Below are 56695 nucleotides of genomic sequence, written 5' to 3'. Positions count from 1 at the left end.
AAAAACAGAAGCTCCATTTTTATACCAGCCACCTTCTTAACGTGTAAAGGAAGCTTGTCCAACACCAAGTGTTCAAGCGAAACGCCGCATATAGGCAGCCTCCATTATTCTCTCATGCCGACAGGCTTTACTTTCCTGTCCATGTAAAAAAAGCAACCATTATAAAAAACGAGCTGTGAACATCCATCACAGCTCGTTTCTCTTCCCCGCATAAAATAATCTTCGTGCTTTAATTTGCCACGATATTTACCAGTTTTCCAGGAACGGCAATAATTTTGCGAACTGTTTTGCCATCAATTTCTTCCTGGACTTTTTCATTCTCTTTTGCAATTGCTTCCATTTGCTCTTTTTCTGCATCTTTTGGAACGACCGCTTTTGCACGAACTTTTCCGTTCACCTGAAGAACGATTTCGATTTCATCTTCAACAAGCATACTCTCGTCATATTCCGGCCACGACGCATAAGCAATGGTTTCTTCTTGGCCTAACAGCTCCCAGATTTCTTCTGCTATGTGAGGCGCCACTGGAGAAAGCAATTTAATGAACCCTTTCATGTATTTACGCGGAAGCTCATCTTGTTTATATGCTTCGTTCACAAACACCATCAACTGACTGATGCCTGTATTAAAACGAAGATTTGTGAAATCATCGGTTACGCGCTGTACTGTTTGATGATACGTACGGGCAAAATCTTTTGTACCATCTGCATCTTTAATCGCAGATGATAAGTTATTGTCTTCGGTGTATAAGCGCCATACTCTGTCTAAAAACCGGCGTGCTCCATCAAGACCATTTTCTGACCAGGCAACCGATGCATCTAACGGTCCCATAAACATTTCATACAGACGAAGTGTATCGGCTCCATGTGATTCTAAAATGTCATCTGGATTGACAACATTGCCTTTGGACTTACTCATCTTTTCATTGTTTTCTCCAAGAATCATTCCTTGGTTATACAAACGCTGGAATGGCTCTTTTGTTGGGACAACACCAAGGTCATACAACACTTTGTGCCAGAAACGGGCATACAACAAATGCAAGACAGCATGCTCTGCTCCACCGATATAAATATCTACCGGCAGCCAGCGCCGTAACTTTTCTTCATCGGCTAACATCTCATCGTTATCCGGGTCGATAAAACGCAAGAAGTACCAGCAGCTGCCAGCCCATTGCGGCATCGTATTTGTTTCACGACGGCCTTTCATACCGGTTTTTGGATCGGTCACTTCCAGCCATTCTGACGCGTTTGCAAGCGGAGATTCTCCTGTTCCCGATGGTTTAAATTCATCCATCTCAGGAAGTTCAAGCGGAAGTTCATCTTCTGGAACCGGCGCCATCGTTCCGTCTTCCCAATGAATGATTGGAATCGGCTCTCCCCAGTAACGCTGGCGGCTGAAGAGCCAATCGCGCAGACGGTACGTCACTTGCTTTTTGCCTTTTCCTTCTTCTTCTAACTTATCAATCATTGCGGTAATTGCTTCTTCCGTATACAAGCCATTTAAAAAGTCAGAATGAACGTGCGGTCCATCTTCTGTGTATGCTTCTTTTTCAATATCTCCGCCTTCTACCACTTCAACAATAGGAAGGTCAAACGCTTGTGCAAACTCATAGTCACGTTCATCGTGTCCAGGAACGGCCATAATCGCACCGCTTCCGTAACTTACAAGAACATAATCAGCTATCCAAATCGGGAGTTTTTCTCCATTCGCCGGGTTAATAGCATATGCTCCGGTAAACACACCCGTTTTCTCTTTTTGCAGCTCAGTACGTTCTAGATCACTCTTTGTACCAACTTCTCGTTTATACGCTTCTACTGCCTCTTTTTGCTCTTCTGTTACAATTTTGTCCACCAGTTCATGTTCTGGAGCAAAAACACAGTACGTTGCACCAAACAGCGTGTCTGGACGAGTCGTAAATACCGTAAACGTTTCATCGGTGCCATCGATGCTAAAGTAAACATCTGCCCCTTCTGAACGGCCAATCCAGTTGCGCTGCATATCCTTAACGCTCTCCGGCCAGTCCAGTTCTTCTAAATCCTCAAGCAGACGATCAGCATATTCGGTAATTTTCAACATCCACTGTTTCATTGGACGGCGTTCTACTGGATGCCCCCCTCGCTCACTCACACCGTCAATTACTTCTTCATTCGCAAGGACCGTCCCTAACGCCGGACACCAGTTAACAGCAACCTCATCCATGTAAGCAAGACCTTTATTGTACAGTTGTAAAAATATCCATTGTGTCCATTTGTAATAGTTTGGATCGGTTGTATTAATTTCACGATCCCAATCGTAAGAAAAACCTAACGATTTAATTTGCCGCTTAAATGTTTCAATGTTTGCTTGTGTGAATTCACGCGGATGCTTTCCAGTATCTAAAGCAAATTGTTCCGCCGGCAGACCAAATGCGTCCCATCCCATTGGATGTAAGACATTATAGCCTTGCATTCGTTTCATACGTGCCAATATATCAGTCGCCGTATAGCCTTCCGGATGGCCAACGTGAAGACCAGAACCCGATGGATATGGAAACATGTCTAATGCATAAAAGTCCGGTCCTTCCCCAGGCTCATCTGACGTTTTAAATGTTTTATTTTCTTCCCAATATCGCTGCCACTTTTTTTCTATGTCTTTATGAGAAAACGCCATCTTCTGTAACCTCCTTCATCCTAATCGATGCAGTGTACCACCTTATGCTTTCGCAAAAGCGTGTATCTATCTCTTTTTGACGGGTGTCATAAGAAAAACGCTGCATCCGTATCACCGTACTAGTGATAGAGATGCTGTTTTTTTACTAGCATAACATGAAAAACCTCCCACCCCTACCAATGTTTATTAGGGACGAGAGGTTTTCAACTTCATGTAATATCCCGCGGTACCACCCTGATTGGCATGCTTTTACAAACCAGCATGCCCACTCTTACTGTCCATAACGCAGACCAACGGCAAAGAATACTTGTGCGCAGACCAGGTTCTCCTTTGCAACTAAAAGGGGAGTTCACGGCTGCCTTCGTCTAGCTTCCACCAACCGCTAGCTCTCTGTCCCCCGGCAACACCGTTACTAATCCTTCTCTATGTTTTTACACGTTATCATTATCGTTCGTTCAAAATTTCTGTCAATACTTGATATTTTATGAATTTCCTATTTTGATGTCAAGCCTTTAACGGGCTTTCGAGCCAAAAGATTACAGACTTTTTTCTACCATTCTTGCCATCTGTCCCATGTTTGTATAACCCTTTTCTCACTTTCCCTGTAAGTATTTTCTATTAAACCATGAACACACGTACATTTGGGAATTTGGCTTGGAACGTGCTAAAATACAGAGCAGCGGCCAAATGATAAAGTGAAGTCCTTAAGGAGAGATAAATTATGCTTCAGTCTAATCAAGACACCTCCGCGCTGTGGGGAGAAAAGCGTTACCATACATGGAATTACCATTTACGCCAGCAATTTGGAGAAAAAATCTTTAAAATACCTTTAGATGCCGGTTTTGACTGCCCAAATCGTGATGGAAAAGTAGCTTCAGGCGGCTGTACGTTTTGTTCCGAACGCGGTTCAGGAGATTTTGCCGGTGATCGAAAAGATGATCTCGTCACCCAATTTCACACAATAAAAAACAGAATGCACAAAAAGTGGAAAAACGGAAAATATATTGGATATTTTCAAGCTTTCAGCAACACGTATGCTCCTGTAGAAGAGCTTCGGGAATTGTTTGAAGTCATTCTTCAACAAGAAGATGTCGTTGGACTCGCCATCGCAACAAGACCAGATTGTCTTCCAGACGATGTTGTGGAATACCTTGCTGAGTTAAATGAACGTACGTATTTGTGGGTGGAGCTTGGTTTGCAAACCGTTCATGAACGAACCGCCATGATTATTAATAGAGCACATGACTATGAGTGTTATAAAGAAGGAGTTGCAAAGCTGCGCAAACACGGCATTCGCATTTGTTCTCACATCATTAACGGTCTTCCGCTCGAATCTCATGATATGATGAAAGAAACAGCTCAAGAAGTCGCAAAGTTAGATGTACAAGGCGTGAAAATCCACCTCTTGCATTTATTAAAGCGTACACCAATGGTCAAGCAGTATGAAAAAGGCATGGTTGATTTAATGGACAAAGACGAATACGTCAGCCTCGTAGCCGACCAGCTCGAAGTACTGCCGCCTGAAATGGTGGTTCACCGCCTGACCGGCGACGGACCAGCTGACTTAATGATTGGTCCAATGTGGAGTTTGAATAAATGGGAAGTATTAAACGCTATCGATGCCGAACTAAAAAACAGAAACAGCTGGCAGGGAAAATTTTTTGAGCCTGCTGCAGCCTCTGTAAAATGATTCTCCCAGGCATCCTCCCATTTGTCCGCGAAATCATTGACCGTTTTGTCACAACCGGCTCTGTCGCCATTGACGCTACAGCAGGAAACGGCAATGATACACTCTACCTCGCCCAAACTGCAGGCAGTAACGGAAAAGTATATAGTTTTGATATTCAAGAAAAAGCAAAACAAAATACGATGCAAAAATTACAAGAACAGCAGCTTGCAGACCGTGTATCGTTTATATTAGATAGTCATGAGCATGCTGCTTCCTATATACCGGCTGAAGAATATCCGTTTTTAAAAGCTGCTGTATTTAATCTCGGCTACTTGCCGAAAGGTGATAAAACAATTACGACGACCGGAGATACAACGATACAAGCAGTAAACTCTTTGCTTTCTATCATGCCAAGCGGCTCCTGTATCGTTCTTGTTATTTATCACGGTCATGAAGAAGGCAAAAAGGAAAAACAGGCATTAGAATCCTATGCCAGCCAGCTCAATCAGCAAATCGTCCACGTTCTGCGTTACGAATTTATTAACCAACAAAACAATCCACCTTATATTATCGCCATGGAAAAGAAGTAAAGCGCAGTTTTTTTGCGTCTTTCTTCTTTTCCCTTGACATATTAACAAACTTTTCAGACACTATTTTTAAGAGAAAGGGAGTGTGAACAAACATGTCTGCAATGGACTCGATTCTAAAATTTAATGAAACATTCGTAGCAAACAACGAGTACAAACCTTATGAAACGAGCAAATTTCCAAATAAAAAGCTCGTGATTTTAACGTGCATGGACACACGTTTGCTGGAGCTGCTTCCAAAAGCCATGAACCTGGCCAATGGTGATGCCAAGATTATAAAAAATGCCGGTGCTATGGTGACAGAGCCGTACGGAAGTATCATGAGAAGTATTTTGGTTGCTTTATATGAACTGCAAGCCGAAGAAGTTGCCGTTGTCGGCCACTATGGCTGCGGCATGACCGGCTTCCATTCAGAAGCTATCTATACAAAAGCCAAAGAAAAAGGCCTTGATTTATCCAGGTTAGAAGATGCTTCCTATGCGGGGGTAGACATTGACCGCTGGCTGCGCGGCTTTGAAGATGTAGAAGAAAATGTAAAGCACAGTGTGGACATGATTAAACGTCATCCACTGCTTCCTGAACATACGCCCGTGCACGGTCTTGTTATTTCACCTGAAACAGGGAAATTGACCGTCGTTGAAAAAGCAGAATAAGTACACAAAGGAAGATGGCACAAGCATTGAGCCATCTCCTTTTTTATGTCCCTGTTACACGTCTCCTTCTAATTCCTTCGTCTTTTGTCGATATACCCACCAAGAGTTAACGTAAAAAAACAAAGTCGGCAGGCCGCTGAAGCGGATAAAACGATTGGCTGTCGCTTTCAGTGCCGGATTCGTCTGTACTTTATCATCCGCTAAGTAAATCGCTACTACTCCTTTAATAATCATTGCATGGAAGGTGGCGTCTGGAAGTTTCTCTACACTTTTCATCGCCTGTTCTTTAAAATAGCGAACCCTTTTGACAAGTGTTTCTTCGTCTTCATAATACGCACAAAAATTTAATTCCCCATCTCTGATATCTTCTTCTTGATCGATAAAATAATCCATCAAAATGTGCAGCCCCTGCACGTATGGAAAATATGCCTGTTTGATTGATTGTGCCTGAACATTGGCGATATGTGACCTTGATGCATAAGCAGCTAACGTGAAAATGCCCAGCGTAGAACCTGCACACGCACCAAACTCATACCAAGTCATTTCCGGCAAGCGCTTGTTATATTTTTGGAACCAATCTTGAAGAAGCGGTTCTCTGTCTTCTTTTGCCACATGTTTATACACTTGAAGATCTCTGTAATATGCAGATAGTTCTTCCATTTCCTCTTGGGCGTGGGAAAAACCAGGGAACGTTTTTAACATCGTTTGGCACGTTGCCACCAACTCTTTCAAATACCCGCCGTCATCTTGCGCTTGATGCAGTTTGTAATAGTCCGTGTCATTTTTTGCATCTGGGTCCAGGGCATGCTTCATCGATGTATGTAACAGCCGGAAATCTTCTGGATCTTGTGAGTCGCTCCAGTCACATAAGCTGTCCAAATAATCACTAATTGTCTGATAGGCAACAATAAATTGTAATAGATCCGTGCGTTTTTCCTTTCGTGTTAACAGCGCATACACACCGCCGCCTTCACAATGAAACGCTTTTTTATCGATACTGCCAAGTGCGTGCTCCCGCAGTTCAGGATCTGGAATATCTTCTGCTCTTTTTTTCCAGCTCCCAAGAATCTGATGTACTTCAGGAATAACTTCTTTATAAATTTTATACATTAACGTCCATACTTTCGTCGGTGCTTTCACAAGGATCCTCCTTTTTTTCTGCTTTGCCTATTATAACCGCTGATTGATAAAATTCATCATAAATTGAAATACTTCTTCTCTTTCCGGTTCGTTGAGAAGCTCATGATATAATCCCTTCCATTCTTTCATCGAACGATCAGCAGTCTCGATTCTATTAAACCAGCGGTGAGCTGCATACTTATCGACAATATAATCTTCTCCTGCCTGCATGACCAATAGCGGAACATTAGGAAAACGGTCCGCTTCAAAAAAGCTTCGTTTTATTGCTTTTAGCGTTTCTTGATACCACCTGGCTGTTACAACAGAGACATTAAATTCATCTTTTTCATAAGCAGCGCGCGCTTCCGGACTTCGAGTCACCCGAGAAGCACGTATGCCTGACTTTGCCTTGAATGTCGGCGCAATTCGATGAAACATTTTCGCCGCCACGTCTGCCGCTTTACTCGGGTATTCATACAATCCTAGACAAGGTGAAGACAAAATAATCCCTTTGATGGGCATGTATTTTTCCATTAAGGTTCGAATCGCGACTAATCCTCCCATACTGTGTCCGAACAAAAACACGGGAAGCTCATATGAAGCTGCTTCTTTATACCACTCATATACAGTGTTTATGTATTGATCAAACGTATCAATGTGCCCTCTTTTTCCCCTCGTCCTGCCATGGCCTGGCAAGTCTCCGCTAACAACATGAAAACGCAGTTGATTTAAATATTGAATAACCCATTCATAACGTCCATGATGTTCTCCAGCTCCATGAATGATTAAAACAGTGCCGCGCGCTCGATCACACATCCAATTTTTCATCATCCCTATTTCCCGCCTTTCTCTTCCCAGCCATCCGCAAGCAATTCATTGACCATCACCATTTCTCTGTTCATTTTACTACTTTTTTTGCTAAACTTACATTAGAAAACAGTATTTTACTAACCGCTAGGAGGATGTGTCATGATTTATTCATATAAGGGAAAAGCGCCAAACATTGCCGAATCCGCCTATATCGCTGATTACGTGACTATTACAGGGGATGTAGCAATCGGAGAAGAGTCCAGCATCTGGTTTAACACCGTAATACGAGGAGATGTAGCTCCTACTGTTATCGGCAATCGTGTGAATATTCAAGACAATTCTGTGCTCCACCAAAGCCCTAAAAATCCACTCATTCTTGAAGACGATGTAACAGTTGGACACATGGTTCTTTTACATAGCGCCATCGTTCGAAAAAATGCCCTGATTGGAATGGGAGCGCACATCTTAGACGGTGCTGAAATTGGGGAAGAAGCTTTTATTGGAGCAGGAAGCCTTGTTACACCGCGAACCTCCATACCACCAAGAACACTGGCTCTTGGCCGTCCTGCTAAAGTGGTTCGTGAGCTGACAGAAGAAGATTTTGAGGAAATGGCAAGAGTTCGCCAATCGTATGTTGAAAAAGGCAAATACTACAAAGATTTAGCAAACGATGTTTCCCACCGCAAATAGCGGGCTTACAGAATGCAAGTCCGCATGCTTTGCTTTCATGGATACACAGAAAAATCCTGCAGCGGCTCACGCTGCAGGATTTTTCTTGTTTACTATTTCGTCTCATAAGCCTGTTGTTTTAACACATCTGCTTTGTCAACAGCTTCCCACGGAAGCTCTACATCTGTGCGTCCAAAATGGCCGTACGCTGCGGTCTGGCGATAAATAGGACGGCGCAAATCAAGCATTTTAATAATACCTGCCGGGCGCAAATCAAAATGTTCCCGGACAAGTCCTACAAGGGTCTCTTCATCAACTTTACCAGTGCCAAACGTTTCGACAGCAATCGAAACAGGCTCAGCTACTCCAATCGCGTAAGCAAGCTGCACTTCACATTTCTCTGCTAATCCAGCAGCTACAATGTTTTTAGCAACATACCGTGCTGCATAAGAAGCAGAGCGGTCTACTTTTGTAGGATCTTTCCCGGAAAACGCCCCGCCGCCGTGACGTGAAAAACCGCCGTACGTATCAACGATGATCTTTCTTCCTGTTAGACCTGCATCCCCTTGCGGTCCTCCGATAACAAACCGGCCTGTTGGGTTAATAAAGTAATTTGTATCTTCATCTAGCAGCTCTTCCGGTACAATCGGTTCAATCACATGCTCTTTCAAATCCCGGTCAATTTGCTCAAGCGTTGCATCAGAATGGTGCTGCGTGGAAATAACAATCGTTTCTACACGACGCGGATGTCCATCCTCATCGTACTCTACTGTTACTTGTGTTTTTCCATCTGGACGCAGATAAGGAACAATTCCTTGTTTACGCACTTCTGTCAGCCTTCTGGCCAGCTTGTGCGATAGAGAAATCGGCAGAGGCATTAATTCTTCTGTTTCATTATCGGCGTAACCAAACATTAAGCCCTGGTCACCGGCACCGATTGCCTCAATTTCTTCATCTGTCATTTGTCCTTCTCTTGCTTCTAACGCTTGGTCGACACCTTGTGCAATATCAGCAGACTGTTCATCAATCGAAGTTAACACCGCACTGGTTTCAAAATCAAAACCATATTTCGCCCGCGTATAACCAATATCTTTTAATGTCTCTCTTGCAATCTTTTGAATATCGACATAAGTAGATGTCGTAATCTCTCCGGCTACGAGCACCAAACCTGTATTAACTACGGTCTCGCAGGCTACCCTGGCATTGGGATCTCTTTCGATGATTTCATCTAAAATGGCATCAGAAATTTGATCACAAATTTTATCAGGATGCCCTTCGGTTACTGACTCTGATGTAAATAGTCGTCGTCCTGCAGTTGACACGTGTACTGCCTCCTTTACCATATTCGGTATTACGGCACTCAAACCCTACATTTTCTATGAAGACGAGAAGGAGAAATTGCTCTAACAAAACAAACCCCCTTTTCCATCCATGGCGAGGAAAAGGGGGAAAACGTTCACCTTTTTCGCCTCTTATCTTCCAAGACGATATCCGTCTTTCCAGGTTAGCACCTTTGCCCCTGATAACGGGGATGGTTGCCGGGCTTCATAGGGCCTGTCCCTCCGCCAGCTCGGGATAAGAGTATCCGTTCGCGACATATCATATCGCAGTTATGAGTTTCTGTCAAATGAAGAGCGATTTATTTGACAGCCTCCATTGCGGCAAGCATTGCCGGACAACTGATACCTGTTACTTGCTACCCTTTGATATAAAAAACGGCCCAGCCAATTTGTACCAGGGATGCAAAGGATGGGAGTTACTATTTTTGTCATAGGTAAAAGCTTCATGATACGCTTTACTGCCGCATATCCGGTATATACATACGTATGGCTCTCAAGAAGATGCATTTCCTTTTGCAACTGTTCTTTTTTTAAGAAGGGATAATCATTCATAACAGAAGGATCTTGAATTGGCTGAAACGTTAACCGCTTGTGTGTATCCCATTTTTTTAACAGATATTTCGTGCGCTGACACAATTCACACGTCCCATCATAAAAAACAATAAACGATGTTTCATACCTTGCCATCACCACGTCCTCTCCTCTCTTATTCAATTGTAACATCTTCGTTCACTTTTAATGGAAAAACAAGGACTAACAAACATTTTGTATAAATCTTTTAACAAAAATTTCGAATTAGTATAGACTAATAAAATAAATGTGTTATACTAATTCATAATTAAAACGATAATTTATTAATCAGAGAAAGGGTTTTGCCGCCATGACGACGATTAACTTTTCCAATGAGCTAAACGAGCTTCTTCATGGAGGAAATGTGCTTAATGACTTGCCAGTGTCCAGATTGATTGAAAAATCTTTGCAGCGCAATGAAGGGGTATTAACCTCAAATGGTGCGTTAAGCGTGGAAACTGGAAAGTATACAGGGCGGTCTCCAAAAGATAAATATATTGTTGATGAACCTTCTGTCACTGATCAAATTGATTGGGGAGCTGTCAACCAACCTATCAGTAAAGAAGTATTTACTTCTCTTTATAAAAAAGTCATCGATCACTTAAAAGAAACGAACGAAGTATTTGTCACACGTGGTTTTGCAGGCGCGGATCCTGCTTACCGCCTGCCAATTCAAGTCATTAATGAATACGCATGGCATAACGTGTTTGCCCGCCAATTATTTATCCGACCGGATCAAGAAGAGTTAAACGATCATCGTGCCGAATTTACGGTGATTGCTGCACCAAACTTTAAAGCAGATCCAGAAACAGACGGCACACAGTCAGAAACGTTTATTATCGTTTCTTTTGAAGAAAAAGTCGTATTAATTGGCGGAACGGAATATGCCGGTGAAATGAAAAAATCCATCTTCTCTGTTATGAATTTCTTGCTTCCTGAACGAGATGTTCTTCCAATGCACTGCTCGGCAAACGTCGGAGAAGAGGGAGATACCGCACTGTTCTTCGGCTTATCCGGTACGGGGAAAACAACATTATCTGCTGATCCGAATCGTCAATTAATCGGAGATGATGAACACGGCTGGTCAAATAACGGGGTGTTCAATATTGAAGGCGGCTGCTATGCAAAATGCGTAAACCTCTCTGAGAAAAAGGAACCGCAGATTTGGAACGCTATCCGCTTCGGCTCTGTTTTAGAAAACGTTTATGTGAACGAAGACACAGGACTGCCTGATTACGATAATACTAACTTAACGGAAAATACACGGGCTGCTTACCCTATTGAAAATATACCAAATACATTACAGCCAAGTATGGCTGGGCATCCTTCTGCTATTATCTTTTTAACAGCGGATGCGTTTGGTGTATTGCCGCCAATCAGTAAATTAACAAAAGAACAAGCAATGTATCACTTTTTAAGCGGCTATACGAGTAAACTAGCTGGTACTGAACGCGGCATCACACAGCCAGAAGCAACCTTCTCTACTTGCTTTGGTGCTCCATTCCTTCCACTTGAAGCATCTCGTTATGCAGAAATGCTGGGAGAGAAAATCCTCCAGCATGACGTAAACGTATTCTTAGTGAACACTGGCTGGACCGGGGGACCTTATGGCATAGGAAAACGTATGAACCTTCCATACACAAGAGCTATGATCCAAGCCGCATTGCTGGGCGAATTAGACGGAGTTGAAACCGTGCAAGATCCAACCTTTGGTGTGCATGTTCCCCTTCATTGCCCGGGTGTACCAGATGAAGTGCTGCAGCCAAAACAAACGTGGGACGACAAAGAAGCTTATCAGCAAAAAGCAAAAGAACTCGCTCAAAAATTCCAAAACAACTTCGAAAAGTTTGAGGACGCGTCAGAAGAAATTAAAGCAGCAGGCCCAAAGGTTCTCGCCCCGGAAACAGCTGAATAGCCAACAATCACTGCCCCCTTTTCCACTTGCCGGAAAGGGGGATTTTTATATGCCTTGAATCCATTGTGCTATCTGCTGCATAACATAGCGCTTGGCATCTTCAGAAAAATGGTGCGGCATTTCTGGATAAAAAAGCGTCTTAACAGGTTGTCCCCGTTCATATAATGCACGTTCCAAGCGGTACGCATGTTCAATCGATACATGCTCATCTTTTTCGCCATGAATAATGAACACCGGTACGTGAATGTGCACGATGTCATGCAATGGTGTTCGCCATTGATAAGCTCTTGGCTTTACATCTGGAGTGCCGCCCGTGACTCTGCGCAGCATGCGCCGCAAATCCGGTCTTTCTTCATATGTGAGCCTCATGTCAGACACGCCGCCCCATACAATCACTGACGACACATTTCTTTCCATAGCAGTAAACAATGCCATCACGGCACCGCGGGAAAACCCCATGACATGAAGGTCTTGGTTCGCTGTTTCCGCTACATTGGCTAAAACATCAAAAGCTTGTACTGCATCTTCACGGTCATTTCCGCAAAAATCTTCTTTCCCTTCTCCTCCGGCATTTCCTCGATAATAAGGAGCAAATACAACGTATCCTTGCTGCGTTAACTCCTTTATCCAGTCTTGTTTTACCATGCCAACCTTTTTTAATCCTCCGCGCAAATACAATATTCCCGGATACGTCCCTGGTTTAGCCGGAATTCCTAAACAGCCTTTGACGCTGTAACTGGCACTTTTATATGTCACTTCATAAAGAGTAGCAAGCGGACTTTGTGTAATCTTTTGTTTTTCCATCATACTTTTCTCCTTTTTTCTTAGGAACGTGATAGACGCCCTTGTCATAAACTATACAATCAATGACTGTTACAAGGAGGTACCCACGATGATAAGAAAAGTGTTTGTTTCTCTCATTTGTTTTATTAGTATCATCAGCATCACTGCTTGCAGTTTTCAACCAAACAATGGAGATACCATACGGTTGGCTGAAGTCACACGCTCCATTTTTTACGCACCGTTATATGTAGCAATTGAAAAAGGTTTTTTTGAAGAAGAAGACCTTCACATAGAGCTTACCACTACTTGGGGCGGAGATAAAACGATGACATCTTTACTATCAGGCGGCAGTGATATCGCGCTTGTTGGTGCAGAAACATCTATTTATGTGAATGCACAAGAACCTGCTGAACCTATTATTAACTTTGCCATGCTGACTCAAAGCGACGGCACTTTTTTAATGGCTCGCAACAATACTGCAGATGAGTTTGCATGGGAAGACCTGAAAGGAAGTACATTTCTCGGACAGCGTAAAGGCGGCATGCCGCAGATGACAGGCGAGTTTGTGTTAAAACAAAATCATATTGATCCTCATCAAGATTTAACACTCATTCAAAATATAGATTTTGCCAATATCGCCAATGCGTATGCATCAGGCACTGGTGAGTATGTGCAATTGTTTGAACCGCAAGCAACAATGTTTGAACACCAAGGACTAGGCAGTATCGTTGCATCTTTTGGAGAAGAATCAGGAGCGGTTCCTTACACAGTATTCATGACTAAGGAAGGTTATATGGAAGAAAATGAAGATCATATTGAACGCTTCACACGCGCTATCTACAAAGCACAAACCTGGATTTACAATGCCTCTGCAGAAGAAGTTGCCACTGCTGTTGCTCCATATTTTGATGATACATCAACAGATATCATTGCTGACTCTTTTGTTCGGTACCGCAATCAGCAGTCCTATGCTCAAACACCAGTCCTGACAGAGGAGGCATGGAATAACTTGCAAGATATTATGGATGAAGCTGGTGAACTGCCGGAACGTTCCGATTATAACACCTATGTAAACAACACGTGGGCAGAAAAAGTCATCAATGAGTGAAGGGGGGAGCCCTGCCATGCTTACCTTAAAAGATGTAAATAAAGTCTATTTGACGGAAGCAGAAGCGGTGCAAGCTGTGTCATCTGTGTCTTTAAACGTAGAAAGTGGAGAGTTTGTCTCTTTTATCGGTCCAAGTGGATGTGGAAAAACAACCGTTTTATCTATAATTGCGGGGTTGCTGCGCCCAACTTCGGGCGACATCGTCTTACACGACAAAGAAATAACCGGGCCAACCGAAGAAACCGGTTATATGCTGCAAGAAGATTATTTGTTTCCGTGGTTGACGATACAAAAAAATATCGAGCTCGGTTTGATGATTACTAACTTGTACAACGAAAAAACGAAAAACGATGCACTCCGCCTCCTGCAAGAACTTGGCCTTGGCGACAAAGCACAAGCCTTTCCCTCCGAACTTTCAGGCGGGATGAGACAACGAGCGGCACTTGTCCGCATGCTTGCTCCAAAGCCATCACTGCTATTATTGGATGAACCTTTTTCTGCTCTGGACTATCAAACAAAGCTAAAATTAGAAGATCTTGTATTTTCCACTTTAAAACAACAGAAAAAAACAGCCATTTTAGTTACCCATGACTTAAGCGAGGCTATCGCTATGTCTGACCGTATTTACTTGTTTCAAAGTCGTCCCGGTTCCATCCATCACGTCTTTGATGTACCTGATGAATTAAGGGAAAAACTGCCGTTAGAAGCTCGAAATGATCCAGCATTTCACCCATTCTTCCAAACGGTATGGAAGGAGCTTGAGAAAGTTGAAAACAAACATTCAAACACTTCATAGACAATTTTTGAAAAACAAAAGGAAAAAGACGCGTCAAGTTGTCAGCTGTCAGTTGTTATTACTGGCTTTGCTTTTTCTAAGCTGGGAATGGTTCACCCGTATGAATTGGTTAGATCCGCTGATTTTCAGCATGCCGTCAAAAGTGTGGGACTTAATGACAACAAAAATCGCTGACGGCTCCTTAATCACCCATGCCACCGTCACGCTTTCTGAAACGCTGGCAGGATTTATTATCGGTACCGTTTCCGGAACACTGACTGCCGCCATTCTGTGGTGGTCCCCTTTCCTCTCACGCGTCTTAGATCCGTACCTGGTTGTATTAAATTCCATGCCAAAGGTTGCGTTAGGACCAATTATTATTGTCGCTTTTGGTCCCAGTATGACATCCATTATTGCAATGGGCGCCCTGCTTTCCATTGTTATTACGACACTAGTCGTATACAATGCATTTCGGCAGGTTGACGACAATTATAAAAAAGTACTGCTTACTTTCGGTGCTTCGAAGCGGCAATTGTTTCGTTATGCGATTTTACCAGCAAGTTATCCTACTATCATTTCTACATTAAAAGTAAATGTAGGGCTTGCATGGGTCGGTGTCATTGTCGGCGAATTTCTTGTAGCAAAACAAGGGCTTGGTTATCTCATCATCTATGGATTTCAAGTGTTCCAATTTCAACAAGTAATGTTAAGCTTAATTGTGATCGCGATACTCGCTGCTGTCATGTACAAAGCGATTGAAGCATTAGAGCACCTATTAATGAAACGTGTGCGAAAATCTTAATAAAAAACCCCTTTTTAGGGGTTTTTTCATTATGGAGCAAGCAATTTCTTTTTTTCTAAATGCGTTAATGTTCGCGGTAAAATTTCATCTTTCATGATAAAACTATACGAGGTATCTTGTTTAATATTGTGCGGCAGCGACTGCAATACGACAGGACCATGTGTTTCCATATAATCCTGCTTTTTGACGATGTCTTTTATTTGTGCAAAATATATGTTTTTTACGACTGTTTCAGCTTTGCCGTGCACTCTGTATTGACCAATATGGTTAAGACGGGCTACTTTTCCTCCTGTTTCTTCCCACACCTCACGAATCGCTGCATCCTCAGCCGTCTCCCCCTCTTCGACTTTTCCTCCTGGAAACTCAAGACCTCTTCGTGAATGCTGTGTTAACAACCAACCCGACTGATAACGACAGACGACCCAAACGTGCCTCGGGCGGGAAGAAAACGGCGTTGATGAAAATGCCAGCTCTACTTTATTGTGATAATAATCAAAGAATGTAAATATATTCATGACGAACCGTCCTCGTTCTGTACATAGTATAACCCATATCAGCTGCTAAATAGTATCTCCTTTATCGGTACGTGCCTTCCATCTTGTTCTACGTGTTTTTATACATTTTTTCAGCCATCTTCTTTGCCCACTCCGCTTGATCGCCTTTTCGGGATGTAAACTCCTGCAATAATGCTTCACCGGAAAAACCATCTTCAATTAAACTTTCAAGAATGAGTGTACTCACTTCATCTTTTCCAGCAGCCATTTTAGCATCAATGAGTATACTATACCCTTTACTTAATGAAATGACATCACGCACTTGTCCAGACATTAATGCTGGTTCGTTACTTCTCTCCGTAATCATCGCCTCGAAAACAAGCTGCTGGTCATAAAGAGAGCTTATAAATGCTTTTTCCGATGACGGGACCATGGCCTCAATCAACCAGGAACTGCCTGCTTCCTCCCGGTTAATAATTAAGCCATCGCTTATAGGAATATCATGATGCACGAATGTTTGATTTTCTAATACAATAACTTTTAATGAAATTAATCGAAACGTTTTCACTTTGATTCGCCTCTTTTTCAAGCAAGGAAGAGTAAACAATCGTCTCTTGCCCTTTTTTATTCATTGCTGACTGAAACACTAATATATACATATGTTCTCAAAAAACGCTCATAACCGTCAAATCCATCCACAGCACCAGGTGCAGCAAAAGTTTCTCTTATCAGGTCTAGATACTAACGGAATATACAAGAAGCGCCAAAATAATACTCTTTTCCTTGTTTAACAAAGACAAATGTGCATAAAGTGTACAACAACTTAACCATCACCAAATCTTCCAGTGAAAGCAAGTGCTTCGCTGCACATATACAACTTTTCCAGTCTGTTCATGACATCAATAACCCCCCGTGATAAACAAGTTCTCCGCTTCTCCCATTTTTCCTAAAACGCAAAAAAGAGAAAGGCCGCTGCAAATGCTTATTATTTGCGGCAGCCTTTCTGCTTGACACATGCACATGTACTGTTCATATCAACTTTCTGCTTCTATCATTTGATTTGTCTTTTGATTGTTATTGCTCATCAACAGCTCATCTTCTTTTTGTTGGCGGTCTGCTAACCATTTAATAAACTGATCTTCATCTTTAGACAACAACCGGCCCAGCTTGTCCTCACATTCTTTTTGCAACTCTACCGTGTAACATTTTTGCATGATAAACAGGGCTCCTTTTTCATACCAAAATTTAAAGTACAAGAAAACTCGCCAATCCCTACCAGCTGCTTATCCATGTTCCGGTTTCCAACTTTTTCACACACGGTTACATCCAGTTTATTCTAGTTTTATTGCTTCATTAACACTATTCTCCGTTCTTCCTATAAATTCCTTTTTTTCAAGAAGATATTTTACAGTTTATCATATGCTTGTTTCAAACGATTGAGCCCTTCTTCAACATTTGCACGCGGCGCTGCAACATTAATACGGGCAAATCCTGCGCCTTCATTGCCAAATATATGACCGTCACTTAATGCCAGCTTCCCTTCTTCTCGAAGCCACGACTGAAGTTTAGAAGCCCCCATGTTCAGCTCTCTCATATCAATCCATACTAAGTATGTACCTTCTGGTTCAATGACGTTCATCACAGGGATGTTCGTTTCAATATATTGTTTAACAAAATCCACATTATCCTGTACATAATCAAGCAGCTTCTCCAGCCACTCTTCCCCTTCTCGGTATGCCGCTTCAGCTGCAACTGTGGCAAACGGATTGTCAATGCCGACAAATTGACGCTGCAGTTGTTCTTCATATTGTTTTTTTGCTTCCTCCTGCTGAAAAACAACATAAGACAATTGCAATGCCGCTAGATTAAATGTTTTACTTGGTGCCATACACGTAATCACATCAACATCCATACCTTTGTCAGCAGCCAGCTTAGCAAACGGCGTATGTGTTCCTTTGAGCACTAAATCAGCATGAATTTCATCGGAAACAACAAGAACATTGTATTTTTCGCACAACTTCGCTACTTGTTCTAATTCTTCCTGACTCCATACTCTGCCAATCGGATTGTGCGGACTGCACAGTAACAACATTTTTGCGCCTTCTTGCATCTGTTTTTCTAAATCTTCTATATCCATCGCAAATCCTTGCTCGGTTTCTTTTAGAGGATTGCGCAAAAGCTTGCGGTCATTGTAATTGATCAGTGCGTAAAAAGGATAATACACAGGAGGCTGAATAATCACTCCGTCTCCTTTTTCTGTGAACGTTTGAATAAGGTGACTGATAGCAGGAACTACCCCAGGTGTATATACGAGCTGATTGTTTTCTACGCCCCAGTCAAAACGCTTTTTTAACCATGACGCCGTAGCCTCAAATAAAGAATCAGGGCGTCTATGATAACCAAAAACCCCATGATTTATTACTTCCTGCATCGCATCTAATACCGGCTGCGGGGCCCTAAAATCCATATCTGCTACCCACATCGGCCATAAATCATCGGAACCATATCGTTCCGAAACAAAATCCCACTTCATTGAATTGGTTTTTTGCCTATCTATCACTTTTTCAAAATTCATGTCCATTTCCTCCTCGTCATTCCTGCCTCCGCTTGTTGTAAAAAGAAAAGCTTTTTGTATCAGTTTGCCTCTTTTCAAGCATTTTTTCAAGTTTCTTTCTTCATTCCTAACAAAAACTTTTCTCTATCGTCTATTGTATACGGAATAGCAATTTTATGCACAGGTAAGAAACAGACGCAAACAATTGTGAATTATCCTCCAAAAAATATTGATTTGTTATGTTCTTTCATGTATAATGTCTTGTGGCAACCAAAAAATTCCTTTTCATGGTCGTTTATGGAAAAGGAATCCTTGAACTAAAGTTAAGCAAAGGAGAAAATGTATGTATTTCATTAGTGACAACGTGTTGATGGAAGCGTACGAAAAGGCAACGGAATTGCAGTTAGATAGAGAATTTATTGAACTGCTCCACGCTGAAATAAAGCGACGTGGATTATCTGCACAAATACCTGCTCCAATGGTTCCAGTACAAGCAAGCCGGTAATGAATAGAAAAATCGAAGGGTTTCTCCGTTCAGCACGGTGAATGCCTTCGATTTTTCTTTTTTTTATGTTCAAAACAGCAGAAACAAATATAAAAATAACGCCGGGCCGAGATAAACCTCAAACCGACGTTATTAGCTATGTAAGTATGGTAAATGTGGTGGAGCATAGCGGGCTCGAACCGCTGACCTCCACACTGCCAGTGTGGCGCTCTCCCGGCTGAGCTAATGCCCCTTTGACTGAAAATGATAGTTTTCATTATAAAACTGATTATCGTTTCTGTCAATATTATAAAAACAAATCAATCATATACCAGCCAACCGCTCCAAAAAAGCCCGCTATCAATGACTCTAGCAAGTTCATGTTTCGCCAGTCTCTAGCCTTGGTGACATCAAGAATAACCCAGCCTGCAAAAACAGCTGCACCAAACATCATTGCCTCTCCCATAAGTGACTTCCTCCCCCGTTTCCCTCTTTTCTTTACCCTATCAAATGAAAAACGGGACAACAATCTATTTATGCCAATAAGATGTCTTCCAATTCTTTATTTAACCGGTTCGCAAAATCTATTGACTCCTGCGGCACTTCTGCATCTTGGTCTACGGGCTCAGAAAATTGGTTAAACAATGCATTGTACGGCTCTGTTACATTATCTACATGGTTTTGATACTTGTGTGATAATACAAATGGACATCCTACTTGCACAGTGACACCTTTTTGTTCTAATTCCCCATCCACAGCAGTAAACGGCACACGAAAAAATTGATATCCTTCTTCTTCTGACATTTTATAGTCAAAACTTCCATGGTCATAGTCCCAGTTACTTCCAATATCATAACCAAGCGGTTTTAGTTTTTTCTCCAAGTCATATAACACAAATTTATGGTTTTCAATTTTAGATGGTATTTCAATCATTTGCATCCACCTTTTTTCGTTTTGCTTTTAGCTTCCCCGTTTCTTTTTATTTTCATGCTTTTGTGCGTTAAAAAAACTTGAATTGCTGCCAATTTTCTGCAGCAGAATCCGCCAATTCACTTATATACTGCCGTTTCCATCACGTTAACTATTCCTAGAAATAAAAACCCCAGCCTCTTATTTAGGCTGGGGTAAAAGCTTTATGGATGCAATCGATTTTCTAGTGTGCGTTTTCTTTCTTCAAATCCTGGTTTGCCGAGCAGAGCAAACATATTTTTCTTGTATGCTTCCACACCAGGCTGATTAAATGGATTAACTCCAAGTAAGTATCCGCTGATGGCGCATGCTTTTTCAAAAAAGTATATAAGATAGCCAAAATAATACTCATTTAGTTCAGGAATTTGTATGACAAGGTTTGGAACGTTTCCATCAGTATGGGCAAGCATTGTTCCTTCAAATGCTTTTTTATTTACAAAGTCCATGGATTGTCCGGCTAAATAATTTAATCCATCCATGTCGTCTTCTGTTTCTTCAATCATTACTTCCTTTCCCGGATGTTCCACTTGAAGGACTGTTTCAAACAAATGGCGTCTGCCTTCCTGAATATACTGCCCCATCGAATGAAGGTCGGTAGAAAAGTCAACCGCTGCCGGAAATAAGCCTTTTTCATCTTTGCCTTCACTTTCTCCAAACAGCTGTTTCCACCATTCCGATATATAATGCAATTTCGGCTCATAATTCACAAGCAACTCTACTGCTTTGCCTTTTTGATAAAAGATATGCCGGAGTGCTGCATATTGATAAGCATCATTTTCCTCTACATTTTCTTTCGACAAATCGATCCGAGCTTGTTCAGCACCTTCCATCATCTTCGTGATATCAAGTCCAGACGCCGCGATTGGCAATAAACCAACAGCGCTTAGTACGGAGTAGCGGCCGCCTACATCATCAGGGACAACAAAGGTCTCATATTGTTCTTGTTCTGCTAACGTCTTTAATGCTCCCTTTTCTTTATCTGTTGTCGCATAGATGCGTTTTGCTGCTTCCTCTTTTCCATACCTTTTTTCTAAATAATGACGGAAAATGCGAAAAGCTATCGCAGGCTCTGTTGTCGTGCCGGACTTTGAAATAACGTTTATGGATACGTCTTTTCCATCCAAAAGATCCATTAATTCATTCACATAAGATTGGCTGATGTGATGACCAGCAAAATAAATTTCCGGACCACCGCGTTTTTCTTTATTTAACTGATTGCGATATGAATGACTCAATGCCTCAATGGCTGCTTTTGCTCCAAGGTATGACCCGCCAATTCCAATCACAAGCAGCACATCGCTGTCAGCCTTAATCTTTTCTGATGCCTTTTGAATACGAGAAAACTCTTCTTTATCATAATCGTTTGGCAAATCCACCCAGCCAAGAAAGTCATTTCCGGCTCCTGTTTTTTGATGAACAGCATGGTGAGCACGCGAAACTGCTTCTTTTATATTCTCAACTTCTTCTTCTTGTACAAAAGTAGACAATACATTGCTGTAATCAAAACGAATTGCTTTTGCCATCGTACAATTCCTCCATTTCTGATTCCTCTAATCCCAATGTATAGAAGCGCCATTCGCAAATCAAGCCTTTTTTTACATGCAAGCGCCTCCATCCATTAAAATGATGAAACAACGCATATTTTATTTAAATTTCATCATGCTAAGAAGTACAAATACGTTTTAGAAAAAAGGAGGTGAAAGGTTCATGAGCGGACTACAACGTGCAGCTTTGGTGCTAACCATTATTGGTGCTATTAACTGGGGACTTATTGGCTTTTTTGGATTCGACTTAGTAGCAGCTATATTCGGCGGACAAGAAGCCGCTTTGTCTCGTATTATTTACTCTTTAGTCGGAATTGCTGGGCTGTACTCCATCTCGCTGTTGTTAAAACCAGATGAGGAACTAGAAAGAAGCCCCGAACCACAACGATAATACTTTCCTTTTATTCAAGGGTATTGCAGTAAAGCCAGAAGCGTTTCTCAAGCAGCAGTCACGTTTTTGTTTATTAAAAAGACTCTGTTGTTTCTGTAAGGCTGCGGCGGGCACTTACCGTAAATACAGCTTTCGCTTAACTTGTATACCGAACATTTCACGAAGGTGCAGTGTATGCTTCTCCTGCAAGCATCACCACCTGCCGCTAGTACCTGCCGCTAGTAAATGAACAGCGATAAAACTCTTATAGGTTTATATGAACACTATCAAGGCTAAAAAAAGATTACAGAGACCGGTCAGTCTCTGTAATCTTTATCTTGATTTATTTTCTCATGCGTTTATTTAAATCGGCTTGAATTTCGTTCGATTGCTTTAACCAGTCTTTAAGTTTATCTTCCAATGTATTAAACCCTTGGCTTTTTTGACCAGTATTCTTGTTTCCGCCTTTTGGTGCACTGCGTTGACTGCGTACTTCTTTCCCTTCTGGAGCAGGCATTGTATCACGAATGGAAAGAGAGATCTTTCCGGACTCTTCATCAATAGACTTAATTTTCACTTTTACTTCATCACCAACGGATAAAGCATCATGGATATCTTTCACATAACCATGAGCTACTTCCGATATATGAACAAGTCCCTGCTTATTTTCGTCCAGTGCCACAAACGCTCCAAACGGCTTTACACCTGTTACTTTACCTTCCATAATGGTTCCCACTTCATACTGCTTAACCGACATGCAAACATCTCCTAAAAAATTTATTAGCTTGTAGATTATAACACATACTATGAAATACATCAATTCACATCCACCCTTATGACAAGGAAACACCACTTCTGTTCCTTGACAATTCAAGGATATATTCGCTAATGTGTTTAATTGTGCATGTTTGTAGAAAAGAGGGGACAGCTATGAGTCAACCAAACGATCAATGGAAGACAAAAATAGGTTTTATCTTGGCAGCCGCAGGCTCAGCAATTGGACTTGGCGCTGTATGGAAACTGCCGTACGTAACTGGTATGAGCGGCGGCGGCGCATTTTTTCTTATTTTTCTATTGTTTACACTTATCTTAGGAACATCATTGCTATTAGCAGAGTTTGCTATCGGGCGTAAAACACAAAAACCGCCCATTCAAGCGTATAAAGAATTAGCTCCAAACAGTGCGTGGCATTGGATCGGAATATTAGGCATTATCTCGTCCTGCCTTATTTTGTCTTTTTATGCCGTTGTGGGCGGATGGATTATTACGTACTTTTTCCGGAGTCTGTCTGGAAGTTTGACGGACCCGGCTGCGGGAGACTATGAGGTATTGTTTGGCTCCGTTATTTCCAATCATTGGGAAGTAGGTATCGCTCATTTTGTCTTTATTATTATTACAATTCTTGTCGTTCAAGGCGGGATTCAAAAAGGAATCGAACGCGTCAGCGGTATCATGATGCCCGCTTTATTTATTATATTTGTTGTGTTGGTCATCCGCTCTCTTACCCTTGATGGAGCAATGGAAGGTGTTGCATTTTTCTTACAGCCCGACTTCAGCAAGGTAGGCGGGGATACCATACTGTTTGCACTAGGACAGGCGTTTTTTTCATTGAGTCTGGGAGTTTCTATCATGGTCACCTACAGCTCTTACTTAAATAAACAAGAAAACCTTGTTCGTTCCGCTTCATCTATTGTCGGATTAAGCATATTGATTGCCCTTTTGTCCGGCCTGGCTATTTTCCCAGGCGTATTTGCGTTTGACTTAGAGCCAAATGAGGGCCCAAGCCTTATATTTACAGTATTGCCGGCTGTGTTTAGCGAAATGGCATTTGGATCTGTGTTCTTGTCACTGTTTTTACTGCTGTTATTATTTGCAACACTAACATCAGCATTTTCCTTGCTTGAAATTGTAGTTTCAACTGTTGCCAAAAATCATCCACAACGAAGAAAAGCAGCAGCCTGGATTGGTGGTCTCGGCATTTTTTTGCTGGGTATTCCTTCCAACCTGTCATACGGCCTCTTGTCTGACTGGCTCGTTTTCGGAAATATCTTCTTCGACAACGTCGATTACCTTGTCAGCAATATTCTGCTGCCGCTAGGAGCGCTTTTAATTGCTATCTTCGTTCCGTTAAAAATCAAACGAGAGGATTTAAAAGAAGAACTTTTACGCGGCTCACAGCTCAATCACGGATTTTTTAACGTGTGGTTCATTACGATTCGCTATATTACACCCATTGCGATTATCTTTGCGTTTTTAGACGTTTTAGGAGTCTGGTAACGGATAACAGACAGAGCTTTGACAGCTTTGTCTGTTTTTTTGTACACAATTGGAAAAAAACCAGCTTTTTTTTGAGACAATCTTCCTTTCATCAAGGATGATGTTCATAAAAAGCTTCTACTTGTTCGTAGATGGCTAAAAGTTCATATAAAATAATGAGTTCTGGCGGGAAATGAGTGGGGTGCTGATCACTGTTCTTAGTGATTTCTTCATTTCCTTCCCAAAATAATTCCATTAAATGAGACAACTGTTTCTGGTGGAGCGACCGGTCATAAGCAGAATCACTTTGAAGTTCTGCTGCTAGTTTTAATACGGCCCCCATAACGGTTGATCGTTCTTCAGCAGACCAGGAAAGCGTTTCCATCGGTATTTTTACGATATTGTCTACATGATAATGAATCATACGCAGTCTTGTTAATTGATCTTGCACTAATTCAAAGAGACGTTTCTCCCTTCCAGTAAGAGGATGATATTTTGCTTCATCCTTTTGGAACTGGATTAATGTTTCAGTTTGATGGAATGCTTTATGCAGCTGCTCCATCATTTCCTCTCCCGGGTTATCTTTGGCTTCCCTGTCTCTAGCTTCCAGCACATACCTGAATACATTTTCTACAGTTTTTCCAGTTTTCTGTGCCATGCTGTTTATATTTTCGACAATATTTTTTGTGTAATCAGGAGGGAAAAGAAACATATTTACCGCCGTCGAAACAATCAATCCAATGGTGGTAGTACCCAATCGTATAAAAAATGATATGATATAATTACTATGAATAACTTCTACCATAGCTACTGCAGTAAGGGTAGCTACAAGCAGCCCAGCATGCAGACGCAGTTTGACACATGTCGTAATGGTACATACAGCTGCTAATGTATATGTTAGAGGGGAATGGTCGAAAAACGAAATAAATAAAACAGCGTAAAAAGAGCCGATAGCAGAAGCCGGAAAACGAATGAACCCTTTTTTAATAGAGTCCGAAACTGTGGGCTCTATTGTTACGATTGCTGTAATGACAGCAAACACAGGCGGCCATCCCAGCCATTCACACAGCCAGGCTGTAATAAAGATAGCAATACCTGTCTTTATTACTCTGCTCCCGGCAACATGAAATCGTTTCATAGACATCCTTCTCCTTCATGCTCTATCTTACACCACTTTTTGTAATTTCTCACCATTTCTTCTATTACTTTTATTCTGTTCATCATAAAAAAAGGTATTGTCCCGACAGCCTTTTTAATAAAGAAAAGCGCAAGCGCCTTGATCACGAGCGACAAGTCCTGGAGGGCCGGCACATGGAAAGCTGACCTGTGGCTTTCCATGGTCGGACCGAAGGAACCTCGAGCGAGTAGGTGCTTGCGCTAGACAAAAGAAAAGCGCAAGCCCCTTGAAAGAGAGACGTCGTTCGGCTGCGGTGATAAGGAGCTTCTGTAAAGGTACTTCGGTAAGGTACTTCGGTAAGGTACTTCTACTAAGAACGCACACGTCCTGTGTGCAACGTAGAAGTCACCACATCCTGTGGAAGCACATCCTGTGACAATGCCAAAAAAGGACCCCCACCCTGAAAGCCCGGCGACAAACCGAGTTTTTCCCAGTCCATGGCCTGGTTGACACCGACCACAGAAGACACCTGCGGGAATAGCAGCAGCTGGAGATCTATCAGAGGGATACTCCCCGATGAGCTTAAAGCACTGCCCGCAGCAAGTGAGCCGGAGGAGCCATCCAGCCAGAAAGAGAAATGGTAATAACCCCAACAAACGTTATAAAACCCAAAAATCAAGGGTGCTCTAAAAGAGGTTTTCACCCCCTAGAACACCCTTTCTATATACTATCCTTTGGTTATCATTGTGCATGTGAAAAATGGAGCGCAGCAGAACAACGGATACACACGTGAACTTCTGCGTGTGTGCCGACTAGAAAATGGCAGAGCAAACTGCTGATAAGACACTCTAAGAGACCTTATGAATGTTTTTCCAAAAATCGTCCCATTCTTTCTATCGCCGTTTGCAGGGAATCCATAGAAGTTGCATAAGAACAGCGGATATGTCCGTCTCCGCCTTCTCCGAACACATTTCCTGGCACAACTGCTACTTGCTCTTCTTTTAACAGCTCTTCTGCAAATTTCTCCGAGTCCATGCCTGTCTTTTCGATAGACGGAAACGCATAAAACGCACCACCAGGCACATGGCACGACATGCCTATTTCCGAAAATGCTTTAACGATAAAATTGCGCCGCTGTCTATAGCTCGTTACCATCCGCTCAACTTCTTCTCTTCCATTTTGCAGCGCTTCAAGCGCACCGTATTGAGCAAGTGATGACGCGCACATCATCGTGTATTGATGGATTTTCAACATCGCACTGGAAATATCGGACGGCGCACATACAAATCCAAGCCGCCAGCCAGTCATCGCAAATGCTTTTGAAAAGCCAGATATTAAAATTGTCCGGTCTCTCATATTTGGCAGCCGCGGAAAACTGTAATGCTCATTGTCATAACTTAATTCCGCATAAATTTCATCAGAAATAACTAACAAATTATGCTTTTGAATGACTTCTGCAATTGGGAGAAGTTCGTCTTTTGTCATCACAGCCCCAGTTGGATTGTTCGGGAAACAAAGCATAACAGCTTTTGTATTTGGTGTGATAGCTGCTTCTAATTCTTCTTTTGTCAGCTTAAATCCATTTTCTTTTTTCGTCCCAATCGAAACTGGAACTCCTCCGGCTAGTGAAACAATTGGTGCGTATGCGACAAACCCCGGTTCAATAATAACGACTTCCTCGCCGGGATTAATGGTAGCACGCATCGTAATATCAATCGCTTCGCTCGCTCCTACCGTAACGATTATTTCTTTTTCAGGATCATAAGGTGTTGAAAATCGGTCATCTAAATAACGCGCAATTTCTTCTCGAAGTTCGAATACGCCGGCGTTTGATGTATACGAAGTATATCCTCTTTCCATAGAAGCAATGCTTGCCTCTCTTACATTCCACGGCGTTACAAAATCAGGCTCTCCTACACCGAGAGAAATAACATTTTCCATCGTTGATGCCATATCAAAAAAACGTCGTATGCCGGAAGGTTTAATATTTTGAACAGATTTAGACAACCGATCTGTCTGTCGAAAAGATGAAATCGTCATGGTGCCACCACTATCCTTTTATCATCGTCGTCTTCATCACCAAATACAACGCCGTCATGTTTGTATGTCTTTAACCTGAAATGTGTCGTCGTAGAGATGACAGAATCAAGTGCAGACAGCTTTTCAGACACAAAGTTCGCAATTTCAGACATCGTGTTGCCATCTATAACGACAGATAAATCATAAGCACCAGACACTAAATACAAAGCTTTTACTTCCGGAAAACGATAAATCCGTTCGGCGACCTCATCAAAGCCTACGCCGCGCTGCGGTGTTACTTTTACATCAATCATCGCCGTAACGCCTTCACGCTCATTCACTTTGCTCCAATCTACCACTGCAGCATAACTGACAATAATGTTTTCTTCTTCTAATTCATCTATCATGGACTGGACCTTTTTTTCCTTTTCATCCACCATTTTAGCAATGGTGCTGACATCCATTCGTCCATTTTCCTCTAGTAATCGCAGAACTTCCAGCTTTTTGTTCTCCACCTTGATGACTCCTTTCCCTTCAAGCAACAAAGCAAGTATATCCTCATATAACGTCTATCTTATCATATTATCGTTTTTGCGAGGAGTTGTGTAGGTGATTTAAGGAAGTGAAATAAGGGAATAGTAACGAAGAAAAATGAATGACTGGAGGGATCTTCGGTGGTTCAAAAGCGTCCACATGTTGGCGGAAGCGCCAGCACTGCCCTGCTGATTATCGATATGATCAACGATATGGAATTTGAAGACAGTGATAAATTATTTCCATTCGCCTTTGAAGCTGCCAAAAATATTGCAGAATTAAAAAAAAGAGCAAAACAGTACGATATTCCTGTCATTTATGTTAATGACAACTATGGCCGCTGGCAAAGTGATTTTAAAGAGTTAGTTGCTCACTGCAAACAAAACAACGTCAAAGGAAAACCTATTACCGAATGGCTCGAACCTGACAGTGATGATTATTTTGTGTTAAAGCCGCAATTTTCCGCGTTTTTTGCAACACCGCTTGACCTTCTGCTTGACTATTTAGAAGTAAAAACTCTTATCATTACTGGAGTTGCTGGTAACATGTGCATTCAATTCACAGCCAATGATGCATACATGCGCCATTATCAGCTGTACATTCCATCTGACTGTACAGCATCCAACGAAAAAGTAGATAACGACCAAGCTTTACGATTGATGAACAACGTACTAAAAGCAGATATTTCTCCATCCGTTGACTATGATATGAGCGACATTATTGAACGAGCTCGTGCTTATTACACAAAAGAAAAGAGCTGAAACGTGTGTTTCAGCTCTTTTCTTATCAAAATACTTGTTTTAATTCGTTTTTATCTTGCTCGAGCCAATAGTTCATCCACTTCTTAGCTCCTTCTAAATGATGAAGCTTTGCCTGGCCGCACTGTTTTTCATTCGCAGCCGGCACTTCTTCTAAATCTAAGGAATATTTCATCGTCTTCTCTAAAACATCAATTAACTCTTCGATTTTTGGCTCGCCGTTTATAATGAGATAAAATCCCGTCTGACATCCCATTGGGGACAAGTCAATTACCTCAAAATGATCATATTCTTCTGCAAAACGGCGGATGTTCAACGCAAGTAAATGCTCCAAGGTATGAATGACTGGCGGCTGCAAATTTTGTTTATTCGGCTGGCAAAAGCGGATATCAAATTTGTTTACTACTCCGTCAGAACCTATACGCTGCACACCTGCATGGCGGACATACGGCGCTTTTACAATGGTATGGTCGAGTTCAAAGCTCTCTACACGTGCCATGAACAACACTCCTTTTATTATTTCATCTATCCATTTACAACGTTGTACGCAAACGTCAACTGCTTTCTATGGAAGAACTTCATTTTCCCTATAGTTATCTTACAATGCATTGGAGTCTTTAGCAATGAAGATGTTTGGATTATTTGCAGCTTAATGCTAATTTAACATCATCTGTGAATATTGCATCGACTTGAAATGCTTTCAATTTTCTTATCTTCTCTTTGCTGTTTACCGTCCACACATTTACTTCATATCCCTGCCGGTGCATACGCGCAATGAAAGCTTTACTTGCTAACAAATGATAAGGACAGACTGCGTCCGCTTTTGTTTTCCGTAAACGCTCTTCAGGATACAAATCTTGTAAATACGAAACACTTTTATTAGATGAAGGGAGGAGAGATTTTCCTATAACTAAAGCTGTTTGAAACGTTTGATTAATCTGTTTTAATTTCTCAATCACTGTGTCGTCAAACGATGAAAAAAGCAATTCGTGGATAGGATAAGAGACGGGAATGCCTTTTACAATTTCCTCTTCCAGACCCTTTTCTTTAATTTCCAAATTAAGCGGTATAGTGCCTTCGCACATAGATAATACTTCCGATAAAAGCGGAGGGCGCCAGCCTTCTTTTTTTACTGTTTGCCGTTTCCACTCATCATAAGTCATATTTTTAATAAGCTGTCCGTTCCAGCTGCGGTCATGCGTACAGACAAGCTGCCGATCTTTTGTTTGTCTAACATCGGTTTCAATCGCGTCTGCGCCTAGATCAACCGCCTGTTGAAACGCTTCCAGTGTATTTTCATGGACATGTTCTGATGTTTGCCCCCGATGTGATATTACTCGCAAATCCTGCTTTCTTGATGCATCCATATTCCTTACATCCTCCAGTTAACCTTTTGGCTTCTGTTCTACTTTTATATTATACGTTTCCCCTTTTTTAAAATCCAACGGCAGTGTAGTTATAAACCGAAACAATTACGTTAACTTTAATTTTTGTTAAGTTGACATAAATAACTCATTCGATTACGATATGTAAAAAGGGGGAGATCGTCAATGAAATTAAAACCGCTGGACATGGTGCTGGTCGCATTATTTGCCGCTTTAATGGGTATTGGTGCCAATATCACTGCTTACCTTGTCATCGGCGGCGTCCCTATTACACTGCAGCCCATTATTGCCATGCTTGCTGGATCCCTTTTAGGAAGCAGACTTGGCGCTTTAGCCATGGTTGTTTATATGTTGACCGGCTTAGTCGGCATCCCTGTATTTGCTGAATTTTCGGGGGGATTGCGCGCTCTCGTCAGTCCAACATTCGGTTTTATTTTATCGTTTATTTTAACCGCTTATCTTACCGGAAAAATCATTGAGCATAAACAAAACCCAACTCTGCCTACATTTTTTATTGCCTCATTTATCGGGCTTGCTGTCAATTACTTAATCGGTACACATTACATGTATTATGCTTACCTATGGATTGCAGAGGCTCCAGAAGGTTTCACCTATTCTATGGTATGGGCGTGGATGATTTTCCCGCTAATTAAAGATATTATTTTCACAGCACTTGCAGCCGCTGCAGCACCTAAGTTGTACCGCCTCATCTGCCGAAACAGCACCTACACTCAGCAGCGAACAGCATAATATAACTAAAAATACTCTGTATCAGTGAAAACGCCGATCTTTTATACTTTCTTACCTTATCAGAAAGCATCTTGGCGGCAAAAAAAGGAACCCTCGTGTGGAAGGGTTCCTTTTTCCTTTATTCACCTTGCAGCTCTTCAATTTCTGCTTGTAATTTATCAAGAATTTCTCCCGCTTGTTCACCGCCATTTTCTCTGAAAAAGTCCCGCTGCGGTACTTGCAGCTCGCGGAATGCCTCACGCTGCTCCTCCGTCAATTCCGTTACTTCTGTCGGATTTTCTTCATTGTTTTCAATTTCATCCAACAATTCATCATTTAGCTCTTTTTGCATCTCAAAACCAACGTCTCTCATCTCTTCTACCGTTTCGTCAATCAATGCTTTGATGTCATCTGGCAAATCATTGTAAAATGTTGGATTAACGGTTGTCATCGCCACATACGTGTTATGGTTGGAAATTGTCATATAATCTTGTACTTCATGGTAAGAAGAGTCGGCAATAAAGAAGATTGGATTTTCTTGTCCATCCACCGTACCTTGCTGCAGCGCACCGTATAAGTCACCCGCACTCATAACAGACGGGTCCGCTCCGTATGCTCTGTAACTTTCTTGAATCAGCGGAGAATCTTGGGTTCTCATTTTAAACCCTTCAAAGTCTTCTGGAGAAGTCAGCTCCTTATTGCCTGTCCACTGCATTGCCCCTTCTGTCCAAAACGCTAACGGTTTAATATTATTTTCTTCATATAATGCTGCCAGGTCTTCATTCAATGCTTCACTCGTGTTCAACAGCTCATGTGTGACTTCTTGATCATCCGGGAGAAGAAATTGCAGTGCAAACACTTGGCCTTCTTCGACCATTGTTCCAGTAAATCCTGGTGAAACAATGGCAAACTCAACTGCTCCGCTTTGAAGCTGCTCTACTTGGTCCACTTCGCTTCCAAGTTGGCCGAATTCATACACATCCATTGTAATTTGTCCATCTGACTTTTCTTCTAAACGCTTTGCAAATTCTTCTGCATACTCATACTGTACTTGTCCATCATTTTCTTCAGTGACAAAGCGCCAGTTATACGTTTCTCCTTCTCCACCTTCACCGGCAGAATCACCTTCCCCGCCGTTATCACCACCGCCGCCGCAAGCAGCAAGCACCAATGACGAAACGAGCGCTGTGCTCATCAGCCAGCTAAACCTTCTTTTTTTCATTTTTCATTACCCCCTAAAAATTCTTAATAAATATATCTCACTTCCTGTTTATAACAGGAATAGAGAGATCTCAGGAAACAAGATTAATAGAATACATACAATCACCATCATGACAATGAATGGCGGTGTTCCTTTAATCGTATCTAAATATGACCGATTAAACACCGCACTGGCGGTAAATATGTCGACCCCAAACGGCGGTGTTGCAGACCCTAGTGCTGCTTGGAACGTAATTACTACCCCAAGGTGAACCGGATCAATTCCGGCTTGCTGGGCAGCAGGTGCAAAAATCGGTGTCAAAATTAAAATCACAACAATAGGATCAACAAACATACAGCCGATGAAAAAGAAAATAGAAACAATCATTAATACATAGATCGGTCCTGGGTTTCCACCTAAAAAGGTCTCCGTGATCATTTGCGGAACTCTTGCATATGATATTGCCCAAGCAAACGCCTGTCCTCCTGCCACAAGGATAAACACCGCTGATGTAACAAGACCAGTCGACAATGCCACTTTTGGTATTTGAGACGGCTTGAACGACCGAAAAATAACAATTTCTAACAATAATGCATATAACACAGAAATCCCTGCCGCTTCTGTCGGTGTGAAAAAGCCAGAGTAAATACCGCCAACAATAATAACGGGAAACATCAGCGGAAATATGGCTCTCCATGTAAAAACAAGTCTATCCGACCACGTAGCTTTATCAGCTAATGGAATACGAAACAGCTTTGCATGTATGTAGGCATACACAGCAAAAAACAAAAAGATTAAAACACCCGGCCCGATTCCAGCAATAAACAATTCCCCGACAGAAGTGCCGGAAATAAGACCGTAAATTATCATACCGATACTAGGCGGCACTAGCAGCGCCACATCGCTCGAGTTAATGATAAATGCAATCGCAGTTGAATCTTTATACCCAACTTTCAACAATCTCTCACGCATCGGCCTGCCAATAGCAACAACCGTCCCTTGCGTGGAGCCTGATATCGAACCAAACAGCGTGCAAGCCGCTGCAGTCGTAATCGCGTAGCCTCCTCGCAGGTGGCCAACAAAGGAACCAACGAAATCCAAAAGGCGCCGGGAAGTTAACCCCATAGACATAATGTCAGCCGCAAATATAAATAAAGGAACAGCTAACAGCGCTGGTTCTGAAATACCGTTTAGCATCTGCTGAATCATCAAATATGGTTCAAGATTTGGAAAAAAGAATATAACGACTACCAATGGCGCCAGAATTAATGGAATGACCATTGGAAAGCCTAATAGTAAAAACACAACCATGATGAGTATAAGTGTTGTTATCATGTGTTCTTCCCCACTGTTCTCATTTTTTTAGACAGATGACCCTGACTGCTCTACTTCGTCATCGTCATCGTAGTCCTTTCGTTCCGCTGCAAGGTATACATCTTTATTACGAACGTTCACCCAAAAGTTTCTAAGAAATTGTATACCGCCTAAAACAAACCCAATTGGAACCCAAATTAGCATCCAAAAATATGGGAAGCGGAGCGCGGAAGTAACGCGTCCGGATTCATTCACGGATTGAACATAATCGTATGAATAATAAGCTAGTACAAACATAATGATGGCTGTAACCAGAGGGATCAGCAGCGCTAACGTTTTCCTAAACGCAAACGGCACATTGTCAAATAAAGCAGACATGCTGATATGCCGTCCTTTCCTAGCCACATAGCTTATCCCCATAAAGGTTGCCATGTAAAGAGCCAACTCACTAATTTCTTCTGTAAACGACCAGCTTCGTCCAAAGAAATTACGGCTGAGCGCATTTCCAGATACCATAACCGTTATTGTTATAATAGCCAGGCTTAAAATAATTTCTTCTAGTCTGCGCAATACGGTATCAAACCACTTTATTACTTTCATGATCATCAGCATCCATTTCTCCACCGACGTGGATCAAGTATTTTTTACAATTTTTCTACAAAAACCATCATATATGAAGGAATTACCGTCATTCAAATGCTGAAATGAATGATATAGCTTTAAATTTGCGTAATAATGCGACTGAGGGTATAAGAGAATACTATATCAGAAATATAAATACAACAGAGTACTGATTATTTTTATATGGTTCCATCCTCACAGGTACACCGAATCAATATTATTTTAAAAATGACAGGTTATGTTTCTATGCTATAATAAATACGTGTATTATCTAAAAATATTAGCAAATTGTCAAAACTGTTAGAATTTTTATGTACCATTAAGTATAACAGCCTTTGTTCCTAGATAAAAGAGGCAGTTTGTACATACAAAAATAATCTTTAACACACTCCGTTTCGTTAACAGTATAGATATCGAAAGGACGTTCACACAATGGAATTGCTGCATAACTTTCCACTATGGATTGCACTCATTTCAATTTTCTTTGCACAAGGAATTAAGATTCCGCTGTCTTATATCGCATCAAAAAAATGGGATTTTACGTTAGTAACAAGTACTGGTGGAATGCCAAGCTCTCATTCTGCCGCTGTTACATCTGTGTCGACTGCAATAGGTATTGAACACGGCTTTGATTCTGCCCTCTTTGCCATTTGCACCGTATTCGGTGTCATTGTCATGTTTGATGCTACAGGGGTCAGGCGTCATGCCGGATATCATGCGACAGTGTTAAATCAACTTGTCGTTGACTTTAATAAGTTTGTAACAGAAGCAAAGGCTTGGCAAAATAAGGAAGACAATCAAAAGCGCCAGGAATTAAAAGAATTGTTAGGCCATCAGCCTATTGAGGTATTTTTCGGGGCATTGTTAGGAATTATCATTGCTATTGCCGGTCATTATGTCGTATTTGGGTAATTCAAGAAGAAGGGAGAATTATATGCGAATTGTTTCACTGTGTCCAAGCAACACTGAAATCGCTGCCTACCTCGGTCTAACCAATCAATTAGTTGGAGTCGATGATTATTCTGATTGGCCCGGCGAAGTTAAAAACCTTCCAAAAGTTGGACCAGACCTTTCCATTGACATGGATAAAGTTGAAGCACTTCAGCCTGATGTCATTCTTGCTTCTCTAAGTGTTCCAGGCATGGAAAAAAACATTGAAAAACTAAAAGCGCGAAGTTTACCGTACATCGTTTCCTCTCCAAACTCACTAGATGATGTTCGACGGGATTTGCTTCATATCGGTGATGCTTGCGGCCAATACAAAAAAGCCCAAACAGTTGTCAGCCGTATGGACCACATAGTAAGTGATTATAAACAAAAAGCCGCAAACTGCAAACCTATTCGGGTATATTGGGAATGGTGGCCGAAACCAGCTTACAGCCCGGGAGGCGCAAATTGGCTGACAACCATCAGCCGCCTTGCCGGTGCCCAAAATGTTTTAGAAAACCGGTCAGAAGCAAGCTGTCAAGTGACATGGGAAGAGATAAAACAATTAAATCCTGATCATATCTGCTTAGCGTGGGTTGGGATTCTAACAGAAAAAGTCAAACCCGAGCTGCTTTATAAACGTGAAGGCTGGCCATCCATGACAGCTTTGCGAGAAAGGAACATTCATGTTTTAGAAGAATCACTGTACTGCAGGCCGTCCCCACGTCTAATCATTGGACTGCAAAAACTTGCTTACCGCTTGCATCCTGACGTTTTTCCAAATCCAAACAATAAAGACCCTTTATTTATAGAACATTGATTTAAAAAGATGAATGCTGCTGTGCAACGGGCAAGGCGCCGTCTTGATTAAGCGTCATTAACTCTTCCTCTTGAAGCGTCCCGTCTCCTACTTTTAAAACATGCACTTCTACGTTGCGCTTGCCCCATTCATTGTATACTTCTTCCACAGTATCGTAATATAAATCTAATTTTTTACCTTTAATAGCAGACCCAGTATCAGCCACTACGCCATATCCGTATTCAGGAATGTATAAGACCGTTCCTATCGGAAAATGCTCTGGGTCTGCAGCAATGGTAGAGACATGGTCCCGCCTTACTTTCACCCCAGAATAAGTGATTCCGTAAGCAGGATGCTCTTTTGTTTTCCCCGTTGATTCATATCCCGCTGTATATCCTGTCGCTGTCACCATTTCCGTTGGACCTTCCGCTTCAAACAGTGTTTCTGCTTCTTCACGAAATGCAGGATCATCTTCTTGTATACCGCGCTTGTAATAGTCTATTCCGCGCTTATCCGGTACATCCGAAATGTTTTTTTCCTGGTTTTCTGCATTTTCTCCTTTCATATAGTCATAAAAATACCCTGGCAGCTCTTGTGCTTTTACATTTGTTACATATGACGTCGTTGTCATAACAGCAATCGCGAAAAAAAGAAACATTGATAATCTTCTTATCAAGATGATCCTCTTTTCCATTTCTTATCACTCCTCTCACAGAAACATCATCTCCAAATAGAGAAAAATTATTCCTGTGAGAGAAGCAGTCATTATGTTTCAGATAAACACAGCTTGCTTCCTTAAGCTTCTTACCGACTGTGAATGGGATATACTAAGAAAAGTGCAAGCGCCTTGAAAGAGGACGTTCGGCTGCGGTGAAGGAACTTTTACTAAGAACGCACACGTCCTGTGCACCGAAGCACAATCCGAAGATCCACTTGGTAAAAGCCTGTTCTTTACCAAGTTAGCTGAGGCCGTGCCCGCGGAATGCGGCGTATGTTGACAGAGCAGCGATAGAAATTCCTGTGATAAACAAATAATCCGAACTGATTTTTCATAAATCAGTTCGGATTATTATATGGTTCCTATACTTGTGCCCCAGCCTCTCTTGCCCGCTCAAAACATCTGATAACCGCGGACACGCAGCATTCTGATAGCTATTCCTGCAATAACAGCTCCTGCCATTCCACAAGTTAAAATAATAATATCAACCACTTGCAAAGACATAATGTCTTGCCCTAATGCCTGAAATGATGATGCTGGTGATAAAATATAATCAAATACACTCACATTATCAATAATAGCTACAACAACAAGAGGATATAATACCGCCATAACCCAAGTAGAACGCAGAATCATATTTAAGAGAAACCCGATCCCAAAAAACAGTAATAAAAACAGCATCATAGATATAATTAACTGAGGAAGGCTCCCTATGCCGCCCATTTGTGAAACACCCCCATAACCTGCTTTCACATTTTATTACGTCTATTATACACCATTGGTATGTCGAAAGTGTGACACTCTCCCTTTTCTCCTTCTCTTCAAACAAAAGGGGCCGTCTCATTCGTCACTTTCTCCCCCAACTATTTTATAACGAAAACCACTGTCTTTGCATTGCTCATAATAGATAAAGAAACCTTGGCTGAAGAGAAGGACTTCCGTTAAGAACGTACAACGCAGACAGCAGCATATCCTAAACTGAACGGACTCCCGGCCTGCGGTCCCGTAAATTGCCTCGTTGCACATATACGGAGATTTCCTTAAGGTTTGATACTTTCCCGTCAATGCTAAAAGCCAGCAGGCTAAACACAGAAAAGGCTGTCTAAGAGAGAAAATCCCTTTTAAGACAGCCTCCTTTACCTTTATTTAAAATGGATTTTTTCCTTTTTTAAGTGTCAGGCCGATGCCACCCAAGATCCACAGGTAACGATTATCAATCATTTTTTTCATAAAGTTTGCAGATGTACCAAATAATTTTTTGTTTCCGACAACGCCAATGGCTTCTTTGCCGCCAAGTGATGCTACGGTTCCTTTAATATCTGGTGTAAATTCACTGAGCTGTTCCCCTTTAATGAGAGCTCGGAGGTTTTTAGCGACAGTCTCTGCTTGCTGCATAGCGATTTGTGCCGTTGGCGGATAAGGACGATCCGCCTCCTCATTAATAACAAGCGAGCAGTCACCGATAATAAAAATGTTGTCATGGCCTGGTGCACGCAGGTCAGGGTCTACTTTTACACGTCCCCGCATATTTTCAAATCCAGATTCTTCAATAACCGGATTACCACGGACACCCGTTGCCCATACAACCGTTGCCGATTTAATTTCCTCTCCATCTTTTAGCACAACGCCGTCTTCTTTCACTTCACTGATTGGCATGTTAATTTTAAACTCCACACCACGATTTTCAAGTAAATTCATGGCATACTCTACTAATTCAGGATCAAAACCTGGTAATGCTGTTGGTGCAGCTTCAATGACATACATTTTCACTTTGTTCTTTGGAATGTCGTATTCTTTGCATAAGTCAGGAACACGCTCGCTCAATTCTCCAATGAACTCAATACCAGTAAACCCTGCACCTGCTACGATAAACGTTAAAAGATCATCTTTAGGATCTTCCTCATTGTGATACCGAGCAAACATATACTCAATATGTTCTTTCATCTCTCTAGCACCATTGACCGTCCATTTATTAAAAGAATGTTCAAAGACACCAGGAACACCAAACGTTTCCGGAACAGCGCCTAATGCTGTCACGAGATAATCATATTCCACATCTTCGTTTTCTTTTAACGATACTGTATTATCTTCTTTGTTAATTTTAACGACTTCATCTTGGATAAAGTTTATTTTGTTTCGGTCAATCACGTTATCAATCGGCATTCTTGTACGGTCATGATGAAGTGTACCTGCAGCTGGTTCATGCAGCCACGTAGTTTGATAATGGTAATTGTGCTTGCTCACCAAGGTTACATTTGCATCGTTATGCCCAAGTTGTTTCGTGATCTTAGTCGCTGTTACCATGCCGCCGTAACCAGCACCTAAAATCAACACATTAGGTTTTGTGGCCATTTTAAATCACATCCATTTTATGTTTATATTTCTCCAAGACAAAAGCAGTAACCGCCATGCTTGTGATAAATTTCACGAACGAGTACGAAGAAAAATCGCCGCTTTTCAAGGACGATATTTACATCATTACAGTATTAGTATGGATAAATAAAGGACTGATAAATCACATGTATAATGATATTTCTTTTTCTTATGTTTTTCAACCTTTTTTTAAAACTTGCTCATATGAGATATTATTTATTCTTTTTTCAAAAAAGCTCTTCCTTTTAAAAAGAAAAACGATATGATTATAATAGAAGATAAGTTTTTAAATTTGGAGGTGGCACAAATGACCGTAGAAAATGATGTATACGATATAACGATCATCGGTGGCGGCCCAACAGGATTATTCACCGCTTTTTATGGAGGTATGCGGCAAGCCAAAGTAAAAATCATTGAAAGCATGCCTCAACTTGGCGGCCAGCTTTCCGCTCTGTACCCTGAAAAATATATTTATGATGTAGCTGGCTTTCCTAAAGTACGTGCGCAAGAACTTGTTGACAATTTAGTTGAACAGATGCACACATTTGACTCCACAACGGTTGTTCTCGATCAATCCGTTATGAATGTTACAAAAGATGATGACGACATTTTTGAACTGCAAACCGATAAAGAAACACACTATTCAAAAACGATCATTATTACTGCAGGTGTTGGAGCCTTTCAACCCCGCAAGCTTAAGATAGAAGATGCGGAATCGTACGAGGACAGTAACCTCCACTATTTTGTCAAAGACCTGCAAGAATTTGCTGGACAAAAAGTGATGATTTGCGGCGGCGGTGACTCGGCTGTAGACTGGGCTAATATGCTTGATCCGATTGCAGATGTAACCCTTGTCCATCGACGTGATAAATTCCGTGCCCATGAACATAGTGTTGAACAGTTAAAACAATCAAACGTAAACATTCTTACCCCTTACCAAGTCAAAGACCTCGCCGGCGATGGAGAAAAAATTGATCAAGTTGTTCTTGAAGAGGTTAAAGGAGACCGCGAACAAACAATAGATGTTGATTCCCTAATCGTTAACTACGGGTTTATCTCATCACTTGGACCAATCAAAGAGTGGGGGCTTGAGATTGAGAAAAATTCGATTCGCGTAAACTCTAAAATGGAGACAAATATTAAAGGTATTTACGCTGCTGGTGACGTTTCCACGTATGATGGAAAAGTAAAGCTGATTGCGACCGGATTCGGCGAAGCTCCAACAGCAGTAAACAATGCAAAAGCTTATATTGACCCAAATGCACGCTTGCAGCCTGGTCACAGCTCTCATATGTTTTAACTTTGCATCCTTCTAAAACAAGAAAAACATCGATACATCTTCGTTTTCTATGCTGCCTGTGCAAAAGAAAGACAACCCCTTTCAGTTATAAAAAACCGAAAGGGGTTGTCGTCTGCTTACTAACAATCCTCTGGGGTACCTGTATTTGTTGCTGTCTTAAATGAAGATCCACAACCGCAAGAAGCAATGGCATTAGGATTGTCGATTGTAAAACCGCCGCCCATCAAGTTTTCTTTATAATCAATCACCGTTCCGTTTAAAAGCGGAGCACTTTCTTCATCAATGAGAACTTGAACGCCGTTCTTTTCTTGAATAGTATCGGTATCTTCTACTTGCTTATCAAACCCCATACCATAGGAAAGACCGCTGCATCCCCCGCCTTTTACGCCTACGCGCAGCTTCAAATTATTATCGCCTTCTTCTTCCATCATATGCTTCACATGCTCAATCGCAGCATCTGTAATAGTAATCAACATGAAAACCTCCTTCTTACTTAATTGTCGGAGATACAATATCTTTTATGCGAGTATATCGTGTTTCTGCCTAGTTTTCAAATGAGTTGCCTTGACCCGTTTGCCGTTAGAGAAAAAAGAAGAATGGCTGGATTGAAGCAGCTTGTTGTGCATTTGATCAATACATTGACTATAATGTAAAACAATTGGATGATTCATCCCATACAACTCAGCAGCCTGCGTCATTTTACATCGCAATTCTTCTAATTGCTTTCCCTTCACGTCATCCATCCCCTCACCCATTCTCCTTCCCTTCATCATTGAAACTTCCTGTATTTTACCGCACCGCCGCACACAAACACAATTTTTTTGTATGGCAAAGTGTTCAAGACAGACTACATATTTTCTACTTTTTATATTCTCCATGGCCAATAGTGACCGCCGGACCCGTCATCCACACGCTGTTGTTTTCCGTCCAGATAATTTCCAAATCGCCTCCGAGCAAGTGCACTGTTACCGGTATACCTTTCTTTGTACGGTTTGTTAAAATAGCTGCTACAACTGCCGCACAGGCTCCTGTCCCGCACGCTTGCGTAATGCCGGATCCTCTTTCCCACACACGAAAATGCATTTCGTTTTCCGACACCATTTCGACAAATTCAATGTTAGCGGATTCAGGAAACATATCATCTTTTTCAAGCAGCGGGCCTATCTGTTCTACTGGAGCTTGGGTTATATTATCCACGAAAAAAACGGCATGCGGATTCCCCATTGACACTGCTGTCATCATAAGTATCTGACCATCGACCTCTATTGCTTCATCAACCGTTGTAGTATGTGGTTCGCCTTTCATCGGTATATCCTTTTTATACAGGCGAGGAGCCCCCATATCGACAGCAATACGTTCCACTGTCTTATTATCATTGCTTGGATAAACATGAGCTTTTACCGCTCCCCCTAGTGTTTCAACGGTAAAGGATTCTTTTTTTACAAGTTGATTTTCATATGCATATTTCGCAACAGAACGAAGCCCATTTCCACAATTTTTAGCTTCGGATCCATCGGCATTAAAGATACGCATTTGAATATCCTCTGTTTCCGATGGACCAATTAAAATCATTCCGTCGGAACCGATGCCTGTGTTTTTGTTTGAAACATTGACTGCTAATTCCGGCAATTCTTCTTCTTTCAGCGTTTCCTCGAAAACATTTACATAAATATAGCTATTGCCTAAACCATGCATTTTTGTGAATTTCATCGTTTGTCCCCTCGTTTTCTTAATGGTTCTGTCGTCCAAAAATAGTCATCATCAGCTTGAATAATAGTCATATTCGCATGACAACATGGCATCACCAATAACTTTTTTACTTCATCTTTCATTTCCTCTACATCATCTACTTTTAAGTCCGTTAACACATGGTCTTCGCTGCAGTACGGACATTTCTCAATATAAATGTCGTTTCCCAATTTTTCATAGGGCCAGGTATTTTCAAATGGAATAAGCTCCATCTTCACCCTCTCCTCTTCTTCACCGTTATGTAAATTATAAACGCTGGCTTATCGTGAGTAAAACAGTGTCTAAGGAATAATTGGCTGTCATCCTGAAAGAAGAAAGTTCAGCTAAGGGGAAGGAGCCCCCGTCTTGTGAGTCCGTAAGCGTCCTCCTTGAACGTCTATGGACATCGTTAACGATTTTAACAGCTTTGCTCATTTATCCACGCTGAAATTTTCTTCTTTTCCGCCAGTGGGACAAAAACAACGCACTGCTTCCATGGTGCTTACCATACGTTTATTTCTTACTTTGTTGTCAATGCTCCTGACAAAATAAAAAATGAAGCTGTTTCCTAAGCCGTGCCTAGGAAACAGCTGATATATTAAAACATTGGATTCTCTTCCAAATGCTGATAAATATTTGAAATTAGTTCGTCCGGCGAGTCTCCTTCCACCACTTCACCATTAACTAGTGCATACATGCTGACTGCGCATTGCCCGCAGTTACCCAGGCAGCCGTATTCAATAATGTCGAGGTTAGGATCTTTTTCCAGCTCTTCTTTTACTTCTTGTGTTCCACTCGCCAGATTACTTAAACAAAATTCTATAATCGGCCTCATGTCTATTCACCTCTTTATGGGTCTTTCATTATCCTATCGCTGCAAGTTTAATAAGTCAACATGTATCATGTTTCTTCTCTAGTATGCTAACCACATATTTTCATCACTCCAAATTTTTCTTGACGGACTGTTGTAAACTCTTCACAGAATCGTTATAATTTTGGGTGACCAAGGTCATTTTTTTAATATATCCGCCCGTACATAGGAGAATCAAATGATGAAAAGAACTGAAAAAAAACAGCAAACTAGGGAAAACATATTAAAAGCAGCTGTTTCTCTCTTTCGTGAGAAAGGATTTGATGACACAACCGTTCAAGAAATCACAGAAGCAGCGGATATAGCAAAAGGAACATTTTTTAACTACTTTCCAACGAAAGAGTCAATTATGGAAGCTTTGGCTGAAGACCGGCTTCATCAAGTAGATGATTATTTACACACATACGGCCTCAACAGAGTGACGTTCATTTCGAAGCTGCGTGCACATATCAGCTTCTTTCTTGGCGAATATCATTTTAACCCAGCATTGACCCGCCGTGTTTGGCAGCGTGTCATTGAACAGCAGTCCTTACTGTTAGAAACATGGCATGAACTGTTGGAGGTTGGAATAAAACGTAAAGAAATAAAAGCTGATACAGATGCAGGTCTTTGGGCTAATGTTATCAACAGCCACTTTTACTACACCCTTGCTGTATGCGAGGCCGAAACGCGTGAAACGTTTCTAGATGAACTCATGTTACTGCTCCATACAAGCTTAAAAGAAATTTTGACAAAAAGGGGAGATCGGGCAATGAAAAAAATGGTGATTGTTGGTGGAGGATACGGAGGTATGCGGATTTTGCAGCGTCTGCTTCCAAATGATTTGCCGGATGATATTGAACTGGTGCTTGTCGATAAACTGCCATACCACTGTTTTAAGACGGAATACTATGCGTTGGCTGCTGGAACAGAGTCAGATCATGAGGTCAGAGTCCCTTTCCCTCAACATGAGCGCCTCTCCTTACACTTTGGCACTGTCGATGCTATTGATAGAGAAAACCGCCAAATCATTATGAAAGGTGAAGAACCAGTCAGCTACGACATTTTGGTTATTGGCCTTGGCTGTGAAGACAAATATCACGGCGTTCCCGGTGCCGAAGAAAATACGTACAGCATTCAAAGCATGGAAAACACACGACGCACATATGAAGCCCTTAATAACTTGCCGGCCCAGTCCATTGTATCCATTGTCGGTGCTGGCCTAAGCGGCGTGGAAGTTGCTAGTGAACTGCGTGAAAGCCGCTCTGATTTGCATATAAAGTTATTTGACCGCGGAGAAACGATTCTGCCGATGTTTCCGAAACGTCTCAGCAACTATGTTCAAAATTGGTTTGAAAAACACGAAGTCGACGTTATCAGCAACTCGAACATCACCAAAGTAGAAAAAAGCGGGTTGTATAATCATGATGAGTTTATTAAATCAGACGCGATTATTTGGACAGCTGGAATCCAGCCCAACAAAGTAGTGCGCGATCTTGATGTGGAAAAAGATGAAAAAGGACGCGTCGTGTTGACGCCTCATCACCATCTGCCCGATGATGAACATACATTTGTCGTTGGCGACTGCGCCAGCCTTCCGCATGCCCCAAGTGCCCAGCTAGCCGAAGGGCAGGCAGATCAAATTGCCACGGTGCTGAAAAAACGATGGAACAACGAGACCCTTCCAGAAGAACTGCCAAAGATTAAATTAAAAGGCGTACTCGGTTCGTTAGGGAAAAAGCATGGTTTTGGCGTAATGGGAGATACAGCACTAACCGGCCGCGTTGCCCGCTTATTAAAAAGCGGTGTATTATGGATGTATAAACACCATTCTGGAGTATAACGCCTCCTTTTCACACGCTTTATAACAAATTTTAAAATAATAAGAGAGTCGAGGGTACTTTGGTTGTCATGAACAAGCGATTCATAGTAGAATATGGACTAAGCCCTATTGATTATGGAAACTATCCAAAATGGATATTATAATAAGGGGATAAAGAAAGGAGAGATGAAAGCATGCCTAACACAACAGAAGATATGCACGCGCAAGTTCAAGAAGTACTTGAAAAGCTTCGTCCATTTTTGCTTCGCGACGGTGGTGACGTTGAACTCGTTGATGTTGAAGACGGTATTGTAAAGGTTCGTCTTATGGGAGCATGCGGCTCTTGCCCATCTTCTACCATCACGTTAAAAGCCGGAATTGAACGTGCATTGCTTGAAGAAGTACCTGGTGTTACAGAACTCGAGCAAGTATTTTAATAACACTGGAATGAACATGCAAAAGGGCTGTATCAAAAGGTCATGAAAAATGACTTTTTGACAGCCCTTTTTTCGATTCTATAAGGTTTGTGGTTTGGATGAACGTATACCCTATCGTATGAATGGCTCTTCCGGTTCGCTTGCCGCGGGCAAGGCTTCAGCTAACCGACGGAAGATCACCGTCGGTGGATCTTCAGCTCTTGCTTCGACGCACAGGACCGTGCTGATGCCGGCGTCAGCCACACGATGTGGCTGGTCTTAGCCGAAGCCCCGCAGGCGTCTCACCTGACCGCCTTTCAAAGATGGGAATAAAAAATACCATGGTCACCATCTGGAAGGATGGCGTCCATGGTATTTTACGTTAAGGGCTTTTGATACAGCCCCTTTTTTACAACAATTAGAAAGTACAACGTTTGACTACGAACACATTATAGTGTTTTCACAGACATCTTTTTGTAACGCACATTTGCACCAAACGGCGCTGGACTGGCCGTTTGAACATGAAACTGCGGAAAGTCCTCCTCGAGTTTTTCCACTACATCTTCTCCCGTTCCAGCAGGGACAAGACACATCACAGTAGGTCCTGCCCCGCTCAAGGCCGCACCGTATGCCCCATAATCCCGAATATTGCTCATAATATCGGATAAGCCAGGTACAAGCTTTTCACGATATGGATGATGAAAAACATCTTCCACCATCATTTTTCCAACTACATCCCAGTCTTCTTTTAACATAGCAGCAACCAGGACGTTGCTGACCGAGCTGCCTTTGATTGCTTTATGGTATTCCAAATGATCCGGCAAAATACCGCGGGCTTTTTTCGTCATTAGCTCCGTATCTGGAACAGCTATGACCAAATCAATGTCCGGCACTCCGCAGTGTACCATGTTTGTTTCCGCTTCACTGTGTGAGCCGACAATTAACCCACCGTATAAACAAGGACCTACATTGTCCGGATGCCCTTCCCAAAGGCTTGCAAAGCGCATTTTTTCCTGTTTGGTCATCGAAGCGCTGGTCAACTGATCAGTCATTTCAATAGCTGCCACAATGGCAGCAGCACTGCTTCCCAAGCCCCTTGCAAGTGGTATATCACTTGTCATTTTCACTTCACAGGCCGGCAGTTCCCGCCCCAGGCTGCTGGCAAGATTTTCTGCTACTTGATACACCAGGTTGTCTTTTCCTTCTGGAATATCAAGCAGCTCATCTGAATCAGAATAAAATCTCCACTCTTGCGCACGCTCAACCTCTAGCGTTAAATAACGGTTAACGGCAAGACCGATAGAGTCAAAGCCCGGCCCTAAATTAGCGGAGCTTGCCGGAACGGTAATGATCATTTTCTCACCGTCCACCAGCAACCCCTCCTTTAAGCTTTTCGAGGAAGGCTTCTTCATTGTTTGGTATCACTGTAGGCTTGACGGTTACTGTATCAATAGCTGTACTTGGATCTTTCAACCCATTTCCAGTTAAGACGCACACGACTTTCGAACCTTTACGTATTTCTCCGCTTTCCAATTGCTTTTTCAGTCCGGCTATGGACGCACAAGACGCTGGTTCAGCAAACACACCTTCTTTTTGTGCAAGCAGCTGATAAGCTTCTACAATTTCGTTATCTGTTACCATGTTAATCTGGCCGTTTGATTCATCTTTTGCATTCACGGCTTGTTTCCAGCTTGCCGGATTCCCAATACGAATCGCTGTTGCAATCGTTTCCGGACTTTCGATTACTTTATCTTGTACAATAGCAGCGGCTCCTTCTGCTTCAAACCCATGCATTTGTGGAAGACCTGTGCCTTTTTTGTCATGATACTCTTTAAAACCTTTCCAATACGCCGTGATGTTACCAGCATTGCCTACTGGAATAGAGAGAACATCAGGGGCTTTTCCTAATGCATCACAGATTTCAAATGCAGACGTTTTCTGTCCTTCAATCCGATAAGGATTAACAGAGTTGACTAACGTAATGTTTTCTTTTTCGCTGACAGAACGAACAATTTCCAGAGCATGATCAAAATTGCCTTGGATTTCAAACACTTCAGCTCCATACATCACTGCCTGCGCCAGTTTTCCCAGAGCAATTTTCCCTTCTGGAATGACGACGATACAGCGAAGCCCCGCTCTAGCTCCATAAGCTGCAGCTGCTGCAGACGTATTACCGGTAGAAGCACAAATTATCGCTTTGCTGCCTTCTTCTTTTGCTTTGGCGACCGCCATAACCATTCCGCGGTCTTTAAATGAACCAGTCGGGTTTGCCCCTTCTGTTTTAACATAAACCTCTACTCCCCACTCTTCCGACAAACGCTCCAGGGGGATAAGCGGCGTATTCCCTTCATTTAATGTTAAACGTGGTGTTTTTTCATTTACCGGTAAGTAATCTTTATAAGTGTGAAGCAATCCCTTCCAGCTGCTCATTACGCTTGTCCTCCCTCAACGCGGTAACTGCTCTTAACATTCAGTACTACGTCCATATTTTCCAATTCACGATAAATTTTTTCATATACAGCTCTGTTCGTTTCATGAGTAATTAATACTACTTCTGCCATCGGTTCTTTTTCGTTCTCTAATGGCCACTGCAGCAGCCTCTCAAAGCTGACATCTTCTTTAGCAAACAAAGCCGTTAATGTATCAAACGTACCGGTTTCATCTCTAACCTGTAAACGCATGAAATATTTTGACTCTACTTCTTTATCCGTTTTCAACTGCTTATCATACAGCGGGCGTGCAGTCATTTGTCCATTCACACCTAAGCGAAGGTTCTTCACAACAGTTACCAAATCCGATACCACAGCTGTCGCCGTTGGAAGAGACCCTGCTCCCGGTCCATAGAACATCGTTTCTCCAACTGCTTCTCCATACACATAGACAGCATTGTATTCATCTTGTACCGAGGCCAGCGGGTGGCTATGCGGCAGCAGCATCGGCTGCACAGTAAGCTCTACTCTGCCTTCTGTTCGGCTGGCCAGCCCTATCAGCTTCAAAGAATAACCGAGCTGTTTGCAGTACTCCATGTCTTCTGTAGTAATCGTGGTAATGCCTCGTACTAACACGTCTTCTAATTCAACATTCATGGAGAATCCTAAATTCGCTAAAATCGCAATTTTACGAGCAGCATCGAGCCCTTCTACATCTGCAGTCGGGTCACTTTCTGCAAAACCAAGCTCTTGAGCTTCTCGCAGCACATCTTCATAATCCCGTCCGTCTTGTTCCATTTTCGTTAAAATATAATTAGTCGTTCCATTTACAATGCCCATCATTTGAGTAATGCGGTCAGAAGCTAATCCTTCCGCCATCCCTCTTAATACAGGGATTCCTCCAGCAACACTCGCTTCATAAAATAAATCGCAGCCATTTTCTGCTGCAACACTTAATAACTCAGCTCCATATAACGCCATCAAATCTTTATTGGCCGTCACAACGTGTTTTTTATTTTGCAAAGCTTGAATAATGTATTCACGAGCCTGGTTCACTCCACCCATCACTTCGATGACAACGTCAATATCAGGGTTGTGAACGACATCTTCCACCTCAACCGTTAATTGGTCTTCATCTATATCTAAATCGCGATGTTTTGATTTATCACGTACAAGGATTTTGCCTACTGAAACTTGGCATCCTACCTTATGCTGCAGTTCTTGCTGATGGTTTTTTACAATTTGGACCACACCACTTCCGACAGTGCCCAGTCCAAGTAAACCAATAACCACTCCTCGTTCCATACTCTCCCACTCCTTGCTGCCTGTTGCGAAAACATACTTGAATAGTTCATATAATGGCATAAAACCCAGTCAAATGTCAATTCAACCTTTTATATTTGTTTTTACTCAGTAAACATTTGTCTCCTTATAATGGACATTATATATGTTTTCTTTTCTTTTTACAAGTGCTCTATTTCCGTTGTCATTTATTTTTCTATGACAAAGAGGTGATGAACCACTCGGGCAAATCTTTTCCACACGAAAGCGATGTGTTAGCTATAACTGCTAACTTTTCAATGTGTTCCGGTTCTTTTTCCCACATCGCCTGCAAGTCAGCCAGGGCTTGATCATATTCACTGGTTGTTTCACGCAAGTACGTTTGCTCGACCCGTTCCATAAAATAATACGGAAACAGCAAACGGCCAAATACTAACTGACAAGCAAGAGGTGATAATTCATACTCATGTTGGTAATCGCTTAAAAATTGGCTGGCTGCTTTTGTATCCCCATCTGTAAGCACGTACCGCAGCCATTCTGCCACATCTCTTGAAGGATGATCATAGAGCCAATCTGACGGCAGCTTGACAGAAGCATTATTTTCCGCAATCGTAATCCACGTATTTGGCGTAAAACAAAAGTGAGACACACACCCTGGTTCTTCTCCTGCGCCCATCTCCCACGCTGTTTCCTTTACCCACTGAATCGCGTTTTCCGTTCTGCCTATATAATAAGGAAAAGTGTGTAAAAACCATTTATCCATATCTGAATAACTAGCTTTTTTGCGGACATTGGCATACCAGTTTTCCAGTTGCCCCAATCTTGTTTCCCACCATTCACACCACCTTTGTGAAAATGGCTGCACGGCAGAAGAGGGAAACAAACGCTTCCCCAGCTGGTGGAAACGAAACAATGCTTCTCCGTCTGAGACAGGGTCATGCTCTCTTACGGGTTTTGCCGGTATTTGAAATAACAGTTGTTTTTCCCCGTCTACTGGAACGGAGTACCCTCTTGTATACGGTGCAACAAATTCAGCAATGGTGTCATCACCGCACCATTTTAAGTGCGCAGCCCAGTCCAATTTTTCCTTCCAGTCATCCGATTTTTGCATCACATCCGGAACTAATAAGTAGGCTGCATGATCCGTATAAAACCCAGCGTATGCACCTGCTTGAAATGCCTCTCTCATATAAAGGCCATAATGATCATACACGTTCCTCTCCATCATGACACAATCCTCCCAGATTCCATTTTATACATTGTATGACCATGCGCCTGTCCATTACCCCCCTCTCTTCTGTTTGGATGGATATAACCGGTATAAATGGAGAAACTAATACAAGAACATTTTTGAGAAAGCAGGTCGAAACAATGGTTTATTCGCATCATCCTTTAGAAGAAACGACAAAAAATATGCTGCGAGAACGCGGTGTGGAACTAGACGATATCGCCAGGCTCGTTTTTTATTTACAAGAAGGCTATATTAAAGGACTCCGTCATGAAACATGTATAGAGCACGTAGAAGGTGTGTTGGCCAAAAGAGAAGTACAAAATGCTGTGATAACTGGGATAGAATTAGATAAGCTGGCAGAAGGAGGATACTTATCAGAACCGCTGCAAGAAATTATTGAAAATGATGAAGGATTATACGGAGTAGATGAAATCATTGCGCTGTCAATTGTTAACGTCTACGGAAGTATTGGTTTTACCAACTACGGCTATGTCGATAAACAAAAGCCCGGCATTTTAGAAAAGCTAAATGATAAATCGAGCGGAGAATGCCACACATTTTTAGATGATATTGTAGGTGCTATTGCTGCATCTGCATCAAGCCGGCTTGCCCACCGGCTTGATCACAGACAATAAATGTTACAGTCCCCACTCTGCTAAAGAAGACAACGTGTATGTAGGGAGTTTTTCTTTTATAAGCACGTCATCCTTGGACGTGACTCCTGTATCAACATGAACCGTGTCGAGGCCAGCTCGAATCCCGGCTAAAATATCCGTGTCATAATTATCACCGATCAATACTGCTTCTTCTGCTTTAATACCTAAACGTTTGACTGCTTCTTGAATCATAATCGGCTCTGGTTTTCCGATGAAAACAGGATTTACTCCCGTTGAAACACTGACCACGGCTGTCACCGCCCCATTTCCCGGCATGAAGCCTTTATCTGTTGGAAGTGCTTTATCGGCATTCGTGGAAATAAAACTAGCTCCGTTTCGCACCGCTAGACATGCGGCTGCCAGCTTTTCATAGGTTACTTGCCGGTCAAGTCCAATAATGACAAACTCCGGGTTTGTGTTTTCGATCGTAAAACCAGCTTCCTGCACCGCTTTTACCAAGCCGCTTTCTCCAATCACAAACACAGTTTTCTCCTGCGCTCTTGTGTTCATATACTGAGCTGCTGCCATACTCGTTGTTAGGATGTCCTGCTCTTGGCATGGAACATCCATACGCTGGAGACGGGCCGCTACATCTTCCGGTGCAGCAGAAGAATTATTTGTAACAAACAGGTAGGGCAGGTTGTTTTTACGGAGCTTTTTAACGAACTCGACAGCTTCTGGTATTGGTTTGCCGCCGCGATACATCGTGCCATCTAAATCCAGCAAGTAACCGCTGTAAGTTTTCATGGTTATCCCTCCATTATTTGTCTTCTTCAGGTAAAAAAGCAGATACCGGCCCCAATTCTTTTTCTAAATAATTACGTATGTTATCCGGGAATGCTGCCATGGCATTTTTTTCTTCTAACATAATGTGTTGAAATGAATCGTGCTGAATACCGGTGTAATGCTGCACTAACTCTTTTCGGAGCGTTAATACATGTTTCAGTCCTTTCGTTTCTTCTGCTGATATCACTTCTTCATCTTCTAGAATATCTAGTATATCTTCGTAACTGCCTGGATCTCTCATAATAAACCCGTCAATCATCTGGTTGCCAACGTCAATCATTCCTTCAATCCACCCTTGTGCCATACGCTCTAAAGCCAGCTGTTCGACTGGTGATTCTAAGTTGTGTATTTGTTGAAATGACTGGTGAATACGCTCCATGTACTGCAAGATATCTTCAATTTTTTTCCGGTCTACAAAATACATATCGCAGCCTCCTTTTCCTACATAATCCCATAAATGTTTATTATATCATAGCAGCTCCTTATTCTAGTCTGTAGAAGTAGTTATTCAATAACACCATAATATGATACTATAATTACGGAATTATTGATTTATTTTACAGCATTGTAATGACACATGGAGGGATACATTAGTGGATAGAGAATTAGCTTTAGAAGTTGTCCGAGTGACAGAAGCAGCAGCAATTGCTTCTGCACAGTGGCTTGGCCGCGGTCAGAAAATAGCTGCGGACGATGCAGCAACAACAGCCATGCGTACGATGTTTGATTCAGTTGGCTGCAAAGGAACAGTCGTTATTGGAGAAGGAGAAAAAGATGAGGCGCCAATGCTTTATATCGGCGAAGAAGTAGGAAGCGGCAGCGGTCCCGAAGTCGACATTGCCGTCGATCCATTAGAAGGGACAAACATTGTTGCTAATGGAAGAGCAAATGCCATGGCTGTGATTGCTGTTGCTGACAGAGGTACGTTGCTCCATGCACCTGATATGTATATGGAAAAAATTGCAGTTGGCCCGAAAGCAGCTGGATTAGTACGACTTGATGATCCTATTGAAAAAACGATTGATATTGTGGCAAAAATGAATAATAAACGCGTACGTGATCTTACTGTTATTATCCAAGACCGAAAGCGCCACATGGATATTGTAGAGCGTGTTCGTGCAAAAGGTGCGAGAGTCAAGCTCTTCGGCGACGGCGATGTTGGAGCGTCGATTGCAACAGCACTTCCTCAAACTGGTATTGATTTATTCGTTGGCAAAGGCGGTGCTCCAGAAGGCGTTATTTCTGCTGCTGCTCTAAAAGCACTTGGAGGAGATATGCAAGCCCGTCTTGTTCCACATAATGATGAAGAAGCAGAACGCTGCAAAGAAATGGGCTTAGACGACCCTTCTCAAACCTTAGCGCTGCATGATTTAGTCAAAGGTGATGATGCCATTTTTGCAGCGACTGGTGTCTCTTCCGGTGAATTAGTAGAAGGGGTTCGTTTTCTGGGCGGTGACTTTACAGAAACCGACTCTATTGTCATGAGAGCAAAAACCCGCACCGTCCGCTATATCAAAGCACATCATCATCTTGACCACAAGCCGCATCTTGTCGTTGAAGAAGAGTGAGGAGGTTTAACGTGGACGAAGAACGATTTTATTTATACGATGATATCGAAGAAACGAAAACGCGCTTTGTCAGCTTTATGGGTGACGAAGAACGGTTTGATTTGGCGATTACTTCTACCATGCGTCATTACGGCAAACACTTGGTTCTTGATATGCAGTCCAATCGTTTTGCCATATTAGGAACCGACGACCTAGAAGAGCCAGGCTATTTGGAACACGCCTTCCAGTTAAGTGAAAAAAATGCTGATGAACTACGGGACTTTTTGTATGAAATTCTGTAACCCTCTCGGTGTATGATTTCCCATAAACGGGGAAGCATATGCGAAAGGGGTGATAATCATGGAAAACAATTATAAAAAGAGCCGCCAAGTGCATGAATCATCCACGTATACGGACTTTGCAAACGTTGAAGTCCAAAGAAATTATGTATTTCCAGAGACATTCCCTGAAGGACCTTATGGATCACCTGTCAATAAAAAATTGGGGAAAACATCACCGTGGACAAAAAACCAGCGGCCCTACAGCCGGTTCACGTATGAAAACAAAACGCTTCACCAAAATCTTCCAAGACAATTCCCCGGCGCTCATCCAACACATGATGATCCGGATAAACACGAAGAGTACTTGGATACGTCTAAATAAATGTCACTCCTTTTTCATATGAAAAATGTCAGTTTTTATACTTTCTTCCATTAGAAAATACTCCCTTCTGCGTACGCAGAAGGGAGTATTTTAACTGGACGGGCGCTGCCTTTTAACAACAAAATAAGCACAGCCAAAGTTACAGTATTCGTATAAATAATCTTCCAATGTTCCAATTTTTGTATCAAATGATACTTTTTTGCGCGAATCATCATAAAACCCGCGCAGCCGCAATTGATTATGCCCCCAGTCACCGACCACATAATCGTATTTATTCAGCACCTCACTGTAGCGCTCTTTAAACGCTTCCTCATCCCAGCCATTGCGGACATTTTCCATTAATTCAAATTGCTGGCCTTGGATATCAATCAATTTCATGCCACCTGCCTTTATTCTCTTCATTTTATCATTTCTCGTTGCATGTCTTCCATTTTGTTTCCGCGATTTCCCACCATTTTTTTTGTACCAGCGTGTCATACTAACCGTATCATGTACTTTTTACAAAAGGAGAGGTATGACGATGAAAAAATGGATACTTGCTGTGATAATCGTCCTCTTTACGTTATCAGGATGTGCCGGAATACAAAACAACGCAGATCCGGATGATCTCGCAGCAGAATATGGACCAGAACATCCATTAGATTATATTTCTGATACAGATAATACAAATTCTGATGCCAATTCAAAAGGAAATCGCTATGGCTATAGCAGAAATAGGGCTGACGATCCTAATACAGATGAAAAAATGACAATGCATGATGTTATTGACCGGCAGCGGATTTCAAATGGTATCAGCAACTTACTCGTGCAATCCCCCGAAGTTCAAGAAGCCGGAGTGTTAATTACAAATGAATATGCACTAGTAGCCTTTCGTCCAAAAAATAAAGAGGATGACGATGTCGCTAAACACGTAAAAATGATCACAGAATCCATTGTCCCTTATTACTACGTGACAGTTGTAACCGACCGCGTCCAAATGATTGAGGACCTTGAAGCATTTAAAGGCATGGATGCCCGTTCTAAAGGCGGACACTCTTCTCTAAAACAGCTTGTGAATGACATGAGAAGTGCAACAAAACAGCCGAAAACAGAAAAGCGCAAAGCAGATGAAACGCACATGTAAAAAAATTCCTTGATGGCATGCCATCAAGGAATTTTCCTTGTTTCTTACTCTGCCTGCTTATATTTACTTGCTTCTTCATGGACTTGCGCTTCATTTACTTGTTCATCTGCGTGGTATGAAGAACGAACGAGCGGTCCTGACTCGCAGTGGCTGAAGCCTTTTTCCATCGCGATTTCTTTTAGTTCAGCAAATTCCTCAGGGGTATAATATTTTTGAACTTTCAAATGCTTCTTCGTTGGTTGTAAGTATTGACCAATCGTCATGATATCCACATCATGTGCTCGTAAATCATCCATCGTTTCAATAATCTCTTCTTTTGTCTCTCCTAAACCAATCATTAAGCTTGATTTGGTCGGAATATCTGGATGAATCTCTTTAGAGCGCTGCAAAAACGTCAGCGTTCTTTCATAGGTTGCTCTAGCACGCACACGTGGAGTCAAGCGTTTTACGGTTTCTATGTTGTGATTTAAAATATTCGGACGTGCTTCCATTAAAATTTCTAAGTTTTCTGCTCGTCCCATCATATCAGAAGGCAGAACTTCAATGGTACAGTAAGGATTACGCCGTCTTACCGCTCGTACTGTTTCTGCAAACACAGCAGCTCCTCCGTCTTTTAAGTCATCCCGTGCTACTGCAGTAATTACGACATGCTTCAGTCCCATCTGCTCTACCGACTCAGCAACTCGTTCAGGTTCGCCCCAGTCCAGTTCATTTGGAAGGCCGGTCTTTACTGCACAAAAACGGCATGCCCGCGTACACACATCCCCTAAAATCATGAATGTTGCTGTTTTACGCTCTGCCCAGCACTCATGAATATTGGGACACTTCGCCTCTTCACATACGGTGTGAAGATTTTTTTCGCGCATCATTTTCTTTAAACCTTTATAGGAATCATTTGTATTTAATTTAATCTTAAGCCATTCCGGTTTGCGGAGGTATTCTTCTGTCTTTGCCAAACCTCATCACTCCAATCGATGATAATCAGTCTATACGAAGCAGTTGCCGATGTACTGTTATATTCTCTCTTACTTTAACATGTTCATGGCAGCATAGCCAAATGTAATGTTTATTTCCAATCATTGGCGTAATGAAAACCGATATGGTTGACACAATAAAGAATAGAAATTAACAACAAAGGATCGGTTCATATGATAAAAAAAATAATTGCACTTATGATGATGGTCATGATGAGTTTTTCGATAATAACTAGTATACCTGCTGCTCATGCAGAAGAAAAATCAGCAGAAACCATCTATCAAGAAAGACTTGCGCTTTACAAAGATATGGAAGCTATCACCCAAGTTCCTTGGTACTGGCTTGCTGGTGTGGACACCTATGAAAAAGGTCTTCGCCGAGCGAGAAAAGACCGCGATAGTGCGGATGGTGTCATTAATATTTATTTTTCTCCAAAGGAATGGGCCGGACCGCTCAATCCCGATCTAAATTCAGATAATCCATCTGCCATTGCTCTTTTTGATGGAATTGGTCTGGATGGAAACGGAAATGGAAAAGCATCGTTGAAAGAAGACGCTGACGTGTTATACACCTTTGCGAATTATTTATCTGATTATGGATATGATGACGATAACATTCAAATTGGATTGTGGGAGTACTATCACCGTGATCAAGCAGTGAACATCATTACAGGCCATGCACGAATTTATAAGAAATATGGCCGCATTGATTTAGATGACGAACATGCTTTTCCTGTTCCTTTAAACTACAATTACAGCTACCGCAGCACATGGGGGGATTCTCGCGGCTGGGGCGGACGCCGTATCCACGAAGGTACAGACATTTTTGCTGATTACCGTACACCAGTACGAGCTACTTCGTATGGAATCGTCGAATTAAAAGGCTGGAATAAATTTGGCGGATGGCGTCTTGGCATCCGTGATTTATCCAACACGTATCATTATTATGCCCATTTAAGCGGCTTTGAAGATGAGATCGAAACAGGAGATATCGTTGCTCCAGGAGACGTCATCGGATATGTAGGCAGCTCTGGCTACGGCAAACCTGGGACAGAAGGTAAATTCCCACCTCACTTGCACTATGGAATGTACCGCGACAATGGGTACAGTGAATGGTCTTTTGACCCCTATCCTTCCTTAAAATCTTGGGAACAGCGGGAGAGAAGCAACTAAAAAAAGCACAAGCATCCTGAGATAATAAATACCAACAACATTTATATAACCGTACTTTCCCTATCAGTGAAATAACAAAAAGCCGGCAGCTCCTTAATTGGAT

General features: G+C 42.0%; 62 protein-coding genes, 1 tRNA gene, 1 pseudogene, 1 riboswitch and 1 other annotated feature. Of the genes and pseudogenes, 25 read left to right on the top strand and 39 right to left on the bottom strand.

The window, feature by feature from the left end:
- Nucleotides 1-229: 229 nt before the first annotated feature.
- Complete coding sequence (leuS, locus tag BLT18_RS08540; RefSeq protein WP_091273005.1) at nt 230-2647, bottom strand: leucine--tRNA ligase; 2418 nt, start codon at nt 2645-2647, stop codon at nt 230-232.
- Nucleotides 2648-2832: 185 nt separating this feature from the next.
- Nucleotides 2833-3082, bottom strand: a binding site (T-box leader).
- A gap of 286 nt (nt 3083-3368) precedes the next feature.
- On the opposite strand from leuS, the gene BLT18_RS08535 reads away from it, so the two are divergent.
- The 3 genes from BLT18_RS08535 to BLT18_RS08525 all read left to right on the top strand — a co-directional run bounded on the left by BLT18_RS08535 (nt 3369) and on the right by BLT18_RS08525 (nt 5556).
- The gene (locus BLT18_RS08535; RefSeq protein ID WP_091273004.1) at nt 3369-4337 is read left to right on the top strand and encodes a TIGR01212 family radical SAM protein; all 969 of its coding nucleotides are present in this window, start codon (nt 3369-3371) and stop codon (nt 4335-4337) included.
- Nucleotides 4334-4906: a tRNA (mnm(5)s(2)U34)-methyltransferase gene (locus tag BLT18_RS08530; protein ID WP_091273002.1), complete on the top strand. Its 573-nt coding sequence runs from the start codon at nt 4334-4336 to the stop codon at nt 4904-4906. Before BLT18_RS08535 ends, BLT18_RS08530 begins: the two co-directional genes overlap by 4 nt.
- 92 nt (nt 4907-4998) lie before the next feature.
- Nucleotides 4999-5556 (top strand): beta-class carbonic anhydrase, encoded by a 558-nt coding sequence (locus BLT18_RS08525; RefSeq protein ID WP_091273000.1) that lies wholly within the window; start codon nt 4999-5001, stop codon nt 5554-5556.
- Nucleotides 5557-5610: 54 nt separating this feature from the next.
- Here the strand turns inward: BLT18_RS08525 and BLT18_RS08520 are convergent, their stop codons facing one another.
- Nucleotides 5611-6696, bottom strand: coding sequence for a tetraprenyl-beta-curcumene synthase family protein (locus BLT18_RS08520; RefSeq protein ID WP_091272999.1), 1086 nt, complete (start codon nt 6694-6696; stop codon nt 5611-5613).
- A gap of 30 nt (nt 6697-6726) precedes the next feature.
- Nucleotides 6727-7506 carry an alpha/beta hydrolase gene (locus BLT18_RS08515; RefSeq protein ID WP_322787561.1) on the bottom strand — a complete coding sequence of 260 codons (780 nt, stop codon included), beginning with the start codon at nt 7504-7506 and terminating at the stop codon, nt 6727-6729.
- 138 nt (nt 7507-7644) lie between these two features.
- Here BLT18_RS08515 and BLT18_RS08510 point away from each other — a divergent pair, with 138 nt between their 5' ends.
- Entirely contained in the window at nt 7645-8175 is a 531-nt protein-coding gene (locus tag BLT18_RS08510; RefSeq protein WP_091272997.1) for a gamma carbonic anhydrase, read from the top strand.
- A gap of 92 nt (nt 8176-8267) precedes the next feature.
- Here the strand turns inward: BLT18_RS08510 and metK are convergent, their stop codons facing one another.
- Both metK and BLT18_RS08500 read right to left on the bottom strand, forming a co-directional pair.
- Nucleotides 8268-9476: a methionine adenosyltransferase gene (gene metK, locus BLT18_RS08505; protein WP_245705218.1), complete on the bottom strand. Its 1209-nt coding sequence runs from the start codon at nt 9474-9476 to the stop codon at nt 8268-8270.
- A gap of 147 nt (nt 9477-9623) precedes the next feature.
- Nucleotides 9624-9736, bottom strand: a riboswitch (SAM riboswitch).
- Between the two features lie 28 nt (nt 9737-9764).
- Nucleotides 9765-10181 carry a thiol-disulfide oxidoreductase DCC family protein gene (locus BLT18_RS08500; RefSeq protein WP_245705221.1) on the bottom strand — a complete coding sequence of 139 codons (417 nt, stop codon included), beginning with the start codon at nt 10179-10181 and terminating at the stop codon, nt 9765-9767.
- A 193-nt stretch (nt 10182-10374) separates the two neighbouring features.
- On the opposite strand from BLT18_RS08500, the gene pckA reads away from it, so the two are divergent.
- Nucleotides 10375-11979: a phosphoenolpyruvate carboxykinase (ATP) gene (pckA, locus tag BLT18_RS08495; RefSeq protein ID WP_091272992.1), complete on the top strand. Its 1605-nt coding sequence runs from the start codon at nt 10375-10377 to the stop codon at nt 11977-11979.
- 45 nt (nt 11980-12024) lie between these two features.
- On the opposite strand, the gene BLT18_RS08490 is transcribed toward pckA, so the two are convergent.
- Complete coding sequence (locus BLT18_RS08490; RefSeq protein WP_091272990.1) at nt 12025-12786, bottom strand: alpha/beta hydrolase family protein; 762 nt, start codon at nt 12784-12786, stop codon at nt 12025-12027.
- 85 nt (nt 12787-12871) lie between these two features.
- Here BLT18_RS08490 and BLT18_RS08485 point away from each other — a divergent pair, with 85 nt between their 5' ends.
- The 3 genes from BLT18_RS08485 to BLT18_RS08475 are packed head-to-tail and all read left to right on the top strand — an operon-like array spanning nt 12872 to nt 15447.
- Nucleotides 12872-13870 (top strand): ABC transporter substrate-binding protein, encoded by a 999-nt coding sequence (locus BLT18_RS08485; RefSeq protein ID WP_091272988.1) that lies wholly within the window; start codon nt 12872-12874, stop codon nt 13868-13870.
- A gap of 16 nt (nt 13871-13886) precedes the next feature.
- On the top strand, nt 13887-14666 hold the full coding sequence (locus tag BLT18_RS08480; RefSeq protein ID WP_091272987.1) for an ABC transporter ATP-binding protein: 780 nt from the start codon (nt 13887-13889) through the stop codon (nt 14664-14666).
- Nucleotides 14638-15447, top strand: coding sequence for an ABC transporter permease (locus tag BLT18_RS08475; RefSeq protein ID WP_407639923.1), 810 nt, complete (start codon nt 14638-14640; stop codon nt 15445-15447). The genes BLT18_RS08480 and BLT18_RS08475 overlap by 29 nt, the downstream gene beginning before the upstream one ends.
- A gap of 29 nt (nt 15448-15476) precedes the next feature.
- On the opposite strand, the gene ytkD is transcribed toward BLT18_RS08475, so the two are convergent.
- The 4 genes from ytkD to BLT18_RS08455 form a co-directional block, all read right to left on the bottom strand.
- Nucleotides 15477-15956, bottom strand: a complete 480-nt coding sequence (gene ytkD, locus BLT18_RS08470; protein ID WP_091273060.1) for an RNA deprotection pyrophosphohydrolase — start codon at nt 15954-15956, stop codon at nt 15477-15479.
- A 94-nt stretch (nt 15957-16050) separates the two neighbouring features.
- Nucleotides 16051-16509 carry a YwpF family protein gene (locus tag BLT18_RS08465; protein ID WP_175487432.1) on the bottom strand — a complete coding sequence of 153 codons (459 nt, stop codon included), beginning with the start codon at nt 16507-16509 and terminating at the stop codon, nt 16051-16053.
- A 466-nt stretch (nt 16510-16975) separates the two neighbouring features.
- Nucleotides 16976-17155, bottom strand: a complete 180-nt coding sequence (locus BLT18_RS08460; RefSeq protein ID WP_091272983.1) for a hypothetical protein — start codon at nt 17153-17155, stop codon at nt 16976-16978.
- 191 nt (nt 17156-17346) lie between these two features.
- Nucleotides 17347-18516 (bottom strand): MalY/PatB family protein, encoded by a 1170-nt coding sequence (locus BLT18_RS08455; RefSeq protein WP_245705215.1) that lies wholly within the window; start codon nt 18514-18516, stop codon nt 17347-17349.
- A 322-nt stretch (nt 18517-18838) separates the two neighbouring features.
- Here BLT18_RS08455 and BLT18_RS08450 point away from each other — a divergent pair, with 322 nt between their 5' ends.
- Nucleotides 18839-19000 carry a sporulation histidine kinase inhibitor Sda gene (locus BLT18_RS08450; protein WP_091272982.1) on the top strand — a complete coding sequence of 54 codons (162 nt, stop codon included), beginning with the start codon at nt 18839-18841 and terminating at the stop codon, nt 18998-19000.
- Between the two features lie 156 nt (nt 19001-19156).
- Here BLT18_RS08450 and BLT18_RS08445 read toward each other — a convergent pair.
- The 4 genes from BLT18_RS08445 to BLT18_RS08435 form a co-directional block, all read right to left on the bottom strand.
- Nucleotides 19157-19232, bottom strand: a tRNA-Ala gene (locus BLT18_RS08445).
- A 54-nt stretch (nt 19233-19286) separates the two neighbouring features.
- Entirely contained in the window at nt 19287-19445 is a 159-nt protein-coding gene (locus tag BLT18_RS18165) for a hypothetical protein (RefSeq protein WP_175487431.1), read from the bottom strand.
- A 68-nt stretch (nt 19446-19513) separates the two neighbouring features.
- Complete coding sequence (locus tag BLT18_RS08440) at nt 19514-19912, bottom strand: YugN-like family protein (protein ID WP_091272980.1); 399 nt, start codon at nt 19910-19912, stop codon at nt 19514-19516.
- Nucleotides 19913-20112: 200 nt separating this feature from the next.
- Nucleotides 20113-21471: a glucose-6-phosphate isomerase gene (locus BLT18_RS08435; RefSeq protein WP_091272979.1), complete on the bottom strand. Its 1359-nt coding sequence runs from the start codon at nt 21469-21471 to the stop codon at nt 20113-20115.
- A 184-nt stretch (nt 21472-21655) separates the two neighbouring features.
- Here BLT18_RS08435 and BLT18_RS08430 point away from each other — a divergent pair, with 184 nt between their 5' ends.
- On the top strand, nt 21656-21883 hold the full coding sequence (locus BLT18_RS08430) for a DUF378 domain-containing protein (protein ID WP_091272977.1): 228 nt from the start codon (nt 21656-21658) through the stop codon (nt 21881-21883).
- A 322-nt stretch (nt 21884-22205) separates the two neighbouring features.
- Here the strand turns inward: BLT18_RS08430 and yugI are convergent, their stop codons facing one another.
- Nucleotides 22206-22619 carry a S1 domain-containing post-transcriptional regulator GSP13 gene (yugI, locus tag BLT18_RS08425; protein WP_091272976.1) on the bottom strand — a complete coding sequence of 138 codons (414 nt, stop codon included), beginning with the start codon at nt 22617-22619 and terminating at the stop codon, nt 22206-22208.
- A 173-nt stretch (nt 22620-22792) separates the two neighbouring features.
- Here yugI and BLT18_RS08420 point away from each other — a divergent pair, with 173 nt between their 5' ends.
- Entirely contained in the window at nt 22793-24139 is a 1347-nt protein-coding gene (locus BLT18_RS08420) for a sodium-dependent transporter (RefSeq protein WP_091272974.1), read from the top strand.
- Nucleotides 24140-24230: 91 nt separating this feature from the next.
- Here the strand turns inward: BLT18_RS08420 and BLT18_RS08415 are convergent, their stop codons facing one another.
- The 3 genes from BLT18_RS08415 to BLT18_RS08400 form a co-directional block, all read right to left on the bottom strand.
- Complete coding sequence (locus BLT18_RS08415; protein ID WP_091272972.1) at nt 24231-25256, bottom strand: aromatic acid exporter family protein; 1026 nt, start codon at nt 25254-25256, stop codon at nt 24231-24233.
- 837 nt (nt 25257-26093) lie between these two features.
- Nucleotides 26094-27275 carry an aminotransferase gene (locus BLT18_RS08405; RefSeq protein WP_091272969.1) on the bottom strand — a complete coding sequence of 394 codons (1182 nt, stop codon included), beginning with the start codon at nt 27273-27275 and terminating at the stop codon, nt 26094-26096.
- The gene (locus tag BLT18_RS08400) at nt 27272-27775 is read right to left on the bottom strand and encodes an Lrp/AsnC family transcriptional regulator (protein WP_407639926.1); all 504 of its coding nucleotides are present in this window, start codon (nt 27773-27775) and stop codon (nt 27272-27274) included. The genes BLT18_RS08405 and BLT18_RS08400 overlap by 4 nt, the downstream gene beginning before the upstream one ends.
- Nucleotides 27776-27928: 153 nt before the next feature.
- On the opposite strand from BLT18_RS08400, the gene BLT18_RS08395 reads away from it, so the two are divergent.
- Nucleotides 27929-28549 carry an isochorismatase family cysteine hydrolase gene (locus tag BLT18_RS08395; RefSeq protein ID WP_245705214.1) on the top strand — a complete coding sequence of 207 codons (621 nt, stop codon included), beginning with the start codon at nt 27929-27931 and terminating at the stop codon, nt 28547-28549.
- A gap of 25 nt (nt 28550-28574) precedes the next feature.
- Here the strand turns inward: BLT18_RS08395 and BLT18_RS08390 are convergent, their stop codons facing one another.
- Complete coding sequence (locus BLT18_RS08390; protein WP_091272965.1) at nt 28575-29045, bottom strand: S-ribosylhomocysteine lyase; 471 nt, start codon at nt 29043-29045, stop codon at nt 28575-28577.
- A 139-nt stretch (nt 29046-29184) separates the two neighbouring features.
- Entirely contained in the window at nt 29185-29913 is a 729-nt protein-coding gene (locus BLT18_RS08385; protein ID WP_091272963.1) for a glycerophosphodiester phosphodiesterase, read from the bottom strand.
- 183 nt (nt 29914-30096) lie between these two features.
- On the opposite strand from BLT18_RS08385, the gene BLT18_RS08380 reads away from it, so the two are divergent.
- A complete protein-coding gene (locus BLT18_RS08380) occupies nt 30097-30681 on the top strand; it encodes a biotin transporter BioY (protein WP_091272961.1) in 585 nt (194 codons plus the stop codon).
- A 118-nt stretch (nt 30682-30799) separates the two neighbouring features.
- On the opposite strand, the gene BLT18_RS08375 is transcribed toward BLT18_RS08380, so the two are convergent.
- From BLT18_RS08375 to BLT18_RS08365, 3 genes are read right to left on the bottom strand one after another with little or no spacing between them, the layout of a single operon-like run.
- Nucleotides 30800-31882, bottom strand: coding sequence for a TRAP transporter substrate-binding protein (locus tag BLT18_RS08375; RefSeq protein ID WP_091272959.1), 1083 nt, complete (start codon nt 31880-31882; stop codon nt 30800-30802).
- Between the two features lie 48 nt (nt 31883-31930).
- Entirely contained in the window at nt 31931-33196 is a 1266-nt protein-coding gene (locus BLT18_RS08370; RefSeq protein ID WP_091272957.1) for a TRAP transporter large permease, read from the bottom strand.
- Nucleotides 33197-33223: 27 nt separating this feature from the next.
- Entirely contained in the window at nt 33224-33775 is a 552-nt protein-coding gene (locus BLT18_RS08365) for a TRAP transporter small permease (protein WP_091273055.1), read from the bottom strand.
- Nucleotides 33776-34228: 453 nt separating this feature from the next.
- On the opposite strand from BLT18_RS08365, the gene BLT18_RS08360 reads away from it, so the two are divergent.
- Both BLT18_RS08360 and BLT18_RS08355 read left to right on the top strand, forming a co-directional pair.
- Entirely contained in the window at nt 34229-34708 is a 480-nt protein-coding gene (locus tag BLT18_RS08360) for a divergent PAP2 family protein (protein WP_091272955.1), read from the top strand.
- Between the two features lie 22 nt (nt 34709-34730).
- Nucleotides 34731-35543 (top strand): cobalamin-binding protein, encoded by an 813-nt coding sequence (locus BLT18_RS08355; protein WP_091272953.1) that lies wholly within the window; start codon nt 34731-34733, stop codon nt 35541-35543.
- A 1-nt stretch (nt 35544) separates the two neighbouring features.
- Here the strand turns inward: BLT18_RS08355 and BLT18_RS08350 are convergent, their stop codons facing one another.
- The 3 genes from BLT18_RS08350 to BLT18_RS08340 form a co-directional block, all read right to left on the bottom strand.
- Nucleotides 35545-36216 (bottom strand): 3D domain-containing protein, encoded by a 672-nt coding sequence (locus BLT18_RS08350; RefSeq protein WP_091272951.1) that lies wholly within the window; start codon nt 36214-36216, stop codon nt 35545-35547.
- 417 nt (nt 36217-36633) lie between these two features.
- On the bottom strand, nt 36634-36963 hold the full coding sequence (locus BLT18_RS08345; RefSeq protein WP_091272949.1) for a YuiB family protein: 330 nt from the start codon (nt 36961-36963) through the stop codon (nt 36634-36636).
- A gap of 423 nt (nt 36964-37386) precedes the next feature.
- A complete protein-coding gene (locus BLT18_RS08340; RefSeq protein WP_091272947.1) occupies nt 37387-38592 on the bottom strand; it encodes an NAD(P)/FAD-dependent oxidoreductase in 1206 nt (401 codons plus the stop codon).
- A gap of 328 nt (nt 38593-38920) precedes the next feature.
- On the opposite strand from BLT18_RS08340, the gene BLT18_RS08330 reads away from it, so the two are divergent.
- A complete protein-coding gene (locus BLT18_RS08330; RefSeq protein ID WP_091272944.1) occupies nt 38921-39913 on the top strand; it encodes an NAD(P)/FAD-dependent oxidoreductase in 993 nt (330 codons plus the stop codon).
- A 119-nt stretch (nt 39914-40032) separates the two neighbouring features.
- Here BLT18_RS08330 and erpA read toward each other — a convergent pair whose 3' ends face one another.
- From erpA to BLT18_RS08305, 5 genes are all read right to left on the bottom strand, one after another.
- A complete protein-coding gene (gene erpA / locus BLT18_RS08325; protein WP_091272942.1) occupies nt 40033-40389 on the bottom strand; it encodes an iron-sulfur cluster insertion protein ErpA in 357 nt (118 codons plus the stop codon).
- Nucleotides 40390-40431: 42 nt separating this feature from the next.
- Entirely contained in the window at nt 40432-40683 is a 252-nt protein-coding gene (locus BLT18_RS08320; RefSeq protein ID WP_217635736.1) for an aspartyl-phosphate phosphatase Spo0E family protein, read from the bottom strand.
- 88 nt (nt 40684-40771) lie between these two features.
- Nucleotides 40772-41623: a diaminopimelate epimerase gene (gene dapF / locus BLT18_RS08315; RefSeq protein WP_091272941.1), complete on the bottom strand. Its 852-nt coding sequence runs from the start codon at nt 41621-41623 to the stop codon at nt 40772-40774.
- Nucleotides 41620-41874 carry a hypothetical protein gene (locus tag BLT18_RS08310; protein WP_091272939.1) on the bottom strand — a complete coding sequence of 85 codons (255 nt, stop codon included), beginning with the start codon at nt 41872-41874 and terminating at the stop codon, nt 41620-41622. The genes dapF and BLT18_RS08310 overlap by 4 nt, the downstream gene beginning before the upstream one ends.
- A 365-nt stretch (nt 41875-42239) precedes the next feature.
- Nucleotides 42240-42476 carry a YuzB family protein gene (locus tag BLT18_RS08305; RefSeq protein WP_091272938.1) on the bottom strand — a complete coding sequence of 79 codons (237 nt, stop codon included), beginning with the start codon at nt 42474-42476 and terminating at the stop codon, nt 42240-42242.
- Between the two features lie 214 nt (nt 42477-42690).
- Between BLT18_RS08305 and BLT18_RS18760 the strand changes: the two are divergent.
- The 3 genes and pseudogenes from BLT18_RS18760 to BLT18_RS08295 form a co-directional block, all read left to right on the top strand.
- A pseudogene (locus BLT18_RS18760) lies at nt 42691-42813 on the top strand (TetR/AcrR family transcriptional regulator); the annotation flags it as partial.
- Between the two features lie 450 nt (nt 42814-43263).
- Nucleotides 43264-44334 carry an NAD(P)/FAD-dependent oxidoreductase gene (locus BLT18_RS08300; RefSeq protein ID WP_407639925.1) on the top strand — a complete coding sequence of 357 codons (1071 nt, stop codon included), beginning with the start codon at nt 43264-43266 and terminating at the stop codon, nt 44332-44334.
- Between the two features lie 173 nt (nt 44335-44507).
- Entirely contained in the window at nt 44508-44750 is a 243-nt protein-coding gene (locus BLT18_RS08295) for a NifU family protein (RefSeq protein ID WP_091272935.1), read from the top strand.
- A gap of 428 nt (nt 44751-45178) precedes the next feature.
- Here BLT18_RS08295 and thrB read toward each other — a convergent pair whose 3' ends face one another.
- From thrB to yutH, 4 genes are all read right to left on the bottom strand, one after another.
- Nucleotides 45179-46099 carry a homoserine kinase gene (thrB, locus tag BLT18_RS08290; protein WP_245705212.1) on the bottom strand — a complete coding sequence of 307 codons (921 nt, stop codon included), beginning with the start codon at nt 46097-46099 and terminating at the stop codon, nt 45179-45181.
- Nucleotides 46089-47159 (bottom strand): threonine synthase, encoded by a 1071-nt coding sequence (thrC, locus tag BLT18_RS08285; protein WP_091272933.1) that lies wholly within the window; start codon nt 47157-47159, stop codon nt 46089-46091. The genes thrB and thrC overlap by 11 nt, the downstream gene beginning before the upstream one ends.
- Complete coding sequence (locus BLT18_RS08280; RefSeq protein WP_091272932.1) at nt 47159-48463, bottom strand: homoserine dehydrogenase; 1305 nt, start codon at nt 48461-48463, stop codon at nt 47159-47161. The genes thrC and BLT18_RS08280 overlap by 1 nt, the downstream gene beginning before the upstream one ends.
- A gap of 193 nt (nt 48464-48656) precedes the next feature.
- The gene (yutH, locus tag BLT18_RS08275; protein WP_091272930.1) at nt 48657-49667 is read right to left on the bottom strand and encodes a spore coat putative kinase YutH; all 1011 of its coding nucleotides are present in this window, start codon (nt 49665-49667) and stop codon (nt 48657-48659) included.
- 143 nt (nt 49668-49810) lie between these two features.
- Here yutH and BLT18_RS08270 point away from each other — a divergent pair, with 143 nt between their 5' ends.
- Nucleotides 49811-50305, top strand: a complete 495-nt coding sequence (locus BLT18_RS08270; protein WP_091272929.1) for a phosphatidylglycerophosphatase A family protein — start codon at nt 49811-49813, stop codon at nt 50303-50305.
- A gap of 3 nt (nt 50306-50308) precedes the next feature.
- On the opposite strand, the gene BLT18_RS08265 is transcribed toward BLT18_RS08270, so the two are convergent.
- Together BLT18_RS08265 and BLT18_RS08260 are read right to left on the bottom strand one after the other, a co-directional pair.
- The gene (locus BLT18_RS08265; RefSeq protein ID WP_091272928.1) at nt 50309-51073 is read right to left on the bottom strand and encodes a TIGR01457 family HAD-type hydrolase; all 765 of its coding nucleotides are present in this window, start codon (nt 51071-51073) and stop codon (nt 50309-50311) included.
- Between the two features lie 13 nt (nt 51074-51086).
- On the bottom strand, nt 51087-51536 hold the full coding sequence (locus tag BLT18_RS08260) for a DUF86 domain-containing protein (RefSeq protein ID WP_091272926.1): 450 nt from the start codon (nt 51534-51536) through the stop codon (nt 51087-51089).
- A 169-nt stretch (nt 51537-51705) separates the two neighbouring features.
- On the opposite strand from BLT18_RS08260, the gene glpX reads away from it, so the two are divergent.
- Genes glpX through BLT18_RS08245 form a run of 3 tightly spaced genes read left to right on the top strand, consistent with a single transcriptional unit; the run spans nt 51706 to nt 53322 of the window.
- Nucleotides 51706-52680, top strand: a complete 975-nt coding sequence (glpX, locus tag BLT18_RS08255; protein ID WP_091272925.1) for a class II fructose-bisphosphatase — start codon at nt 51706-51708, stop codon at nt 52678-52680.
- An 11-nt stretch (nt 52681-52691) separates the two neighbouring features.
- Nucleotides 52692-52961, top strand: a complete 270-nt coding sequence (locus BLT18_RS08250) for a DUF3055 domain-containing protein (RefSeq protein ID WP_245705211.1) — start codon at nt 52692-52694, stop codon at nt 52959-52961.
- 58 nt (nt 52962-53019) lie between these two features.
- Nucleotides 53020-53322, top strand: coding sequence for a hypothetical protein (locus tag BLT18_RS08245; RefSeq protein ID WP_091272923.1), 303 nt, complete (start codon nt 53020-53022; stop codon nt 53320-53322).
- 90 nt (nt 53323-53412) lie between these two features.
- On the opposite strand, the gene BLT18_RS08240 is transcribed toward BLT18_RS08245, so the two are convergent.
- Nucleotides 53413-53694 (bottom strand): YutD family protein, encoded by a 282-nt coding sequence (locus tag BLT18_RS08240; RefSeq protein ID WP_091273048.1) that lies wholly within the window; start codon nt 53692-53694, stop codon nt 53413-53415.
- 148 nt (nt 53695-53842) lie between these two features.
- On the opposite strand from BLT18_RS08240, the gene BLT18_RS08235 reads away from it, so the two are divergent.
- Nucleotides 53843-54445, top strand: coding sequence for a YhcN/YlaJ family sporulation lipoprotein (locus tag BLT18_RS08235; RefSeq protein WP_175487429.1), 603 nt, complete (start codon nt 53843-53845; stop codon nt 54443-54445).
- A gap of 44 nt (nt 54446-54489) precedes the next feature.
- Here the strand turns inward: BLT18_RS08235 and lipA are convergent, their stop codons facing one another.
- Nucleotides 54490-55401, bottom strand: a complete 912-nt coding sequence (gene lipA / locus BLT18_RS08230) for a lipoyl synthase (RefSeq protein ID WP_091272920.1) — start codon at nt 55399-55401, stop codon at nt 54490-54492.
- Between the two features lie 192 nt (nt 55402-55593).
- Here lipA and BLT18_RS08225 point away from each other — a divergent pair, with 192 nt between their 5' ends.
- A complete protein-coding gene (locus BLT18_RS08225) occupies nt 55594-56592 on the top strand; it encodes a M23 family metallopeptidase (RefSeq protein WP_091272918.1) in 999 nt (332 codons plus the stop codon).
- Nucleotides 56593-56695: the final 103 nt, after the last annotated feature.

Origin of the sequence: Alteribacillus persepolensis (genome assembly GCF_900099605.1) — a bacterium.
GTDB classification, from domain to species: Bacteria; Bacillota; Bacilli; order Bacillales; family Marinococcaceae; genus Alteribacillus; species Alteribacillus persepolensis.
This window is presented reverse-complemented; position numbering and strand designations above follow the sequence as displayed.

Excerpts from the sequence above, each read along its gene's own strand:
- BLT18_RS08460 (WP_091272983.1), bottom strand. The coding sequence starts at position 17,155 with ATGCAAAAATGTTACACGGTAGAGTTGCAAAAAGAATGTGAGGACAAG.
- erpA (WP_091272942.1), bottom strand. The coding sequence starts at position 40,389 with ATGTTGATTACTATTACAGATGCTGCGATTGAGCATGTGAAGCATATG.
- BLT18_RS08430 (WP_091272977.1), top strand. The coding sequence starts at position 21,656 with ATGAGCGGACTACAACGTGCAGCTTTGGTGCTAACCATTATTGGTGCT.
- dapF (WP_091272941.1), bottom strand. The coding sequence starts at position 41,623 with ATGAAATTCACAAAAATGCATGGTTTAGGCAATAGCTATATTTATGTA.
- BLT18_RS08365 (WP_091273055.1), bottom strand. The coding sequence starts at position 33,775 with ATGAAAGTAATAAAGTGGTTTGATACCGTATTGCGCAGACTAGAAGAA.
- BLT18_RS08225 (WP_091272918.1), top strand. The coding sequence starts at position 55,594 with ATGATAAAAAAAATAATTGCACTTATGATGATGGTCATGATGAGTTTT.
- BLT18_RS08450 (WP_091272982.1), top strand. The coding sequence starts at position 18,839 with ATGTATTTCATTAGTGACAACGTGTTGATGGAAGCGTACGAAAAGGCA.
- BLT18_RS08245 (WP_091272923.1), top strand. The coding sequence starts at position 53,020 with ATGGAAAACAATTATAAAAAGAGCCGCCAAGTGCATGAATCATCCACG.
- BLT18_RS08385 (WP_091272963.1), bottom strand. The coding sequence starts at position 29,913 with ATGGATGCATCAAGAAAGCAGGATTTGCGAGTAATATCACATCGGGGG.
- BLT18_RS08390 (WP_091272965.1), bottom strand. The coding sequence starts at position 29,045 with ATGGCACGTGTAGAGAGCTTTGAACTCGACCATACCATTGTAAAAGCG.
- thrC (WP_091272933.1), bottom strand. The coding sequence starts at position 47,159 with ATGAGCAGCTGGAAGGGATTGCTTCACACTTATAAAGATTACTTACCG.
- BLT18_RS08345 (WP_091272949.1), bottom strand. The coding sequence starts at position 36,963 with ATGGGCGGCATAGGGAGCCTTCCTCAGTTAATTATATCTATGATGCTG.
- BLT18_RS08440 (WP_091272980.1), bottom strand. The coding sequence starts at position 19,912 with ATGATTGAAATACCATCTAAAATTGAAAACCATAAATTTGTGTTATAT.
- BLT18_RS08380 (WP_091272961.1), top strand. The coding sequence starts at position 30,097 with ATGAAATTAAAACCGCTGGACATGGTGCTGGTCGCATTATTTGCCGCT.
- BLT18_RS08320 (WP_217635736.1), bottom strand. The coding sequence starts at position 40,683 with ATGAAGGGAAGGAGAATGGGTGAGGGGATGGATGACGTGAAGGGAAAG.
- BLT18_RS08375 (WP_091272959.1), bottom strand. The coding sequence starts at position 31,882 with ATGAAAAAAAGAAGGTTTAGCTGGCTGATGAGCACAGCGCTCGTTTCG.
- BLT18_RS08300 (WP_407639925.1), top strand. The coding sequence starts at position 43,264 with ATGAAAAAAATGGTGATTGTTGGTGGAGGATACGGAGGTATGCGGATT.
- BLT18_RS08490 (WP_091272990.1), bottom strand. The coding sequence starts at position 12,786 with ATGATGGAAAAACAAAAGATTACACAAAGTCCGCTTGCTACTCTTTAT.
- yutH (WP_091272930.1), bottom strand. The coding sequence starts at position 49,667 with ATGATGGAGAGGAACGTGTATGATCATTATGGCCTTTATATGAGAGAG.
- BLT18_RS08420 (WP_091272974.1), top strand. The coding sequence starts at position 22,793 with ATGAGTCAACCAAACGATCAATGGAAGACAAAAATAGGTTTTATCTTG.
- yugI (WP_091272976.1), bottom strand. The coding sequence starts at position 22,619 with ATGTCGGTTAAGCAGTATGAAGTGGGAACCATTATGGAAGGTAAAGTA.
- BLT18_RS08350 (WP_091272951.1), bottom strand. The coding sequence starts at position 36,216 with ATGGAAAAGAGGATCATCTTGATAAGAAGATTATCAATGTTTCTTTTT.
- BLT18_RS08530 (WP_091273002.1), top strand. The coding sequence starts at position 4,334 with ATGATTCTCCCAGGCATCCTCCCATTTGTCCGCGAAATCATTGACCGT.
- BLT18_RS18165 (WP_175487431.1), bottom strand. The coding sequence starts at position 19,445 with ATGGGAGAGGCAATGATGTTTGGTGCAGCTGTTTTTGCAGGCTGGGTT.
- BLT18_RS08485 (WP_091272988.1), top strand. The coding sequence starts at position 12,872 with ATGATAAGAAAAGTGTTTGTTTCTCTCATTTGTTTTATTAGTATCATC.
- pckA (WP_091272992.1), top strand. The coding sequence starts at position 10,375 with ATGACGACGATTAACTTTTCCAATGAGCTAAACGAGCTTCTTCATGGA.
- BLT18_RS08500 (WP_245705221.1), bottom strand. The coding sequence starts at position 10,181 with ATGGCAAGGTATGAAACATCGTTTATTGTTTTTTATGATGGGACGTGT.
- BLT18_RS08280 (WP_091272932.1), bottom strand. The coding sequence starts at position 48,463 with ATGGAACGAGGAGTGGTTATTGGTTTACTTGGACTGGGCACTGTCGGA.
- BLT18_RS08535 (WP_091273004.1), top strand. The coding sequence starts at position 3,369 with ATGCTTCAGTCTAATCAAGACACCTCCGCGCTGTGGGGAGAAAAGCGT.
- BLT18_RS08415 (WP_091272972.1), bottom strand. The coding sequence starts at position 25,256 with ATGAAACGATTTCATGTTGCCGGGAGCAGAGTAATAAAGACAGGTATT.
- BLT18_RS08310 (WP_091272939.1), bottom strand. The coding sequence starts at position 41,874 with ATGGAGCTTATTCCATTTGAAAATACCTGGCCCTATGAAAAATTGGGA.
- leuS (WP_091273005.1), bottom strand. The coding sequence starts at position 2,647 with ATGGCGTTTTCTCATAAAGACATAGAAAAAAAGTGGCAGCGATATTGG.
- BLT18_RS08265 (WP_091272928.1), bottom strand. The coding sequence starts at position 51,073 with ATGAAAACTTACAGCGGTTACTTGCTGGATTTAGATGGCACGATGTAT.
- BLT18_RS08405 (WP_091272969.1), bottom strand. The coding sequence starts at position 27,275 with ATGACGATTTCATCTTTTCGACAGACAGATCGGTTGTCTAAATCTGTT.
- BLT18_RS08355 (WP_091272953.1), top strand. The coding sequence starts at position 34,731 with ATGCGAATTGTTTCACTGTGTCCAAGCAACACTGAAATCGCTGCCTAC.
- BLT18_RS08360 (WP_091272955.1), top strand. The coding sequence starts at position 34,229 with ATGGAATTGCTGCATAACTTTCCACTATGGATTGCACTCATTTCAATT.
- BLT18_RS08525 (WP_091273000.1), top strand. The coding sequence starts at position 4,999 with ATGTCTGCAATGGACTCGATTCTAAAATTTAATGAAACATTCGTAGCA.
- BLT18_RS08510 (WP_091272997.1), top strand. The coding sequence starts at position 7,645 with ATGATTTATTCATATAAGGGAAAAGCGCCAAACATTGCCGAATCCGCC.
- BLT18_RS08330 (WP_091272944.1), top strand. The coding sequence starts at position 38,921 with ATGACCGTAGAAAATGATGTATACGATATAACGATCATCGGTGGCGGC.
- BLT18_RS08370 (WP_091272957.1), bottom strand. The coding sequence starts at position 33,196 with ATGATAACAACACTTATACTCATCATGGTTGTGTTTTTACTATTAGGC.
- BLT18_RS08270 (WP_091272929.1), top strand. The coding sequence starts at position 49,811 with ATGGTTTATTCGCATCATCCTTTAGAAGAAACGACAAAAAATATGCTG.
- BLT18_RS08435 (WP_091272979.1), bottom strand. The coding sequence starts at position 21,471 with ATGGCAAAAGCAATTCGTTTTGATTACAGCAATGTATTGTCTACTTTT.
- BLT18_RS08305 (WP_091272938.1), bottom strand. The coding sequence starts at position 42,476 with ATGAGGCCGATTATAGAATTTTGTTTAAGTAATCTGGCGAGTGGAACA.
- BLT18_RS08340 (WP_091272947.1), bottom strand. The coding sequence starts at position 38,592 with ATGGCCACAAAACCTAATGTGTTGATTTTAGGTGCTGGTTACGGCGGC.
- BLT18_RS08455 (WP_245705215.1), bottom strand. The coding sequence starts at position 18,516 with ATGAATTTTGAAAAAGTGATAGATAGGCAAAAAACCAATTCAATGAAG.
- BLT18_RS08260 (WP_091272926.1), bottom strand. The coding sequence starts at position 51,536 with ATGTATTTTGTAGACCGGAAAAAAATTGAAGATATCTTGCAGTACATG.
- BLT18_RS08295 (WP_091272935.1), top strand. The coding sequence starts at position 44,508 with ATGCCTAACACAACAGAAGATATGCACGCGCAAGTTCAAGAAGTACTT.
- BLT18_RS08515 (WP_322787561.1), bottom strand. The coding sequence starts at position 7,506 with ATGATGAAAAATTGGATGTGTGATCGAGCGCGCGGCACTGTTTTAATC.
- BLT18_RS08480 (WP_091272987.1), top strand. The coding sequence starts at position 13,887 with ATGCTTACCTTAAAAGATGTAAATAAAGTCTATTTGACGGAAGCAGAA.
- BLT18_RS08235 (WP_175487429.1), top strand. The coding sequence starts at position 53,843 with ATGAAAAAATGGATACTTGCTGTGATAATCGTCCTCTTTACGTTATCA.